Raw genomic sequence first — 57,671 nt, 5'->3', positions numbered from 1 at the left:
ATTGGGAAGTGTTTTATTTCTGATTCAGCGTGGACTCGCGGCCGGATTTACAATTCTTGCCCCAGCTTTAATTGTTAGCATTTTACTTGGGTGGGATGTTCAAATTACCGTACTAATAATTGGGTTGTTAGTTGTTCTTTATACAGCATCCGGAGGTACCGAGGCAGTCAACAAAACTCATCTATTGCAAATGTTAATAATTACTATTGGCATGGTTACCGCGTTTATATTAATAATTTATTCTCTTCCAGCAGATATTTCATTTTTAGACGCGACAAAAATTGCGGGTAAAATGGGAAAGCTGAATGTAATTACCTTTGAGTTTGATTGGGCTGATAGATATAATTTTTGGACCGGATTAATAGGGGGAACATTTTTAGCATTATCATATTTTGGAACAGATCAATCACAAGTACAAAGATATCTTGGCGGTAAATCAATTGCACAAAGCCGGATAGGATTATTAGCGAATGGTGTGGTTAAAATACCGATGCAATTTGGAATCTTATTTCTTGGTGCTATGGTATTCGTGTTTTATCAATTTTCAACTCCTCCCCTCTTCTTTAATTCTGTTGAAGTAAGTAATGTTAAGAAAAGTATATATGCTGGTGAATATGAACTACTCCAAAAAGAATTTGAGCAGGTCCATGATGAAAAACAGATAAAGATTCGAGAGATGCTCACCGCGGATAAAGTCGGGGATAAAGTAAAATATAACTCCGCGGTTCAATCCGTACACAGCAGCAAAAAAGAAGAACTGGGAATAAGAAATGAAGTTGGTACTTTAATTAAAAAAGCTAATCCAAAAGCGGATACCAACGATACGAACTACATATTCTTAAGTTTTGTCGTAAATATTTTACCGGTTGGATTAGTCGGCTTAATTTTAGCCGCAATTTTTTCTGCTTCAATGTCATCAACATCCGCAGAACTGAACGCACTTGCATCAACTACGGTTGTAGATATTTATAAAAGAATGATTAAACCTTCAGCATCAGATAAACATTATTTAATTGTTTCAAAATTTGCAACTATTTTTTGGGGAATTTACGCAATCTCATTCGCGCTTTTTGCAAATAGACTTGGATCATTGATCGAGGCTGTGAATATTTTAGGTTCAATATTCTATGGAACAATACTGGGAATATTTTTGATTGCGTTTTATCTTAAAAAGATTGGCGGACAAGCAACATTTTATTCTGCACTTATTGCTGAACTTGTTGTGATTGCATGCTATTTATTTACAGACATACCCTATCTGTGGTATAATGTAATTGGTTGTTTACTCTTGATTGCGCTGGCTTATCTCATTAATCCCTTTTTTACGAAAACTAATCATTCCTATAGTCAAACAAATGATAAATAATATTGCAGTTATTAAATACTATGTCAAATCTAATTAGTTGAGTAAAGACCATAATTTGCCCAACTCAGAGTTTGTAAAAAATATTAAGGGTCCCCCCAGCCCCTATAACATTTCCAGAAAAGCTGTGTTTATATTTTAGATATTTTCAATTCTTAATTCTCACAATGAATTAAAGGTATCATTTAACATTTTTTCCATCCTCAACCTAAATTATTTCATTTAATTCCGCATCAGTATAACTACCAATTTTTAAGGAGTAAATGATAATTAGTGTGTTAGATTTTATACAGAGAAGGTGGATTGTTTGGAATAAATGCTTTGTCTTAAAAACATGGAAGAAATGTTATGCTTTTTTCTTCAAATAATTTGTTGCGTAGATAATAAGCTGGCATGATGATCGCAAATTCAGCTTTTGAATTATTTGAGTTCTATGATAATCGACTGTTCTTTTACTAATAAATAAAAAATCGGCAATCTCCTGGCTTGTTTTTCCTACGCCGATTTGTTCTAATATTTCCATCTCACGATTTGTTAATCTATGATTATCATAATTCGGCGCATTTTTATCTTCAATAAAATAATTTGCTCTTAACATTCTATTATTAGTTTTAATGAATGAGCTTCCCTTAGCAATTTGCTCTAAAACAAATTTAAGTTCATTAAGGGATGCGCATTTATCAACAAATCCTTTTATTCCTATACCCGCCAAATCTGATTCCATAAAACGTCTATGATATCCGGTCATTATAATAATCTTCGCATCATTACGTTCTTTCAAGATTTTTGTTGCTGCTTCGAGGCCGTCGAGCCGTGGCATTTCAATATCACAGAGGACCACATCGGGATTATGAACATTATATTTTTGAATCATTTCAAACCCGTTGCTCGCTTCGGCAATAACTGTGAGGTGACTAAAAGAATTAAAGTAATGAACTAGCGCCATTCTTATTACTGCTTGGTCTTCGGCCAAAAGAATGCTAATCTGTTCCATTCTTATTAATGTTGATTTACTTTATTAAGTGCCTAGATTATTAATTGTAAAGCACCTTTCCCATTTGTTATTAAATAGTGTGGGTAGAATAGGAGTATTTTCAGTTGTCAATATGCAGCTCTCCAACTTGATAGTGTTAGTAAGGCTACTAATTCAAATTATTTTTACTGTTACCCATTTATTGAATATTTAGTATATATCCTAAAATGATCTTCTATCTACTTTGATGTCCAATCATTACACTGAACAATTCAACTCATAATTTCATCAGTCAGAACTGTTATTTATGTAAGAATTGAAAATGAAGTTTGATAATATTACGCATCGATTAGAGATTGCCGCATTAATAATATTTATAATCCCCGATAACTGTTCTGCATTTACGACAGTAAGTATTTCCTTTAATGTCAACTTCTTCAACACCGTTAGATGAATGCATCACACAATCCCAATCTATGCAGTGACGCAATCCAAAATTATGTCCAAGCTCATGAAGCGCTTCCTTAACTGTACGCTCCAATAATAGATTCTCATCTGAAATGCCGGAATAAAATTCTTCGTGCAAGCGACAAACGGAGAGAATTGAGTGTTTCCCATTTAGCTGAGCTTCACCAAAAACAAAAGTTAATGCCGGAACAAAAATATCTACATCGGTTAACAAGATTACTTTTCCATCATATTCATCAGTTAGTTTTATAACTTCCGCAATAATCTGAGTGGAGTAATACTGCCTTCTATCAACAGAAAAGAAATCATCAAGATTTACCTTTAAATCAATTACATGAATTTTTGATGAGAATCTATTTGATAATTCCTTAACAAGTCTTTCAAGAAGTACATTGCTGTAAAATTTGAGGGGAGCTAAAAATATTTCCATTAATACTCATCTTTTCGAAGGCCGTACTTGCTTATTTTATTGTAAAGTGTAACCCGGTCAATCTCAAGTATTTGAGCCGTTTTAGAAATATTCCAACTGTTTTCATTTAGAATTTTTTGAATATATTTTTTCTCCATAGCCGCTAAACTTTTTTCATCTTTCATCAAATCAAAATTATTCTTTGAAACATGAAATGGTAAATCATCAACAATTATTGTATCCTGTTTCCCAACTACCATTGCTCGTTCAATTGCGTTTTCCAGTTCTCTAACATTTCCCGGCCAATCATAATTTATTAAAAAGTCCAATGCCTCTTTTGAAATGCTCTTATTCTTTTTATTCATAGCGCTCGAAAACTTATTGATAAAAAAATCAACTAGCAGGGGGATGTCATCTCTTCTTTCACGCAATGGGGATATTACGATTGTAAAAACATTTAATCTATAATATAAATCTTCTCTAAACTTACCGGCTTTAACCAATTCCTCGAGTGGTTCATTAGTTGCTGTAATCACTCGGAAATCGCTTTTTATTAATTCATTTCCACCAACACGATTAAATTGTTTTGTTTCAATTACTCTTAATAGTTCTATTTGCATCCGGAGTGAGATAGAGCCAATTTCATCAAGAAAGATTGTTCCTCCATCGGCCATTTCAAACTTTCCCTTTCTTTTAAACTGAGCACCGGTGAAGGAACCTTTCTCATGCCCGAACAATTCACTTTCCAATAAAGATTCGGCAAGAGCGCCGCAGTTCACAGTAATTATAGGAGAATATTTTCGGTTACTATTAATATGAATTGCCTTTGCTATTAATTCTTTACCTGTTCCGCTCTCTCCCCTAATCATCACAGTAGTATCTGTACGCGAAACCGAGTTTACAAGCTCATATATCTTTCTAATCTGAAAACTCTCACCAATCAAATTATCGGGTCTAATTATCTCACTAATATTTTCCTTTAGTTGAACATTTTCCATTTTTAACGCACGTTTTTCAAGTGCATTTTTTACGAGATGCGCAAGTTCATCGGGATCTACAGGTTTTGTTATGTAATCGTACGCGCCATTTTTTAAAGCGGCAATTGCGGTTGGTACTGAAGAAAATGCCGTGAAGAGAATTATAAGCGCATCTTTATCAATTGCTTTTATTTTAGATAGCAAATCTAAACCGCTCATACCGGGCATCTTCATATCAACAAGCAGAAGGTCGAACTTTTCTTTCGAATATTTTTTTAGAGCAATTTCTCCATCCTCGGCAGTATCAACAAAATAATTTTCTTCTTCGAACCAGTGAAAGAGAGATTCACGAACAATTTTTTCGTCATCTACTATTAAAATTCGTTGTTTCTTATCCATAAATCTTCCTATTAAGCAAGTTGTTCATTTTGTGGTAGCACTAATTTAAATGTAGTTCCTTCATTTGAAGTTTTCTCTATTTCAATTTTACCATTATGATTAGAAATGATTCCGTAAACTACAGCCAAGCCAAGTCCGGTGCCGAATGAAGCTTCTTTTGTTGAATAAAATGGTTCGAAAATAAAAGGTAAATCCTTCTCGGCAATCCCCGAACCCTCATCTATTATTCTTATAACCACATTACTTTGTTCACGAGCTAATTTTATAACGATTTTTCCCTTATTAGTCATTGCCTCAATCGAATTAATCAACAACGACATTAACGCTTGCTGTATTTTATTGGCATTACAGTAAATTTCAACCAGCTCCTCTTCATAATCTTTAACCAGGGTAATTCCATTAATTTTAAGATGATGATTAATCACGGTTACACTATTGTCTATTATTTTTATAAGATTTTCCTTTGCGAACTCATCAGGTTCTGAATGAGAGAAAATCAGTAAGTCTTTTACTATTTGTCCGCAACGAGCCGATTCATTCGAGATTAGCTCAAGATATTCAAGTATATCGGCATACTCCGAGTCATTTTGAGCTGTTTTTATTTTTTTGGAAACCAGTTTACTCAAAGTTAGTATTCCGGCAAGCGGGTTATTCAATTCATGAGCAACTGTTGCCGATAATTTGCCGAGTGAAGCCAATTTTTCAATTTGATAAACCTGATTGTATATATTTTTTAATTCTTTAGTTTTTTCATTTACTTTTTCATTTAATGTATCGGACCAATTTTTAATTTCTATATATGCATCATTAAGTTTTGATGACATCTCATTAAATCTTCGAGCCATCTGTCCAAGTTCGTTTGTTGAATCTACCTCAATTTTATAATCTAAATTTCCATTACCAACCTCTTCAATTCCTTTCCTCATTTTATTAATTGGCTTATTAACCAATATTGTAATAAAGAGACCGGAAAAAAAAGAAATTACAATAACTATCAGTACTGAGGTTATAAGTACATTTCTTTTACTGCTTTCGATGATCGTATCAAGGTGTTCCAACGAAACCGCTACATCAAGCACTCCCAAAATTCCCACTTGGGGAGAGTGTGCATGGCATTCAGCACTTGAGCAATCTGGCTCATTTTGAATTGGATTAATAACCCCAAGCACACGTTTATTATCGGCAGTTCTATATATTCTGCTTTTATCTTTATCATTCAACTGCTTTAATGGAACAGAACTATTATGGCATCCTATACATGCTTCAGCTCTTAAATCAACCTTTGTAAAAATTTCCTTTGGATCTGTAGAATAAATAACAATACCCTGTTTGTCATAAATGCGTATTTCTTCCACGCCAATTTCAGAACGGAGTGTTTTTATAATTTGATGAACATCTTCACGACGGTTTAACAACATACTATAGCGTGTTGATTTTTTTATGATATCACTAATATTGTAAGCGCTTTCATATCTTGACTGCGTTAAATATTTATCAAGATTGGTGATGATGAAATAAGTGTATGCCGAAAGAATAGTAAAAAGAATAAATGATAATGATATTATTAGCCGAACACTTAGTTTATTTAGAACTTTCGTTTTCATAAACCCCGTAAATAGTCATTGTAAAATTAGGCAATACTTTAAATAGATACACTCTTTCAGAGCTGTTATCCCTTTAATAAAAGGCAAGCAAGTGAGTTTTGTGATAAAAATAAATGATGCAAAACTCATTTATTTTATCGAGGCTGAATTAAAGTTCTGGTATTACTCACTGCAGAGCGAGTGCAGAATTTCGAGATATCTTTCTGTACCTACAATCTGATATAAATAATTTAACTGCGTTCCTCCATCAAACATTGTACTGCCAACTTTAGGCAATTGAGATTTAGTCTCTTCAATTATTTCAATCGCTTTTTGATATTTCGAATTCCATTCTTCTTGAGTTATTCTGCAGTCGGAAATCTCTTTATTTATATCACCAATAATTGCAAACCACTGCGATTTAGAATTATGATCAGATGGATCACCTAACTTATCATAAATTATTAAATTCATTGGAGCATAAAGATTTATTGAACCCCATCTCCCTGAAAACTGAATTAGATGTTGACCTATAGAAATATTTTTCCCGCATTCTTGAATAGTAGTGGAACTTACCGCATCAAGATAGTAGTGCAAAATAGGATTGATACCAAGGTAATATGTATTTTGGCATATTTCCTTGGCGATAAAGTTATTATCGAGATAAGTAATTTTATCGTCATATTTAATTTTTTGTAATCTCTCCGAAATTATGTTCACCACATTAGTAGTGCTTAATTCCACCGGCTCCTTTTTGTTTAAGTAATTTCTCATTACTTGATCAAATGGACAATTTTCACAATCAAATTGGTGATCGCATAATTTATATTCAATTACTTGAGAAGCCATCCATATACATTTCAATCTTTCGTAATCATTATTCCTAAAATCATTTTCACTGTTCATTTATTTCACTTGATTTTATTTACTTAATTTTAGCATGGCTGATTGTTCTTCCAACTCTTCATGTTCATCACCTACAAATACAGGAAAATTTTTGGAGATAACTTTAAAAGAAAACATCGCTAATACTACCAGCATCAATGTTATGCTTATCTCATCGAATGATGGGAAATAATTAACACCTGAAGACGCTGCAAGCCCGGTAATACTAACATTGAGTCGGTTAAGTATTAATCCGCAAATAACGCAAACCGAAATTACGTAGAGCATTTTTCTATCTTCTCTAAATTTCTTATAACTGAGCAACCAGATTGGCACAATTGTTCCAACAATTATTTCAAGGTAAAATAGGTATGTCTCAGTTGTAAATACTGTCAAATATTCTAATTTACCAGTATCAACAAAGTCATAAATCTTCAATAAAAAACCCCCTATCAGTGCTATCAAAACAGCAATAGAGGTCCCGGATAAAATATCCATTCTCAATTCTGTATTCTTAAAACCCTCCTCTTTTGTAAATGCTCTCGCAACTTGATACGATTCAAATATTATCATTGAAAGACCCGCCGCGATGCATGAAACAAAAAAATGTACTGGAAGTAATGATGAGTACCATAGAGGGTGTAATTTTCCGGGAACAATTAGGTACAACGAACCAAATGATGATTGATGCAAAGTAGAAAATATAATACCCGCAATAATCACTGGGATTGAGATCATTTTTAAATATTTAATGGGTGCAGTGATATTATATTTTTTGAGTATGACTGGAGCAAATTCCAGAATTAGAACTGTTGTGTAACAAATTAAGCACCACGTAATCTCAAACATTACTGAATTAATATTCCACATTACCAGCGGATGCCAAAAATGTTCTGGACGCCCTAAATCAACTACAAGCAGACAGACAACAACCGAATAAGATAAATATGCTGTAAGAATTGCTGGTTTTACAAGGGGTTCATATTTATGAATATTAAAGATGTGAACCGTTGCCGCAATTGTAAATCCGGCGGCTGCAAGACCAACACCAATAAAATCGAATCCTATCCATAAACCCCACGGCACAAAGTCATGTAAATTAGTTGTTGCCCCTAATCCGTAATAAAACCTATTAAAGGTTGAAAATAATCCAACAATTACAATGAATACGGATACTACTTTCCAAAAAGTTGGTTTTAATATTTCACTAATTTTCGCTTTCATAAATTTCCATTATTAGATTTTTTTTCTTTCGCTAATTGATTTTTTCTTTTTGTGAGCCAATACATACCACTCAAAAATGCTCCTCCTACTACTACAACAGATGGAATTTTCTCCATCGCTCTATTTGTGAATTCGGGCATCGGTTCTTTTGGCAGCATTGATACATACCCTAATTGTTCAAATGGTACCGGTGATATTACTAGAACATGGCTCCCCCCTACATCCTCAAGACCATATATTTTTTGATAATATTTATCGGGATCTTCTTTTAACCTTCGATTAGCAATCGCAATTAATTTCTCTATGCTGCCATACAATGTTGCTTCAGTTGGACAGGCTTCAACGCAACCGGGCAATTTGCCGGCGTTAACTCGGTCGTTGCATAACACACATTTGCGAATGCGTGGTTTAGTAGTACCCCACTCGTAACGTGGAATTTTATGAGGACAAGCCTGCATACAATATCTGCATCCTATGCACTTATCAGCATCATAAACAACTGCTCCGGTCTCAGTTTTCTTTATTGCACCAACTAAGCAAACAGATTCACAAGCCGGTTCATTACAATGCATACAAAGTTTACGCGCATATAAATCGCCATATTGTTCCACTACCGTAAATGTATTATCCGAAAGATGATCTTTTAGAAAATCCTTGTTTGTCTCGGGTAAATTATTAACCTCTTTACAAGCCTGAGCACAGGATCCGCATCCTACACAAAGTGATACATCAAATAGTATCCCATTTCCGTTCAACATAGTTTTTCCAGTTTTATAGTGAGAGAAATTCTTTTTCAAAATTATTTACTGCTTTATCATCCATTGAAGTAATACTATTATTATTGGGTAATCCACCATCGTACATAGTTTCGCCGGCTACAGCAACATTTGGTGTATTTTGTTCAATAAAATTTTTAAGTCTATTAAATTCTTGACTCAACCAACTTGCGGCTTTTTCTCCTGAGAAAAACAGTTCATGGTTTATACTATTTTCATTTGGAGATAGCTGAACGCCCCATGTTTTATAAGGAGCCGCAATTTCATTATTAATAATGTTTGTGTTAACAGAATTTACGGTTCCATTTATTGGCGATAAAAATTTTATAGGATTATTTCCATATGTGCCCTCAAAAACTACATCACCTCTTTTCAATTCCTTGCCCATCTCAGCAAACTTTATTACAGAAAGTTTCCCCAATGCCGTTGCTCCAAACTCATCAATTCCTATATCAATCAATCCGTTTTTATTATTTCTATACCATGTGTGCCCTTTTGAAAAATATATATCCGAAGGAATAGAATAATTTTTTCCGTTAAGTATTGGCAACTCATACTGTGGTGATGTTGGTTCGAATGCGGGATGATATTTTCCCTCCATTCTTAATACTATCATGTCAATTATTAGTATGAGTAAAAACGCCGTCATTACAAAAAGTGCGACCATTTTGCATCCTTATTATTGAATACTTACAATTATTTTTTTGATTATTTAGATTCTGTTCCGGCATCTGTTGGGTTACTTTCCGGCTTAACAGATTTGGGTGAACCATCTTCATTATGTGGTTCTCCTCCATCATACATTGTTTCAGTTGCCAGTTTTACCGTTGGATCAAATCTTGGTGAAAATGATCTCACAGCTTTTTTCTTCTTTTTAGAAGTTGTGAGCATTGGTTCAATTACAAATCGAACTAGTAAATCAACTGCGACAAAAACAAATATGAGTACTACTATGAATGTAAACATGATGAACTCCTAATACCTTTAATTATGGGTATATTGTTGCAATTAGCATACCACTAATTAATGGACATCTTCTATTCTTATATTGTATTGTAATAAAAGGAGTTAGGGAGAGGATGTAGAATTGTTATACTACGGGCTCATCAAAAAGTGTTAATTTATTCAACATACCTATGTTGAATATTACATCATCTATTGAATTGTGGTTGTAGAGTTTTGCGGCAATATGCAACAACAATTTCATTCGACATGACCCACCTCGTCATCCCGAGTTTATCGAGGGATGGAATTCATCTGTCATCTCGAGTTGATCGAGAGATGAATCACTTGTCATGTCTCGATAACAAAAGGTAAAAGGAATCTCACTCGACATGACAATCATCCGACACCAATTCAATGGTCATCCCGAGTTTATCAAGGGATGGCGCTCATCTGTCATCTCGAGTTTATCGAGAGATGGCTCTCATCTGACATGTCTCGATAACAAAAGGTAAAAGGAATCTCACTCGACATGACAATCATCCGACACCAATTCAATGGTCATCCCGAGTTTATCGAGAGATGGCTCTCATCTGTCATCTCGAGTTTATCGAGAGATGAATCACTTGACATGTCTCGATAACAAAAAGTAATAGCAATCTCACTCGACATGACACTTACCTTGTTAAGTGGTTAGTACTGCTTTTAAATGGTAGGATGAATTATTTTTTTATTCGATTTAATTTGTCGGCGCTAACCTGAGGAAATGTTAAATTGAATTCAGTGCCTTCTTTACTTGTAAAGGAAAACTGTCCATTTAACTGCTTAGAGATAAGCTCAATTAATTTTAATCCCAACCGATTGCTTTGAGAAATGTCAAAGTCAGAGGGAAGCCCAATTCCGTTATCTTTCACAATTAAACAGTGCATTCCTTTACTTCTTTCAAAATTAATTGTGATAACTCCTTCGCGGTTATCGGGGAACGCATACTTAAATACATTGGAAATTATCTCATTAAAAATTAATCCAACCTGAACCGATTGATTAACGGGTAACACAATATCTTCCGGCATATTAAAATTAATCTTGATTTTCTGATTTTGTGATTGATAACTTTTCTCAATATTCTCGAGTAGTCGCTGGAAATAAGTCCTGAGATTTACATTGGAGACATCATCCGAATCCTGCAATTTCTCATGTATTATTGCAAGTGAGTGTACTCTATTGCGGCTTACATTTAGTATTTCCTTTAAACTTTCATCCGTTAACATACTTGCTTGTAAAAAAAGCATTGAAGAGACTGATTGGAAATTATTCTTAACCCTATGATGAATTTCTCTAATAAGAACTTTTTTCTCATCGAGGAGTTGAGAAAGTTTTACTTGTGATTCTTTTAATTCACTAATATCTCTGGAGTTAAGCACAATACCATCGACCAGTTCATTGTGAAGCAAATTCCTTCCTGAAACACTTAGAATAGCCCATGTTCCATTACGCCTCAAAAATCTTAATTCTAATGTAACACTAGAATTGTGTTCTATTATTTTTTCTTTAAATATTTTGAATAGATAATCGCGCTCATCCGGGTGAAGGAAATCAAATACATTTTTGCCTATCAATTCATTGGGCTGGTAACCGAGCATTTTTTCGATTGAGGGGCTCTCATATTTTATAAATCCGTTTTTATCAATAACAGTAACTATATCAAGAGCATTCTCAATATAGTGCCGGTATTTTTGTTCCACCTTGCTTTGAACCTGAACTTCTTTTCTATATTCTTCAAAGCGGGTTATCTGAGAAACCAAATAAATTAAGGCAGGCCCAAGTATTAGAACAATTACCGCCGCATCAATTGTGCCTATATAAAGTAGCTCAATATTGATATATCCCCACCACAAATAGCTTTGTATAAAATTCAAACTGAAAGCCATTGCTTCGGTAATAATAAAAAGGTAGAGCATTATTTGCCACCTTTTCATTCGTATGAATTTTGAAAAAGCCTTTGAGGATTTTTGGAGAAGATATAATTTGTTCATTTACTCGAGTGTTTTTTCACCTATAATCGAATAAAATTTGATGTTTTAAAGGGGGGCTTAATTTAAATTTAGGTTATAATGGATGTGCAATCCCATTGGAGCAAATTTAATGAGTGGCAAGAGCTCTAGTTAAGAGTATAAAAACGACCAAATTTAATGATGCTCTATTGTCAATATTGTGATCCAGTAAAGATATATTCTTTCTCAGGCTGAGTATCAAAGTCATATAGAAATGTTTCTTTTAATTCAACATTTTTAATTGCGGTTGAATTATTAATAATAACCCCCTTTCCCATTGCGGTTTGGTAAAAGTGATTAGTGTTATTACCCTCAGTAGCACTAAGTGCATTAGTACCTTCATGAGTTAATTTTGAATAGGAACGAATCCGCAAATTTCCGCCAAGGTTTGATTTAATAGCTAATTTTGATATTTCCCCCTCTCTCCATTCCATATTTTTAATCTCAAATCCTCCTCTAAGTCGTATTCCATTAATGCTTCCATTTTTCCATTTTGAAGGTAGTGCGGGGAGAAGGAAAACAAAACCATCGTGGCTCTGAACAAGCATTTCAGTAATTCCCGCGGTAAAACCAAAGTTACCATCAATTTGGAATGGGGGATGCGCATCGAAAAGATTGGGATATGTACCTCCCCTCTCATTTCCATCCTTTTGAATCGAAGGAGTCAATTGATCAGTAATTAATTTTAACGCATGATCTCCATCGAGAAGTCGAGCCCATAAATTTATTTTCCATCCCATAGACCAGCCCGTAGATTCATCGCCGCGTGCCATCAATGATGTTTTTGCCGCGGAGAATAATTCCGGTGTTCTATAAGGAGAAATCTGATTTGAAGGATATAATCCATACAAATGAGATACATGCCGGTGATTATCTTTTGGATCATCCCAATCTTCAATCCATTCCTGAAGCTGTCCCCACTTGCCAATTTGCTTCGGGGGTAAACGTTTTAATGTATCTTTTATTCTTACTATAAATTTCTCATCAGCATTAATTATTTCTGATGCAATAATTGTTTTGGTAAAGAGATCAAAAAGTAATTGATTATCCATAGTAGTTCCTGCAGCTATTGAATATTCGGGATGAGTTGCCGGAGCATTTTCTGGGGAGATTGATGGAGAAACAACAAGCCATTTATTTTTTGGTTCTTCAATTAAAAAACTCAAATAAAATTCTACCGCGCTTTTTAGAATTGGAAAAATAGATTTAAGATATTCAACATCACCACTATACTCATACTTTTCATATAGATGTTGAGAAAGCCATGCGCCTCCCATTGGCCACATCCCCCAAAAAGATCCATCAATTGGACCGCTCATTCTCCAAATATCTGTGTTGTGATGAAGCACCCAGCCATCGGCATCATACATTACTTTTGCCGTCTCTTTACCTGCTTGCGAGAGTTCCCGTATCATCTGAATAAGCGGCTCATTCATTTCGGTGAGATTGGTATTTTCTGAAGGCCAATAATTCATTTCAGTGTTAATATTAACCGTGTATTTGCTGTCCCAGGGCGGATAAAGTTGATCATTCCAAATACCTTGAAGATTTGCCGGTTGTCCCCCCGGTCTTGATGAACTTATTAATAAAAATCGCCCGAATTGAAAACACAATGCCGCTAATTGAGGATCGTTTGATGAAGCGAACTGCTCAATTCTTTTATCTGTAGGTTTCTTATCATTATCTGTATTTCCGAGGTCGATAGTTACTCTATTAAAATATTTTTGGTAGTCAATGATGTGATTTTCGAGGACTGTTTCATATTTTTTTGCTAATGATTTCGTTAGAAATGAATCTGCCCTTTCACCCGCATTCCCGCTTATATCCATATAGTTTATAAAACTTGAAGCAATAGAGATATAGATAATAGCTTCATTGGCATTAGCAACAGAAAGACTCTCCTCCATTGCAGATACAGTTCCCCCCTCAGCTTTTATCTTGGCATGAACTTCAAACTTTACCGCGCCTTTAATTGAATCGCAGTCACCAGTTGTACCCGCCATTATTAATTTATCATTTCCGATGATCTTAATTTTTACCGGGAGAGGATGATTCATCGAAGCGGAAAAATTTATTTTTCCTGGTTGGTCAGTAGTAATCTTCATTACAATAACTTGATCCGGAAATGAAGCAAAAACCTCACGGGTGAAAGTGACGCCATCAACATTATATCTAGTTAATGTAACTGCATTTTCAATATCTAATTCACGATAGTAGTTAGAATAATTATGGTGACCATCAAAAATTAGGTCTAAGTTTCCGGCTGTTTGATAGGGCATACCATGTGAATTACGGCTAATAAATTTTTGATTTACTAAATTTTGTGCTTCTTGGTAATTACCATCAAAAATTAATTGTCTTACTTTTGGCAACGCTTCTTTTGCGTCGGGATTATCATTACGATAGGGCTGGCCCGCCCAAATTGTGTTTTCATTAAGCTGAATTTTTTCACTGGAAGGATTTCCAAAAACCATAGCTCCTAAACGCCCGTTGCCTATCGGAAGCGCCTCAACCCATCGTGTTGCTGGTTGTTCATACCATAGCTTAAGTAAAGAATTATTCTGAGAATATATGTACCCCCCTAGAATTAAATAAAATATGATAATTAGAAATGTCTTACTACACTTCACACATATTTTCATTTTCATACCAGTTCCAAATGAATATTTTCACTAATTGCACTAAGGAGATTAGGTATAGCGCAGTTCTTCAACTGAATTGATTTTATCATTCTTCCGATCAGGTAAAACTCATCGCCATTATTCAAAGCTTATCCAGTCTATCTCGGCATAATTATTTTTTAATTGAATAATGATATTATTAATCCCTTCTTCATATTTTAGCAAAGGAGAAGTAACTGTTGTCCATTCATCAACTTTAGGAATTTTTACCTCAGCAATAATTGGTCCTTCAGCATTATTTAATCTCACTAGTAAATCGGCTCCCGTTTTTGATGAAGCTCTAATTTTTATAGCGATATGCTTTTTACTTCCTTCAAAATTAACACTGTTATACTGCATCCATGCTTTTTCGGAATCGAGGATTGTTTTCCATCCTTCAAATCTTTTTAGTGTATCTAGAAAATCTATTGATGATCCGTTACTGCTTTTCAAACTGAATCTATCTATCTGGATTTTATCTGATGCATTCGTTATTCCAACACCACGTAATGTTGGAATAACTTTTTGTATTGTTCCATCCTCATTAAAAAATAGGCTGTCAATTCTAACAGATCTATTTTTATCAAAGTTGGGGGAGTAATCATTGTGATGATAGAAAAGATACCATTGATTATCATACTCAATTATCGAGTGATGATTTGTCCAGCATCCCGTTGGTGATTCATCCATAATTACACCAACCATTTCAAAAGGTCCCATCGGATTATCGGCAATTGCATACTCAAGCCGCTCCGTTACATTTTCAACATGAGGAAAAGTTAAGTAGTAAATACCATTCCGCTCAAAAACAAATGGACCTTCCTTAAGTCCTTTATCAGGTAAATTTGGAATTATCAATGGCTCGGATTCAAGTTCAGTCATATTCTCTTTTAGTTTTGCGACAAAAATATTTCTTGCTGACCAGTATAAATATGCCTGCCCGTCTTTATCAATTAATACATTGGGATCAATGCCGCGTACTCCTTTAATTGGTTCAGGTTCCGGAGTAAATGGACCATAGGGATTATCAGATGTAGCAACACCAATTGAGAATCCTCTTCCTTTAGTTGTATCCTTATGAGGAGCGGGAAAGTAAAAATAATATTTACCATTTCTATAGATACAATCGGGAGCCCATAAGCTATATGCGGTAGGATTGGCCCAGGGGATCTGTGTTTGATCTAAAATAACACCGTGATCGGTCCATTCCGTGAGATTGGAAGATGAGAAAACGTGATAATCTTCCATGCAGAACCAATCGGGGCGTGTTTTCCCTTCAACCGGTGGAATATCATGCGAGGGATATAGATAAACTTTTCCATCGAATACTCTTGCGGATGGATCAGCGGTAAATTGATTTGTGATAATTGGATTTTGAGCATACATATTGATTGATGCTAATAATATTATACTTGCTGACACCTTTAAAATGGTTTGGTAATATTTCATTGATTATATCCCAATTAATTTTTTCACATTACATTACTCGTTAATTAATTTCGGAACAATATTTTCCACCGCATCTGTAGCATATTGCCAGCGGGTTATTCCTTCTATAACTTCTAAATTTTTCAGCTCTACTGCTATTCCATATTTCTGAGATTGTCATATCCTTAATATTTCCGATTACGTAATCGGGAAAATCGATGCAGAAGTTTGCATCACCATTAGGTTGAATATCAATTAATTTTTCAACATTCAGACATTGTGTGGAACCGACAACCGAGTTATCATCCTCAAACCATGATTTATATTCATCAAGACCAAAGGGCATGAAAGGAAAATTTTCGATACCATTGAGTGTTGAAATATATTTTTCATACTCATGCTTGAAGACTTGAAAATCTATTCCGGAATCTTCATGCTGAAAGCCCTTCCATGAATATGCTGAAGTGTTAAAATGTGTTTTCAATTCTAACTCATATTTATCTCCGGTAGTTTGAGAGAAATAGTAATAGGGTACAATGTTGATTGAATTTATTCCCATTTCCCTTGCTACATCCGGCATTTCCCCCAATCCTTTGTAGGAGTATTTACTAATAGTAAAACAAATACTCTTACCTATTGATTTATTATTTTCTTTTTCGAGTCGATTAAACAACTCAATATTTTCTTTTATTTGTTTATAACTTCCTTTTATCCCTCTAACCTCATCATGAACAGGTTCAGGTCCATCAACAGAAAAAGTTATATGCATATTTCCCATCCTAACTAGCTCTACGGCATAATTTTCAATCATTGTTCCGTTTGTATCAATTGAAACAAAAATTCCTTTACTGTTAATGTATTCAATCAACTCCATAATCCCTGGATAAAGAAAAGGTTCGCCTCCTCTGATCAAAATAAACCTGATCTTATGGTTTGAAATTTCATCAACAAGTCTTTTCCACACATCTACCTTTAATTGGGGATTTGCTTCAACAACTTTGTTCCGCACATAACCGGTTTCACTCCACTGTCCGCACATTTTACAACGAAGGTTGCACGCATTAAGAAGAGTAAATGAAATGAAAATTGGGAATTCCATAATTTCACCTCCTGTAATAATGAATTAGTCAACACGATATCAGTAGTAGTTAGATCATAAAGTACAACTCATTGTTATCAATTTATTTCTTATTAAAGACAACTTTGCTTGGATTTGTTCTAAACCAGTCAAATTCAACATACCCACCAATTTCCTTGGTTGCATAGTTGAAAAGGCAAAATTTATTACCTGTAAAAACTTTGAGATTAAATCTCATATTCAATTCATTACCAATTTTCGTAAAGGAATCATTATCGAGACTATATGAGAAAGATGCATTCCCTGAACCCGAAACAGATTTACCTCCGTAAAGCGGTGCTGCTCCTGAACCAAAGAATGCGCTTGCGCGTAAATATATTTTTGTCTTATCAACTTTAATTGAGTCGATTAGTTTACCATTATTCACCATAATTATATAATGATGACCATTTGATTTCTTAATTCCTATATATGCGTATGGATTTTGGAAAACAGCTAAACCGGCGATGTCGCCGTCTTTCATATTTTCAAATTCCATTTTAATCGTCGCCTCGGATGTTATATCATCAGAATAGTAGGCAAACATTCTTTGTGTAAGAGTGTTGCGTGCTTTCTGTAAACTATCAACCACCGTTACGGTTTTTAGTCTCAAGAATCCAGGGTTTTCCTTTAAAGACCATTTAGTTGGTTCGGGATTATGATTCCATCCCCATTGCATATTTAATTCTGGATTGCCAGACTCGCCGATAGGCATGTCAAATTCATCAGATGTTGGCAAAATTTTTATAGGATATTCTTTACCAACATTAGGTTTTCTAAAAGTTACTACTGCTTTTCCATCAACTCCCACCATTGGCCAACCATCAACCCAAGTAACAGGTTGAAGCGATGGGAATCTTCCGAATGGTCCGCTGTCAACAAATAGCATTGTCCACCACTCTCCCGTTTGTGTTTCAATAAGTGCGCCTTGGTGAATACCAAAATTAGGTCCGTGAGTAGTATCTCTAATTACCACTTTTTGTTCGTATGGTCCATAAATGTTTTTTGAACGAAGTGCCACTTGAAAACCATCAAGTCCGCCATAAGTACAATACAAATAATAATAATCGTTAATTTTATAAACATGAGCACCTTCGAGTCCGCGCCTTATATCACCCGTGTAAACCAATACATCATCACTTTTTGCTACAAGGTTATTGTCAACTTCGGTTATACTAATTTTATTATAACCATGAGCAACGTAAATTTTTCCGTCGTCATCAAAAAACAAACCGGGGTCGTAAAATCCTTTTGGCAAGCGATTAATTTCCCAAGGACCTTCAGCTTTATCGGCGGTTAAATAAAATCCCCCTTCATCCAGAGTAATAAATAAAATGTGGAATTTTCCGTTATGGAATTTTAGACTTGTTGCCCATTGACCGCGCCCATATCTGTTGCAGCCGTCAAGATCATAACATTTATTAAAATCAAAACGAGGTAGGGCATTACTGCAATATTCCCAATTAATAAGATCGTAAGATTTAAGTATTGTAACTCCGGGAAAAACAAACATTGTAGTTGATACAAAATAGTAAACCGAATCAACCCTAATTACATCCGGATCGGGGTAGTCAGCCGCTATTACTGGATTTGTAAATGTACCATCTCCGTTATCAGCTTGGAATTTTTGTGCAAATATATTTACAGTTGAAATCAACACAACTAATAATATTGATATAATAAAATTTATTTTCATAATTCATTCCTATGTTTTTGTCAATTACACCACTGTAACCGGTTACAAAATAATACAGACAGATTGATAAGTTTTATCATTTATCATTAATCAGTATTAATAAACAAATTTTTTCATCTCTTCTGCTTCTTGAGGGGAGTTCACCGGTATAAATGTGAAACCATATTTATAAACTTTATTACTTGGCTTAATCAAATACTGATCATGCGGTTTTGCACCCCAGCTGTCATCACCCCCAACTCCCATATGGCGAAAATCTAAATGTAGCTCAATCATATTTTTAGGACTGATATCGTTTATATGGCGCAAATTCTTGTCTTTGTCAATTCCGGCATCAAAATCTTCAACAGGATTAGGGAGTGCGTTGAATTCCATCAATGAATCCGCGACTACTAATAATCCGGTTCCATCATTATTAGTTAATACCATCCATCGTACATCCGTGTGGTGCCCATTTTCTTGTGGGCGAACATACGGAACGTATTGTTCGGCAACAGTTGATTTATATAGTCCAACAAATGCTGATGATTTACGATCGCTATAATTCTCCCATGGTCCTCTACCAAAATATTCAAGTTGAGTGAATTCCGCAGGCATCTGCATCTTCATGCCAATTCTTGGGATTACTGGGACAGTGTTATCATTTGTTATAAAAAGATTTTCAATTTTAACAGCACCATTTCCCATAACAGTATATTCTGTTTTCCAAACAGATTTAACCGAATCAAGATTGTATTCAACAGCCACTTTTACATCACTACCTTCATAATTTATGGTAAGATTTTGAGCTGATAATTCTTGTTCAGAGAGTTGCTTCCATAAACGACAAACTCGGGGCATTCTCCATCCATAATCATTGTCTGTGGGTGCGCGCCAAAAAGTTGGACGTGGCCCAAATCCATTAAGTAAAAGTTCCTTTCCTTTATTTCTGTACGATGTGATTATGCCTGTCTTTTTATCAATTGAAAGAGAGAACTCATTCCCCGAAATCTCAATACTCTTTCCTTCATTGTAATTTACTTTTTCATCATTAGTAGCATTAAATTGTAACTTCGAAACCTCAATAGGTATTTTAAATTGTTCTGAAGCTATTTCCCATCCGGCAGAAAGTAAATTTTCTGCTATAATAGTTTTAGCAGAGAATTTTATGAAATACTCAACCCCGGGGTTTGGTGGTAAATTATCCAGATTAACTGAAATTAAATTTGATTGCTCAGGTTCAATATTCATAATAGGCAGTTCGCCGCTTTTTATACTTTCACCATTCGCAGTAATCTCATAACTGAAAATATATTTGGAGAGATTAGTAAATCTGAACTTGTTTGTAATTACAAACTTTCCGGTAGAAAAGTCTTCGACTTTAAAACCAATATTTTGATAAACATGTTTAACTTCAAGACTATGCGGTTTAATGCTTCTGTCCGGAAAAACTACACCGTTAATACAGAAATTACCATCGGATGGAGTGCCTGTTGGACCATAGTCACCTCCGTAGGCCCAAAATTTTCCATTTTCATTTTTATCGGCAAGACCCTGATCTACCCAATCCCAAATCAAACCACCTTGGAGGTTGGGATATTTTTCCATCGTTTCCCAATAGTCTTTTATATTTCCATTGCTGTTTCCCATTGCATGAGAATATTCACACAAGATTAATGGTCGGTCGAAGTATTTCTTTGCATAGTTTTCAAGATCGGGAATTTTCATATACATTGGACAAAAAATATCGGTGTTCCATTCAAGTCCTGCTCTTTCGTACTGCACAGGTCTAGTATTATCTCGGTTTTTTATAAATAAATATGTCTGATAAAAATTATAGCCATTACCTGCTTCATTACCCAAAGACCAAATAACCACCGAAGGATGATTTTTATCCCTCTCAACCATGTTACGAGTACGGAATAAATGAGCTTCAAGCCAATCCGGATTATTGCCAAGAGTTTTTGTAAGATCATATCCCATTCCATGAGATTCTATATTTGCTTCATTAATTATATAGAAGCCATATTTATCAGCCATTTCGTAAAAGAATTCAGGTTGCGGGTAGTGGCTTGTTCTAATAGCATTTATATTTAATTGTTTCATCCGCTCCATATCTAATTTTGTATCTGCCTCACTAATTACCTGACCTGTGAGAGGATTAAATTCATGAATGTTAACGCCTTTAACTAAAACACGTTTTCCGTTAATCAGGAATAAACCATTTTTAATTTCGCTGGTACGGAAACCAATTTTTGTTGATGTAACTTCGGTGGTCTTGTCAGATTCATCTTTTATTGTTAGTAAAAGAGTGTAAAGATTTGGAGTTTCCGCTGTCCATTTTTTTACTGATGGTAAAGTAGTACTGAAGTTTATTATTCCAAGAGTATCTGATAATTCAATAGTTTTAGTTTCCGATGTGAGGTTCTCATTTCCATTTTTATCTAAAATTTCATATGTCACTGAATATTTAGATCTTTTTTTAGTATGATTCTTCAATTCCACATTAAGATCGAAAACGCCATGCGTATAATTTTCATCAAGTGAAGCTTTTACAAAGAAATCACGTAATCTTACTTTTGGTTGAGCATAAATATAAACTTCACGGGGAATACCGCTTAAACGCCAGAAGTCCTGGCATTCAAGATATGAAGCGTCACTCCATCGAAAGACTTCAACTGCTACACTATTTTTTCCCGGTTTAACATAGTTGGTGATATCAAACTCTTGTGGAGTTTTACTATCCTTACTCATACCGACTTTTATTCCGTTAATCCAAATAAACCCGACAGATTTAATAGAACCGAAATTGATAAAGATTTGTTGCCCATTCCAAAATTCAGGTATATCAAACTCACGACGGTAATACCCGATGTTGTTCTTTTCTAAATCATTAACAAAAGGTGGATTGAAATTCCATTCCGGATAAAATTCGTAACCAATATTTACATAAATAGGAATACCATAACCTTGCATTTCCATGTTAGATGGCACTTCTGTTTCTTTCCAACTAGAAATGTTGAGTCCAGGTTCTGCAAAATTTCTGATACGGTTTGATATACCTATAACAAAATTAAAATTCCAAGTACCATTTAAGGAAATACGGCGTGAGCTTTTACTCTTGTCGTTTTGCAAAGCAGTTTCGCGACTATCAAAACTTATAAAAGTAGCATGAGGATTTTCTTTATTAATTCCTTGAATAGATGGATTCTCCAACTCGGGATGTGGAAGGCGATTCTGAGCCTTCACAATAGTAATGGACAGTACTACAAATATTAAAATAATTAGCTTATTGAGATACCTGAGAAACTGATTATGTATTGTCATTTCGAGCAAAGCGAGAAATCTTGTTTTAAAATTTGAAGAGGGAACCCAGATTCCTTTTTGAAACGCGGGGTGGAATGAAATTGATTTTGGATTTTTTAGATGTTTCTTATTCATACCATTCTTTCCTTAATAAAAGTTTTTTTACTTAAACATCCACCAGTCAAAGTTGAACAGGTCTTTTTCTCCATTAAAAACAAAATACAAATCGTGAACTCCACTAACACTCTTAACCGGTGCAGTAATTGTCCTCCAGATACCACCTTGTCGTGAAGTATTTACATCAACAGTAGCAATGATAGGTCCATGGGTTTCATCAAGATGAATTTCGATTTTCCCACCATACAGAGAAGCAACACTCACTTCCACTGATTTTGCCCCTTTAGCAAAATCAACGCCTTTTACCATGAGATAATCACCATTGTGAATGGAAGTTACAAACAAACGATCAGCAACCTTTTTTCCCCTAGCCCATTCAAAATCCCCTTCCCATTCTGTTTCGAACATTGTTTTAACCCCTTCGCTCCAAGCCATTGTTTCTGCCTCAACTCGTTTGAATGGATCCAATTTCCCAACTTGTTCAGGACCTTCAACCGACCAATAATGACGGTTTTGTATAGTGCCATCGGGATTATAAATCATTTCATCCATATCCACCGATCGGCGTTCATAAAATTTGGATGTGGTTAGTTTCAGCAAGTCGTAACTGTGCCCAAAACAATACGATTTGCCTTTGTATTCAATAATACCGGGATGATTACCTCTGGTTTTTTCTGATGCATCTACAATCATTCCTTTATATTCCCATGGTCCTGTTGGTGAGTCGCTCATTGCATAACCAATTCCTTCCGGACAGCAAGTGGAAGCATACGCCATGTAATAATGATTGTTCCGTTTCCAAACCCAAGGTCCTTCTTGATAATTCTTGGGTGTTGTTGTTTCCTCAATTATCTCACCTGAGTAAGAAATCATATCCTCATTCAATTTAACATAATATAACTTTGGATTTCCCCAGTACAAGTATGCCTGGCCATCGTCGTCAATCAAAATAGTAGGATCTATATCATGGTTGCTTTTACTTATCAAAGGCTTTCCAATCGGGTCATTAAAAGGTCCATAAGGACTATCGGCAATTAAAACCCCTATTCCAACTCCGCCAGGCATTGGGCAATAGAGATAAAACTTTCCATTACGCTCAACGCACTGAGCAGCCCATGCTCCATTATCATAAGGAACCCATGAGAAATTTTTTAAAGATGCAACCACGCCATGCTCGGTCCAATTAGCCATATCGGTCGATGTATAGAGCAACCAATTATGCATTTTAAAGCCCATTGCATCATCTTCGTCGTGGCCTGTATAGAGAAACACAGTGTCTTTATAAATCATAGGTGCAGGATCGGCAGTATATTTCGTTTGAATGATCGGGGATTGGGCAAAACTGATATTAGCCACTATCAAAAAGTATAGGACATATATTATTTTTCTCATAATTTTATTTGAGCCACCTTAATAGTATAAAGAAACATTTAACAAGAAATTTTTCATAAATATTTTTCTAATAAATTATAGGCTAATACGAATTATTTTTTTAGTGGTTAATAGAACCATGAATAGTATCTCTACATTTTTATTACAATCTTCTTCCCGGTATAAGCAATTTCTCTATCATACTTTTCTACCCTTTCCATGCCTATACCCTTCCTGATGTCAACAGATACAATTCTGAAGTTACGTTCATTGAGTATTCCAGGAAAAGCGCCTTCTCTATCATTGATAGATAATTCTTTTTCTTTATCATTCCAATTAAATGTAATGGTCGAATACATTCCCTTTTCATAATTATAATTATCGTTTTCATCTTCGTACAAAACAAACATACCATCGGCACCGTTATAAATTCTAATTTCAAGATTATCCCACTTCTTTTCGGTTGAATATTGAACCAATGGACCAAGCGGAATTATAGACCCAGCTCTCACGAAAAGAGGAATTTTATCTATCGGCGTATCCGTTTTTATTTCCTGACCTCCAACAAATTTTTCGTTGGTCCAGAAATCGTACCAATCAGCAAATTTGGGTAAGTACAAATTCATTTTATTTACTGCTGAATCAGTAACGGGAGCTACAAGTATGGCTTTCCCAAACATAAATTCATATGGTTGATTTAAAGCAATAGTATCTTCTTTGAAATCCATTATCAATGGCCGCATCAAAGTCGAACCATTTTTTGCAATTTGCCATGCCTCAGAATAAATATAAGGAAGCAAACTATAACGAAGCTGAAGAAACTTTCTAATGTTATCTTCAACTTTTCTTCCATACTTCCACGGTTCTGTTTCGCTTTGGTAACCATGAACACGAAAGATTGGGTTAAATGCTCCCCATTGAAACCAACGAATAAATAATTCATGATACTTTTCATCAATATATTGAGATTGACCCTGGCGAAAAAATCCTCCGATATCGGTTGTCCAATAAGGTAATCCGGTAATTGTATAGTTCAGTCCGGCAACTATTTGCCGTTTGAATGAATCCCATGTTCCATTTATATCACCTGACCAATTAATAATTCCATACTTCTGTTGACCAAGAAAAGCTGAACGGGTAAGAATGCAGACTCGTTTATCAGAAGTAGTTTCTCGTTGCCCTTCATAAACCGCTTGACTTACAAATAGCGGATAAGTAAGACGGTAAAAATCCCCTAATCCTATATGAGTCGTCTCTCCTCGTAAAGCATCGTTTTCTGGTTCAACAGCATCCATCCACCAGGAATCAACTCCATAATCAAACATGTTTTGTTTTAATGTGTTCCAATACTCTTTTCTGGTTTCGGGATTAAAATAGTCCAACCATTTTGTGTTGGGAATAAATCGGTCTTTTGTTACATACTCCTTACCGATTTCTGAATTTTTATCCGGGTTTGACCATATTGAAATATTGAAATGAGCATTTAAATCATGTAATTCTTTTATAAATCCTGCAGGATTTGGATAATTAGTTTTGTCGAACTGAGGTACGCCCCAGCCATTGTTTCCCCAATATTGCCAATCCTGAACAATCACATCCAATGGAAGATTTCTATTACGAAATTCTTTAACAGCATCAATCAATTCTTTACTTGAACTATAGCGTTCGCGGCATTGCCAGAAGCCGTATGCCCAAAGGGGAAACATAGGCGCATTCCCAGAAAGATTTCTATATTCGGCAATTATACTATCGGCAGAAGGTCCGTAAAATACAATATAGTCCAGCAGTTTAGCATTTGGCGAATGGAAAGTTGTTACATCTTCTATTTGGTTAAATGAAAGTTTAGGTATATTGCTCGATTTACAAACCACCTGTACTTGATGCTCACCCTCTTTTAATTCGATAAGTTCGCTTGTAGTAGGAGGAAGCCAGTAATTGCTAAAGTTTATGAATGGTTTACCATCTATTACAACATAATGCTTATTATCCATTTCCCCCAAATCAAGAAAAATGGAATAAATACCATCTTTTGGTACATAAAAGCTACCTACATAAAGAGAATGCTCCTGAGATATCTTTTGTGTTCCTGATGTTGTAGTTACTTCAGCCAGTTCATTATTACCTACAGATGATTGCTTTTCCAGTTTAATAAAATTATAGGTTGGATTAAAATCTGTTAAACCATACTGATGCCAGAGCAAACCATAACCTCTACTTGAATAAATAAAAGGAAGTGAAATTTGGGAATTGACTTGTGTTAATCGTCGGGTTTTATTTTTGAGATTGTATTGCCCATCCTGAAACTGCCCCAATCCAAAAATAAATTCGTCATTTGGTGATTCAAAACTTTGTTCTGCGATAAAGCATGGTTCCCCATTTATAGAATCGCCAACTAATTTTCGTGAACTTAATTTCTCATTTAAAAACATTTCTCCTCTATTATCAACAAATGATAATGAGCCAGTCTGCTTGTCTATAATTACATCAATTTTATTTCCTTTTATCTCTATCTTTGAGGAAGTATCTGTAACCTTAAATATTGGTATTGCCATACTAGTTTTAAAAATAAGTTCAGGTAGTTTCGGCTCAACATCTTTATAAAATTTTATTCTTACTGAGTTTTCAGTTAGCGGGATAATATCCAGCGTACCTTCAGAAAGGGTAATCATTATTTTATCATCATACTTTTTATAATCCTTTACAACTTGAGCATGACAAATAACAGGAAGCATCCCGATAATTAGTAAGTAAATTAATTTCATAATAATTTATCTACCGATTTTTCCATTAGTTTACTTCATTTTCATGTAAAGGAATGTTAACCATTAACATTCTATATTGTACTGGTATTACTTTTAAAACGTTGTCCTTGAATCTCAATTAAAACTCGGGTTATTATTACTATATTAAAATTTAACAACAACACTACTCCCACCGTATTCAATAATTTCATTATAAGATTCAATCTTATTCATCCCAAGACCATTATTTTTAGAAACAATTACTATGTTGAACTTTCGCTTACCGAGCATTCCCGGGAAAGAACCTTTTCTATCACTAATGGTCAATTCATTTTTTGCGTCATTCCATTCAAAATAAATTAAAGAATAAATTCCTTTTTCATAATTGTAATTGTCATTCTCATCTTCATATAATGTAAACTTCCCATCGGTACCAGGATATATTCGAATCTCAAGATTATCCCATTTTTTCTCTTCAGCATATTGAACCTTAGGTCCCAACGGAATTATTGAACCGGCTTTTACAAACAACGGGATTATTTCAATCGGCACTTCGATATTTATTGTTTTTCCACCTTTATATTTTTCTCCCGTCCAAAAGTCAATCCAATCACTTCCTTTGGGTAGATAAACCGACTCACTTTTAATTTTACTGAAATCTTCAACATGCGAGGTATCTTTTCCTGCAATAACAATCTTTGAATACATCGGAGTGGTTACGGGACAAACCAATAATGCTTTACCAAACATATACTCGTCATTGATATCCTGTGCATCTTTATCATTCGCAAAATCCATCATCAATGCACGCGTCATAGTTGATTGATTTTCCGTCACATCCCAAGATGCAGAATAAATATAGGGTAGTAATAAATATCTTAGATTAATTGATTTTTCAATCGCATCAAAAAGCTTATCTCCCCTTTTTCCAAATTGATAGATTTCACGGGGCGCATCAGTTCCGTGTGAACGCATCATCGGGCAAAATATTCCGAACTGTATCCACCGCACATAAAGCTCACGATAATTGGGATCTCCTAATTTTTTAGGGAAGTTCCATAGGAAAAAGCCGCCAATGTCAGAATTCCAATAAGGAATTCCACTCAGAGAAAAATTTAATCCTGCTGAAATCTGATTTATTAATGCATCCCAGGAGGCTACCACATCGCCAGTCCAAGTATTAGCGGCATAACGCTGCTGCCCTGCAAATGCCGAACGGGTGAGAATAAATACACGCTTATCGGAAGTTACGGCACGCTGGTTTTTATAAACTCCTCCAACTGTCATCAATGGAAAAGCATTACGAACTTTCCTAAATGAACCAAGATATGTTTTATTGTCTAGATCGGAATCTTTAAAAAACAAATGATCGGGTTCCGATGAATCGATCCACCATCCATCCATTCCAAGTGAGAAGATTCCTTTATTAAGATACTTCCAGTAGATGTTACGGGCTTCTGGATTGAATGGATCATATACTTTTACTCCTGAAGGATAATCAATATTTGGAGGCCATTTATCAGAACCGGAGGCCGGCCAGGTAACAAAATCCATTAGGGCGTTTATTTTCTCTAATTCATTATACTGTTTTGTTTTTGGGCCAAACGAATTCCAAATTGATATAAGCATATGTGCATTTAAATAATGTACATCATTAATCATCTTCTGCGGATCATAAAAGTCGGAATTCAAAAATTCCATTGCATTCCATAAATAATTATTACCCCAATACTGCCAATCTTGAATTATTCCGTCGAGAGGTACTCCAAGTTCACGATATTTTTTAACTACGCCTACAGTCTCATCTTGACTCTTATACCTTTCTTTACTTTGAAAATAACCATAAGTCCAGAGAGGAAACATCGGTGCTTGTCCAGTGAGATCTCGCATTTTCGCGATCACTCCATCAGCATTTTCTCCAAACATAAAATAATAATCAATGCAATCACCAACTTCCGATTCATAAGTTGTTTCATCCGGAGTGTCTGTAAATGTAGTAGGTGAATAATTGTCCCAGAAAAGTCCATACCCTTTTATAGATTGAAAAAAAGGAATATAAGTATCAGTGTTACCTTGTATCATTTTTAACTTTAGATTGCGTTGAATCATTTTGCCCTGTTGTTGAAATCCCAATCCATATATTGGTTCATCTTTGTCCAGAACAAATGATTGCCTCACGCTATATGTCGCAGTACCGGCATCATTAAAATTATTAAATGAAATACCATTTTCTTTTTCTTGTAGCAGAATTCCTTTAGTTGGTATCGAAAAAGATATTTTCCCATTTTGCAGATTTATCGATGCATGAAGTATTTCGCTCTTCAATAATATTTCATCTTGCTGCTGCTTTACAACAAATTCTGTTTTTTGAGGAGAAATGATTATTGATAGACTTTCCTTTGAAAAGTCGATTTTAGTTAGAGACTTGATAACTCGAATAGTTGATGGATTATAGAATTGGAGTTCAATTTTAATTGAGTCAATATTTAATATTACTCCATGCTCAGTTACATTAAATATTTGAGCTTTATCTTTACTATTTAATGTAATTAGAAACAAAAAGAGTATTAATATTTTCTTTATCATTTCATTTTACCCAGGTAATTATAATAAAGATTAGTTAACAGATATTTTAATTTTTTTCAATAGCTTCTCATCTGAACTATTTCCATACAATATTTCATACTCCCCCGTGTTAACCGTCATTTTAATTTTTGTTCGGTCATAAAACTCAAATGAATTATAAGGTAAATTGATTATCGCAGTAGCTGATTTTCCCGCCCCAATATCTAATCTTTTAAAACCCTTCAGAGTTTTAATAGGACCATCATCGTCGTTTGCTTTACGAACATAAACCTGGACTATTTCTGTTCCAACTCGTTTACCTGTATTTGATACCGGGATTGAAAGTTCAACAGATTCATTTTCTTTAATAACACTTTTATTCAGTTTTGCATCGCCAATTTTAAAATTAGTATAACTCAAACCAAAGCCGAATGGGAATAGAGCATCATTCATAAAACGATAAGTTCTTCCCTTCATAGAGTAATCTTCGAAATCGGGTAATTGATCAGAATTTTTATAAAATGTGATAGGAAGTTTACCTGAAGGATTATAATCTCCAAACAGAACATCGGCAACTGCTTGTCCACCGGATTCGCCGCCATACCATGCTTGCAAAATTGCATCACAGCTTTCTGTTTCAGGAGTTAATGCAATTGCTGAACCGGAACAATTAACAAAGATTACTTTTTTGCCAGCAGCTTTTAGAGCTTTTAGACAATTACGTTGAACAGAAGGAAGCTCTATATTTGTACGGTCGCCACCTTTGAAACCCGGATAAGAAACTGGCATCTCTTCTCCTTCAAGATTTGTAGAAAGTCCGCCAACAAAAACAACAACATCAATTCCATTTAGTTTTTTAATAAGTTCAGTATAATCTACATCAACTTCTTTACCAAAATTGAATTCTAAATTTGCCTGCCAGTTATTCATCTGCGCATAACGGATCTCTATTTTATATGATTTACCCGCTTCAACTTTATATGGATGACGTGAAGGAAGTGTCCTCCAATTTACATATCTAACAATTGATTCATCATTCACCAATAATTCAAAAGCACCGGTAGCTCCGCATTTGAAAACAAGTTCTTCACTAACTTTTGGTATAAACTCGGTTTCGTAAAGCGCTGAAAAACCTTCAAGCTTAACTCCGCTCGCAAATTCATGCTGTCCTGCTGTTGTTAATTTTATTGGATTTTTTATTTGTTGCGTTGTTACTACTTCACCTTGGCGTTCTTGGTTATTCCAATATGTAGCTTTAAAACCTTGATTGCCGTTAATAGAAGTTTGTGAAAAATAACTTTCCGTAACTTTATCTTCGACAAGATCACATCCTTTATCATAAAAGATTTTATTTTCTGGAAGTTTTGATTTAATTCCGTCGAGAATTGTAATTGTTCTAACCGGCACGCCATTATAATTACCCCATAGCATTGGTTCGTCATCGGCATTTGGACCAATTACAGCAATTTTATTAATCGACTTCTTAAATGGCAGGATATTGTTTTTATTTTGAAGAAGAGTCATCGATTGATGTGCCATATCCAACGCAAGTTTTCTATGCTCTTCATTGTTAATAATAGATGCCGGGATTTTTGACCATGGAACAATGTCATCATCGTCCATTTCGCCCAAATCAAAACGCCCGACTAATACACGCATCAATCGTTCATTAATTTCATCTTCTTTTATTAATCCTCTTTTAACGGCTTCAGGAAGCTGCTTATAATTATGGCCATCCCACTGGCATTCAACATCGGTACCTGCTAAAACTCCTTTGGCAGCAGCGTGTACTGGTGTGGATGAAACTTTGTGACTTGTATAAAAATCTGCAATAGCCCCACAATCAGATACTACTAAATATTTAAAACCCCATTCATCCCGGAGTATTGTTTGAAGTAACCGAGTATTGCCACAGCATGGGTCATCGTCCAATCGTTGATATGCGCACATTACCTGTCGTACATCCGCTTCCTGAACTAAAGATTTAAAGGCAGGAAGATATGTTTCCCACAAATCACGCGGATCAACATTATTGATATTAATTTCATGACGGCTCCATTCGGGTCCTGAATGAACGGCATAATGTTTTGCGCAGGCCAGTAATTTTTTATATTTTGAATCAGCCGGACCCTGCAATCCTCTTACAACTTGAACACCCATGCGCGACATTAAGTAAGGGTCTTCACCATATGTTTCTTGTCCTCGACCCCACCTTGGATCTCTAAAAATATTAATATTGGGTGTCCAAACCGAAAGACTTAAGAATCGTTTATTCTTCTGTCCGTTTCGAATCGCTTCATGATATTTGGCGCGAGTCTCGTCGGATGTAGCATTAAATATTTTATAAACTAACTCATCATTAAATGATGCGGCCATTCCAATCGGCTGAGGAAAAACAGTTACATCATTGTTGTTTGCCAAACCATGTAAAGCTTCGCTCCACCAATTAAAATTCTTTATTCCCAAACGGGGAACAGCATCGGAAACATCACACATCAATGCGGCTTTTTCTTCAAGCGTTAATCTGGAAAGTAAATCTTTAGCTCTTGCTTCGGAATTTAAATTTGGATTTTGATATGGCAAAGTTTGACTTACAATATTTACCGATAACAAAAAAGCTATGATAATTAATAATTTCTTAAACATTTTATCTCCTATCTATCTAAACAAAAGTTGTGCAAACTGGTAAAGTGATCTTCGCCAGGTTAGCCATTCATGCGCTGTACCTGGTGATTCGTAATATGTATATTTAATACCTGCTTCATCCAACATTCCACGGAATGCCCCAACAGAACCGGGAAAAGGACTAGGTTCTTTTGTGCCCAATCCAAGCCAGAATAAATTAATCTTTGTGTTGAGTTCTTTTCCATTTTTAAATGCTCCATTCATAAATATTGAGCGGTCAATTTTTTCGCTTTTAGGATAATTTGCCGTGCCGCTAAATCCTCCAATGTGTGAAAACAGATCAAGATTATTCATTGTAATATGAATAGTTTGATTAGCACCCATTGATAAGCCTGCCATTGCTCTAAATTTTCTATCAGCAATTGTCCGGAAAGAAGAATCGATCATAGGAATAATTTCATTTATTAGAACTTCTTCAAAAACAAACTTTCTGGGTTTACCACTCTCAGAATTATTTGCTCGTTCAAATGCGTAGCCGTTATCCATAACAATGATCATTGGAACAGCTTTCTGTTCAGCGATTAGGTTATCGAGAATTAAATTAGCTTTGCCTTGTGCCGACCAACCCGTTTCATCTTCGAAACTGCCATGCTGAAGATATAATACTGGATAACGAATTTTAAGATTCTTCTCATAATCCGGCGGGGTATAAACAAAACAACGGCGCCATGATTGAGTAATATTCGAAAAATATAATTTCTGAATTAACTGACCATGAGGAACATTTTTTAATGAATAAAAATCACCATCACTCGCAGGTATTTCAATTCCGCTTCCCCAACGTCCTGCCCCATAATAATATTTAGTTCCCGGATCTGGAACTGTGGCTCCATCAATCCAAAGTTGATAGTAGTGGAATCCTTCATCTTGAGGATTTGAGTCACCTGTCCAAACTCCATTTTCATCCTTAATCAAATCATATTTTACACCGCCAATATCCAATTGTACTTTATCGGCTTCAGGTGCTAAAATTCTTGCACGCACTCTCCCTTCTGAATTAACCTTTGGATAATCTTTCCCCGGTTGATTTGTCGCGGAAGGTTTAAAATCATCTTCTACAATTGATTGACTTGTTTGCCCCATACAAAAACTTGCACACAAAAAAATAACAACCGTTAACAATGAAAAACATTTAATCATGCTTTTATTCCTTAATTCTGGAATACTAACTTTGCGAATTCATGAAGACTTCTTCTCCAGCTTTGCCATTCATGAGCGGTATTTGGAGAAACATAGAAATGAGCATTGCTCCCCTCTTTAGCTATTGCATCCGTATTTTCTTTAGGATCTCCTCCAAATCTGAAGCCCCCTTTTTTCATATTTTCGATTTCTCTGCCACCATAACTGACAAATACAAGTTTCACTTTTTCTTTAAAACCAGGTGTGTTATTAATATCATCTAAAGAAATACTGCCACCGCTGAATAATCCTATGTGAGAAAAAATATCTAGATTTTTCAAAGTGACTAATTTTGTTTCAAATCCACCCATAGAAAGACCTGCCATAGCACGGTTTGGTTGATCAGTAAGAGTGCGGAAATTAGAATCAATAAATGGAATGAGCTCATCTACAAGCACTGTTTGAAACGGCTTGATATCGAAATCTCTAAGTCCACCCATTTTAACATCGTTTGTCATTCCGTAAGTCATTACAATAATAAAAGGTTTAGATTTACTTTCAGCTAAAAGATTATCCATAATTAAATTTGCTTTGCCTTGGTTTACCCAACCATATTCATTTTCACCATAACCATGTTGAAGATACAACACCGGATAACGCTTATTTAAATCTTTCTCATCATATCCGGGTGGTGTATAAACAAATGCTCTGCGCGATGTATTTGTACTTTTAGATGGAAAAAGAATTTCCCGTACCTGTCCGTGTGCTACATTTTTAAGTTCATAAATATCTTGGTCATGTGCTGGTATTTCAATACCGCTACCCCATCGCATCGCTCCGAAATAATACATACTGCCTGGATCTGGGACTGCCGCTCCATCTATCCAAAGTTGATAGTAGTGAAATCCTTCATCCTGCGGATCAGATTCTCCTGTCCATACTCCATTCTCATCTTTTTTCAAATCATATTTTACTGCACTTATATCTAATTGAACTTTGTGCGCTTCTGGTGCCGATATGCTTGCACGAACTCTTCCTTCAGAATTTACCTGCGGGAATATCTTACCCGGTTGATTTGTAGAAGATGGTTTAAAATCCTCCTTAACATTAGATTGAGCTAAACAATAACCTATAGATAAACTAAAATATAATAATGCGAAAAGTGTCGTCCGTTTCATTTAATTTCTCCTCAGTTAGATTTAGAATTTGTTTTATAAATGCTCTTTTCAAATCTTTAAAATTTATAATTTCCATTTACAGAAGCGTTTAGGCCCTTCATTAATAAACTTGTTCAGAATCATATAGACATATAAATAGTTTCTATAAACAATAACTCATGAAAATTGTATCAAAAAATTATTTCACATTTATCTTTCTAGTTGATTTTCTAACAACTAATTCTGTATCAAGAATAATTCGTTCGATTGGAGCAGGCGGCGACGATTCTATATTTCTTATTAATATTTCAGCGGCTTTCTGACCAATCTCTTTTTGAGGAGATCTGATCGTGGTAAGGGGTACCGAATATATCTCGGCATAATTAATATCATCATTACCAATAACTGAAATATCTTTAGGTACTTTTATATCTAGGTCCCTTAATGCAGTCATAACTGCAAGAGCCTGCAAATCATTGAAGCATACAATTGCGGTGGGATAATCTTTTCTTTTTCTAGTACTGAAATATTTTACTGTTTTTTCATAACTCACTTTAGCGTGAGCTCCAATTGGAACTATCATGCTTTTATTAAAAACCAGTGTGCTTTCACTAAATGCATTTTGAAATCCTTCAATGCGATCTCTAGTGTGGGCTGATTCAGGAGGTCCGGCAAAATGAACAATTTTTTTATGTCCATTTTTTATTAAATATTCCACAGCTTTACCTATTGCACGACTATTGTCTATCTCAACAACATTAGTCACAATTCCTTTTACATCTGCTAATAATACGAAAGGATAGTTCAAATTTTTTAGTTTAAATAGATGTGCAATTTCTGAATTGCCTTCTAAAATTGGGGCTATAATTGCACCTCTTATATCTTTAGCCAAAAAAAGGTTCATAATATTTTTTTCAGTCTCATGGTTGTAATCAGAGCTTGCCATTACTAATGAATAACCTTTTGAGCTGGCATATTCCTTTGCGGCTTCTGCGATAGTTGTATAAAAAGGATAATTTAATTCTTTAACAATAATTCCTATGCATTTTCCGGGATCGCCATTTTTTAGATTTCTGGCAAACCCTTTTGGCCGGTAATTTAATTCTTTCATGAGAAGTAGAATTTTTTCTCTAGTAGAACGCTTCACTACCATTTTTTCATTTAGCACAGCCGAGACTGTCCCTTTTGAAACGCCCGCTCTTTTGGCAATATCACCTATGGTTATTTCTTTTGTCTTATTCATTTTGCCAACGCTTTAATTATGAATCCCCCATGCGGATGAATAGTAATATTTATTGAATTTGAAAAATCAACATCCATTTTTACCAGATCATTTTTATTATCGGAATCTGCTATAATAAATCCTTTTGATTTACTATCAAGGAAAGTAGGATTCATAGTGAATGTCCTTTCAGAATTCTCACCGTTGATACATGCTATAAACCATTCGTTTCCTTTTCTTCTTGCGAGCACAACATATTTACCCGGATACCCATCTATAAATTTTAAGTCGTCCCAATTTGCGGGTAAACTACTCATAAAATCTTTAACAAAATCTTTTTGTTGTGACATTCCTGTTGGAGTTTCAGCGATGTGCTGTATTCCTGAAGTAAATAAAACAGATGAGGCAATTTCAAATCCCTTTGTTGTTTTGCGTTCGATATTTGGGATTCCCGAAAAATTTACAGGGGTAAAGTCCATCGGGTCAAAAAGATTTCTTGTGAACGGTATAATCGTACAATGAGAAGGTTGATGATTTGCATTTTCTTGTGCAAAGGTAACATACTCTTCTCCCTTAATAGCTTCCATGCTAACTAAATTTGGGTAAGTTCTGTGCCATCCCCTAGGATAAGTTGATCCATGAAAATTTACAGAAAGCTTAAACTCGGCGGCATCTTTCAAAATATCAATATAATACTTCATCATTGATTGTCCATCCCCCCCGAAAAAATCAACCTTAATTCCTGCAATACCCATTTCGCTTATTATTTTAAACTCATCTCGCCTCGACTTTTTAGTCAGCATTTTGTCTCTTGGAGTAAGATGTGTAGTATTCCAATCTCCTGCCGAATTGTACCACAATAATATTTTCACATCTTTTGTTTTAGCATAATCGGAGAGTTCTTTAATTTTTTCGTAACCAATCTGCTTATCCCAAAAAGCATCAATGAGACAATACTTCCAATTCATTTCTGAGGCGAAATCTATAAATCGCTTTTGAGTATTATATTCTGTAGAATCGTCCTTTAAAATAACCCAACTCCAAGATGCGGTTCCAGGCTCAAGCCAGTTAGATACATCATATTTTTGTGGAATAGCCAAGTCGGTACCTAAAGTCGATTCAACTATTCCAGATAGATTATCATCAATTACAATTATTCTCCAAGGAGTAAACCAAGGCAATTTTGATTGCGGTAAAACAGGCTCAGCACCTCTTCCCTCCTGTGGTTGAGGAAATAGTACCGAATACTCCCCATTCGGAGAAAACTGACTTAATCTAGTTCCACAATAGTTGGTATCAACTGCGGCCTCTGTTATGCTCATCCAATATTTCTTGTAATTAAAAAGAGCCGGCATAACCCAGCCCGCTTGATTGGGTGAAACTGTGCCAACAGGTATATTCATTTGATAATATTCTTCGTATGAAGGCTGAGTGTAATTCCAACCGGTTCGGGAATCAGGGCATGGCTGCAAAAATGCTTTTGTAGATGCATCGAAATGAAACGAAGTCACTTCTTTATAAATTTTTAATGGATTTTCTGATTGATCCGGGAAATGATATCTGAATGCAACTCCATCATTCGAGACCTGAAAGATAATCTCTATTATTTTTTTATTCAGATTGCTTAAGTAAAAAATTCGTTTATTGGCCTCGTAATTACAATTCGATCGTTTGCCATGAAGAAGCATATATCTATCGGAAACAATATTAACGTTTGAAGTAGAATCTAGTTTTAATCCAGTTGTAAAATCATAATCACTTCTAACAATTCCCATTTTGGATTCTTTTATTACGGTTGTACCAGAATGAAGAATAGAATATACCGGCTCACCATTCGTTGTTATCCAAACATTCACTGCTATTTTTAAGTCCGGACTTTTTATCTCGAACTTATCCATAGCGATTAAATCGATAATAGTAATAACCAGAAGTATTGTTAATGTTAGTCTTATGAATTTCATTGAAATATTTCCTTAGTATTAATTGAGTAGTAATAAAATGAATCATCCGATAAACATAAGAATGTAATTTCGAAAGAACGACTCACCACAATTCAATTCCGATAAATCGGAATACAAATGACAAACAACATTTTTCAGAAGATTTAAGAGATTAATCACTTATTACTTTGTCTTATTCTTATTACAGTTAGCGACATTGCCGGAGTACTATATTCAAATTTGGTTTTAATTTTGTAAACAGATTTTATAGGAACAACATTATTTGGATTTTCGAATGTGTTCTCAGCATCTTTATTACCAGATAAAATAATCATATCCGCTTCGGGAGCTAAATTATCAAATAAAGAGAGATCAACATTCACTTTTTTATTTTCCTCGCTAGCATTAACAAGTTTTAAAATTATATCGCCGGTTTCACTATCTTTTACACATGATGCGGCTAAAGTTGTATCCTTTTCATCTTTTGAAATAATATTCTCATAGTAGAGTTCGCCTTGATTTGTCATAAACATTTTTTGTACATAATAATTCGGAGTTGGGCAAATGTTATTATTATCGAAAAAGATCAAATCAGTTTTCCACTGAGTAAAATCCTTTTTAGCAAACAATGGTGCGTATGAAGCCATCACAACAACATCTCCATTTCGCTCTAATGAAGTCATGTATGCAGCTTCTGCAATCGCATTAATCATTTTATTTCCCCAAGATGCATACTCACCCAAATAAACCTTGGATTTACTTCGATCATATTTATCATAACGAAACTGATTAGATATAAACCATTTTGGATCAGTATAGTAATGCTCGTCAACTATTGGAATTTGAAGATCGTGTGCCAACTTCCAACCTTTATCAAAATCCTCCCCGCTATGGAATGGCCCAACAGTGCCAATAATTGTAATTTCTGGATGATTCTTTTTTACAGCATCAAATATTATTTTAAATCGTTCTTCAAATTCTGGTGTTATTTTATCTTCATTACCAATGCCGATGTATTCGAGGTTAAATGGTTCTGGATGCCCCGCTTCAGCACGTTTGGATCCCCATTTCGAATTTGCAGGTCCATTAGCCCATTCAATCAAATCCAGTACTTCTTGAATATACTCTGGGATTAAATCCTTAGGAAGTGCTCTCTGTCCAGTACCCCCAATGCGCCAGGTACCTCCTGAATTCTGACAACTTACAGCCGCAGGTAAAACAGGGATTGGTTTAGCTCCTATGTCTTCACAAAACTGAAAATATTCATAGTATCCCAACCCTGCAGTTTGGTTATAGCCCCACAAATTTTTCTGTTCAACTCTCTCTTCAATTGGCCCAATTGTATTTTTCCATCGATACATATTTCCTAATCCATCACCATGTACAAGACAGCCCCCGGGAAAACGAACAAACTTCGGTTTCATATCAGCGAGCATTTGGGCTAAATCTAATCGTAGTCCATTTGGACGATTTTTGAAAGTTTTTTCTGGGAAAAGAGAAATTAGATCAAGCGCCAGTTTACCTTTATTAGTTGCAAGAATAAACAAATTTGCACTGTCGCTATCCTCGGTAACAGTAAGTGAAGTTGTATATTTATTCCAGTCCTTTGATGATACAGAAATATTTTTTTCTGCATACTTAATTTTTCCAGAAGGACTTTGCAGACCTATTAATAAATTTACTGGTACATCAGAAAGCAATCGAGCATACAATGATAAATTATATTTTTCGTTTACTTTTATAACCATTCCATCAAAACCGGAATTTGCCAATCCAACTCCTGCATCGCCCTTGTATTGATCTTCTTTGCCAACATGTTCGATATTTAAAACTACATAATGAGGATTATTTGGATGGATTGGAAAATTAGTTTCAATATTAACAGCCCCGTATGAAAAGCCGGGAGTTATATATTCCCAATAAGAAAATGGGTGCCACTCTCTGCGGCTGTTAGGATTATATTCAAATGAACGATTTTGAACAAGTTCTGCATAAATTCCACCATCTGCTGAATAATTGATATCTTCAAAAAATAATCCGAAAAGCATCGGACTTATTTTTTTACTATTCAGTTTATTTTGCGCAAATGAGATTGTATGAATCAATAAGAAAATACATAAAAGTGTTATTGTTTTGAGTGAGTAATTCATAGACCTACAATTTATTTTCATTTTCCAATTTTCATATTTATTATTTGCCTGTTAATGCATACTATTCTTTGAAGAGCAATTGTGCAATTTTATATAAATCGTGTCGCCAAACTGGCCATGTATGTCCGCCAGGGTATTCACTATAAACATAGTTAACTTTCATCTCATCAAATTTGGAAAGCATAATCTGGCAATTATTATAAGCGATATCCTCTTTCCCTCCCATCGATACCCAGAATAGTCTCAAATTTTTGTTGATCGATTCAACATTTTTTCTCATAAATTCATATTGTGATTCCGCAAGTTCATTTTGCATTTGTTGTATCCAGCCGGAACTAAATACTCCCAAGTAGGAGAACATTTCCGTATTATTTAAGCCAGCATAAAGAGTTTGCAATCCTCCCATCGATAACCCTGCAAGTGCGCGGTTTTTCGCATCTGTCTCTGTTCTATAATTATTCTGTACAAAAGGTATTATGCTATTTTTTAATTCTGCTTCAAATAATTTTAATGTCATTATTCCAAATCCACCTGGACCTCCGACGTTCCCATCCGGCATTACAACAATCATTGGTTTAGCTTTTTTCGAAGCGATAAGATTATCGATTATTAAATCAGTTTTACCTTGATTTGCCCAGCCCCTTTCATCTTCTCCGCCGCCATGTAAAACATATAACACCGGATATTTTTCATTCACATTTTTATCATAACCCGGGGGTGTGTAAATATAAAATTGTCTCCATTTATTAATCACATTTGAATAGTAACGTTTAATTCTAATTTCACCGCGTGGTACATCTTTGAGAGCATAATACTGCTCACCCTTTATAGGTATCTCAATTCCACTGGCCATTCTTCCCATGCCATAAAAAGTTTCACTAGCTGGATCTGCAACAGCTACTTCATCAATTAATAATGAATAATAATGAAACCCTTCACTCAAAGTATCAGTTGTTGTTTCCCAAAATCCCTCTTCATTTTTAACCAAATCATATTTTCTTCCCAGATCAATTTGTACTTTCTGGGCGTTTGGAGCTTTGATTCGAAACTTAACGCTGTTATCAGGCATTATCTGTGGATATTTGGCGTTTCGCACATTTGTGGATGCCGGAGTACCGAGAAGTGAATATTGGGTAAATTTTGAATGATCAAGAGTTTTGAAAAGCAGCTTAGCAAACATATATAATGAATTTTTCCATACTTTAAAATCATGAACACCCGGTTCAATATAATATATATGAGGAACATCGTTTGCTTTCAAATATTCGTGTGTACGCTGACTGAAAGTAATTAAACCATCATCATCGCCGCACGAAATCCAAAGTAATTTCAATTTCTTCTTTGTGTCTAGGGGATAGGGGACTAACAATTCGGGGGCTTTAGTATTTGGGGCAGAAGAAAAACCTCCAACCCATGCAAACTTATCGAGATTGCCTAATCCAAAATTGAGAGATTGTCCACCTCCCATAGATAAACCGGCTATTGCTCTTCGTTCTCTATCTTTATAAACAGGAAATGTTGATTCAATAAAGGGAATTAAATCATTTAATAAATCTTTTTCAAAGTTGGCAAAAGCTGCTACTTTAGCACCATCGAATATATTTCCACCCGCACGGTCATCTTTCATTGCCCGACCGTTAGGCATGACTACTATCATTGGCTCAATTTTATTTTCTGCATAAAGATTATCTAATATTATTTCTGGTTTACCGCCATTGAGCCATTCTTTTTCATCTCCCCCAATGCCATGCAGAAGATACAATACCGGATATTTTTTATCTTGAGAAAATCCAGGAGGAGTATAAATAATTGCTTTACGATTTGTACCAACCGTTTTAGATTCATAAGTAACAGTATCAATTTGGCCCTTATCAATATCATTACGAAGTATATCGTACCCAATAGGTGCATGTTTTTCAATTACTTGTGCCTGTGCATACATACTGAACACTAGGCTAATTATAATGAGAAAGCACAATCTTTTCATAGTTCCCCTTTATTAAATAATATTTTTCACTGATTTATAAAATTTCATGCAAGAGAAAAAACATAGTTTCATAATTATTTAATGAGAATAAATTTTTTAGTACTTATAAAACTCTCAGCCTGCATTTTATATACATAAACACCGCTTGAAAGATGTGCGGCATTAAATTCAAATTCATAATTGCCGGCTGGTTTTTGTTCACTTACCAATGTTATGATTTCTTTTCCGAGCATATCAAATACTTTTATTGAAACAAAGCCTGTTTTAGGTACTGCATATTTAATTCTTGTAATTGGATTAAACGGATTAGGATAGTTTTGTGATAAACCGTAATCTGTGCTTATTTCATTTACTTCAACTGTTGTGGGAATTACCTTAAACACCAACTGAGAAAAGTGATATAGTCCATGCTTCCATACCTTCCAATCGTGTCCCGCTCCATCAACTAGACTATATATATGTGGGACGTTTTTTTGTGTGAGGTAATCGTGTGTTTGTCTGCTAATGTAAATTAATCCGTCATTTGTACCGCACGAAATCCAAAGTTGATGAAGACTATCGGCTACAGAAGTTGGTTTTGGAAGAAGTGCTGATGGTGATTTTGTATTTGGAGCCGCGGAGAAAGCACCAACCCATGCAAATTTTTTAAGGTGCTTTAATCCAAAATTGAGTGATTGCCCTCCCCCCATTGATAATCCGGCGAGAGCTCGATGAGTTCTATCTGTAGAAACTGAATAGGTGGAATCTATAAACGGAATCAAATTATTTATGAGATCAAACTCAAAAGTTTCGAAAGCTTTAACTTTATCTGCGGCATAAATATCCCCTGTTGCATCATCATTCTTCATTGCTCGACCATTTGGAAGAACTACTATCATTGGCTCTAATTTTTGATCGGCATACAAATTATCCAAGATATTTTGAGGACTTCCGTTATTCAACCATTCTCGCTCATCGCCTCCAATTCCATGGAGTAAATAAAGAACGCTATATTTTTTTTCTGAAGAATAACCGGGCGGTGTGTAAACAAGAGTTTGCCTGTTCACACCAACAGTAGTTGAATAATAGGTTACAGTGGTTATTTTACCATGCGCGATAGCTGAGTTATACTTGTCAAATCCAACTGGCGGAAGTGGAAATGTACTTGCATCTCCAACTACTGAATAATTGTTTTTGTTATAATTAGAAAGATGCTGCGGAAAGTTGATCAAATTGAAAAATATCATTAGGGTAAAAATGGTGAAAGTGTGTCTAATTAAGTTCATTGATATATCCAATTATTTAAAAGAAGAACTGAAATTTGATTCTATAAAATGCGCGAAGAAAATTGCATGAAATAAAAATTGATGGACATGCAACTCATAGACTAAATGGAGAGAAAATAGAGTAAAATCTTCACGTTTTTATTTGAATTGCTTTCTTTGTAAGTAAATAATAATAGAATTCAGAGAATAATAATAACCATTATCAACAAAAGAATAACCAAATTGCGTCTCGCTCAAATCACGTTGCTAAAATAGTTTAGTTGTCCTATATAAGAATAAAATTCTATCAGGAGTAATTCATTAAAATTTTATCACAGATTATATTGGAAATAAATTTTTCCATATGATTTTTTTCTACGTATATAAATTTTTCGGGTTGAAGTAAATTAGGTGCCACGAATTTATTACCGAAAATTTGAGCTAAGAATTAAGCTTGATATTTTGTTTATAAATGCTTATTCTAAATAAGAATTATTCCTATTTAATAACAATTGTCTATGAAAAAAGATAAACATGGCCTGGATCTTAAAAGTATCAACCTAAAAGTTACTCCTCAAAGAGTAGCGGTACTTGAAGCATTAAACAATCTCAGGAATCACCCCACTGCGGATAATATCAAGGAATATGTTGTCAAGAATCATCCAAGTGTTGCCGTTGGTACTATTTATAAAACATTAGAAACATTCGTTGAAAAAGGATTAGTTAAAAAGGTAAAGACCGAAAAAGATGTGATGAGATACGATGCGATAATTGAGAATCATCATCACCTTTATTGTGAAGCTACCGAACATATCGAAGATTTTTTTGATGAAAGTCTTAATAAAATGCTTGACGAATATTTTAAGAAAAAGAAAATACCCAATTTCAAAGTGAAGGAGACAAAGCTTCAAATTATTGGAACATTTAATAGCAACAAAGCATAATCAACCAGTTTTAAAATTTTGTTGTATTCATAAATTAGCATAGTATTATTAAAAAGGAATCATGTTGATAACTGATGAATTAATTGTTTTTTACTTTGCTAAAACCGTTTGCAACCAATTAATAAATTACTTTTCACTTATCGATTTATTAACTAATTAATGAAAGGAGAACAAATATGAGTGATGAAAGCAAGTGCCCGGTAACGGGCAAATCTGGCAGTACCTCCATGGGCAAAGGAACGTCGAATAGAGATTGGTGGCCAAATCAGTTAAATCTTGGCATTCTGCACCAGCACACACCAGTTTCAAATCCAATGGATAGCGATTTTAATTATGCAGAAGAGTTTAAAAAACTAGATCTGCCCGCAATTAAAAATGATTTATATAAACTAATGACAGATTCACAAGATTGGTGGCCAGCTGATTGGGGTCATTATGGCGGTCTGTTTATTCGAATGGCTTGGCACAGTGCCGGAACATATCGTACTGCCGATGGTCGTGGTGGCGGAGGTACAGGAAATCAACGATTTGCACCTGTTAACAGTTGGCCTGATAATGGAAATCTTGACAAAGCCCGACGACTACTTTGGCCCATCAAACAAAAATATGGTAATAAAATTTCATGGGCAGATCTAATGATATTAGCAGGTAATTGCGCTTTAGAATCAATGGGTTTTAAAACTTTTGGATTTGGTGGCGGTCGCGAAGATATATGGCAGCCTGAAGAAGATATTTACTGGGGTAATGAAGATAAATGGCTGGGTGATAAAAGATATAGCGGTGATCGTGAATTAGAGAATCCGCTGGCAGCTGTTCAAATGGGATTGATCTATGTAAATCCTGAAGGCCCTAATGGACAACCGATTCCTATAGAGTCTGCAAAAGATGTACGCGAAACATTTGCAAGAATGGCGATGAACGATGAAGAAACAGTGGCACTTATCGCTGGAGGACATACATTCGGTAAAGCTCATGGTGCCGGCGATCCGAAGCATGTTGGGCCCGAGCCTGAAGCCGCACCCATTGAAGCACAAGGTTTAGGATGGTTAAGTACTTTTAAAAGTGGTAAAGGAATTGATACCATCACAAGTGGAATTGAAGGAGCTTGGAAACCAAACCCAACAAAATGGGATATGGGATATTTAAAAGTTCTTTTTAAATATGAATGGGAACTCCTCAAAAGTCCTGCTGGAGCCTATATTTGGCTTGCAAAAGATGTTGATGATGAAGATATGGTTGTTGATGCCCACGATCCTTCTAAAAAGAATCGTCCAATGATGACGACTGCAGATCTATCCCTAAAATTTGATCCGGCCTACGAGAAAATTGCAAAAAGGTATCTCGCAAACCCGGCAGAATTTGCTGATGCATTCGCTCGCGCATGGTTTAAATTAACTCATCGTGATATGGGACCAAAAGCTCGATACCTCGGACCCGAAGTTCCCGCAGAAGATTTAATATGGCAGGATCCAGTTCCTGCGGTGAATCACCCATTGATTGATAATAAAGATATTGCCGATCTCAAATCTAAAATATTATCCACAGGTTTATCTATATCAGAACTTGTTTATACTGCATGGTCTTCTGCTTCTACATTCAGGGGTTCTGATAAACGAGGCGGTGCTAATGGTGCTCGAATTCGTCTTGCACCACAAAAGGATTGGGAAGTTAACCAACCTGCCCAACTTTCTAAAATATTAGGAATATATGAAGATATTCAGAAGAAATTTAATAGTAGCCAAACAAATGGGAAGAAAGTCTCGTTGGCTGATCTAATAGTTCTTGCAGGTTGTGCAGCAGTTGAATCAGCAGCTAAGTCAGCTGGGTATGAGATAGATGTGCCCTTCACTCCGGGACGCACAGATGCATCACAAGAGCAGACAGATGTTGAATCATTTACTGTTCTTGAACCTCAAGCAGACGGATTCCGTAATTTTCAGAAAAAAGTTTATTCGGTTTCAGCTGAGGAAATGTTAATAGACAAAGCTCAATTATTAACATTGAGTGCACCAGAGATGACAGTATTAATCGGCGGATTGCGAGTTCTTGGAGCAAACGCCGGTCAATCGAAGCATGGTGTATTTACAAAACAGATTGGCAAGCTTACAAATGACTTTTTTGTAAATCTACTCGACATGGGCACAGCATGGAAACCTACTTCTGTTGCAGGTGATTTATTTGAAGGTAAAGATAGAAAAACCGGTGAATTAAAATGGACAGCCACACGTGTTGATCTTGTATTCGGGTCAAACTCTCAACTTCGAGCATTGGCAGAAGTGTATGCCCAGAGTGATGCAAAGGAAAAGTTTGTGAAAGATTTTGTTGCGGCCTGGAATAAAGTAATGAACCTGGATCGTTTTGATATTTAATCAAGTAAATATTTGTAAGATCATCTCTTATTCTACAATCGGTATCAGCGGTGGGTAATACCACTGCTGAGCCGAAAATAAAAGTAATAAAATATTTTGACCTACATTCTATTATAACGCTGAAGATTTGATGAATGCTGTTAATTAAGTAGGATTGAAATGTTATAATTCAACAAGCACAACTTTATGACCTACTTCTCTTCTTATTTCACAATTAACATTTTTTTTGTTTGAGAATAACTTCCGGCTTCTAATTGATAAAAGTATACCCCGGTAGAATAATTTGAACCGTTTGTTGAAAATCTAGCATGGTGAATACCTGCATCTTGAAACTCATCCACTATGGTTTCAATTTCTTTACCTAATGCATCAAAAATTTTCAACGTTACAAAACTACCGATATTTAGATTCCAACTAATCACAGTTTCCGGATTAAATGGATTAGGATAATTCTGGAATAGATGGATATCTTGTGGAATATTATTATCAGTTTCGTGCAAACCAGTTATATCCGCAAGTCGAATTTTATAGACGGATCCAGCCGAAGCGCTTGTAGTAATGTATAAAGTTTTTCTATCTGCTTCACCCCATGCACAATTGGAGCCAGACTGATTATTAGGAAGTGCGATTTTATCCAGGTAAACTCCTGAAGGTGATACAATCCATACACCCGTTGGTCCTGTAATATAAAGATTACCTTTTTTGTCTGTTTTCATTCCATCAACATATCCGTTGACCGGAATCTTATAAAGTAATTTTTTATTTGTGATCATTGAATCGTTAATTACATCCCATTCATAAATTTCCCCTTTGGGTGATTCATTAACGTATATTTTTTTTTCATCGGGGGAAAAACAGATACCATTCGGTTTATCAAAAGTACCATCCAGCAGCTGAACATTGCCATTTTTACTTATTCTATAAATACCCTTTACATAAACACCGTTAATCATAATTTCTTTTGTTCCGCCAAATGGAATATTGAAATCGGGATCTGTAAAGAAAATTGAACCATCTGACTTTACAACTAAATCGTTTGGTGAATTAAATTTTTTACCAAGATAGGTTGACGCAATTGGCGTAATCGTACCATTTAATTCTTGACGCGATATACGACGTTTCCCCATTTGTGTTAATATTAATCTACCTTGATCATCGTATGTTAAACCATTAGAACTATCTGATTTCTGCAGATATGTTGATATTGAATTATTATCTGGCGACCATAAATAAATCTTTGCGGCTTTGATATCGCTAAACAGCAATCCAGAATTTTCTTTCCAAACGGGACCTTCTGGCTGTAATATACCGCTTGCAATTCTTTCAAGTTTAGCACCAGCTGGAATGGGAGATTGAGCATGAACATTATTGAACTGAGTAATAATTAATATGTATAAAATCGAGAAAAATTGATTCGTATATTTTTTCATTTTTGAGAACTAGTTCATTCCTATTATTATAAAATTATCACCAAATACACTTTAACAAAGTTATAGGTGCGCATCTTTCAATCGAATTAAAAATAAGCTCTATAAACTCATTTCAGTAAAATCATCTTTTTTGTATTAGAATAATTTTCTGTAATTATTTTATAGTAATAAACTCCGCTCGATAATCCTTTTGCGTTAAATTGTACTCTATATATTCCTGAGGGCTTATGAGAATTTTCCAATACTGCTACTTCACTACCAGCTGCATCATAAATTCTAATTGATACAAATTGATTTCTTGGCAATGTATATTCAATAGTTGTTACCGGATTAAATGGATTAGGATAATTCTGCGCAAGTTCAAACTTAGTTGGAAGCTCATTCTCACGTTCAATGTTAGTAAGATTAAGATGTTTTATTAATTCTATACCGGTATTGAGTCCCAAATTTCTTGAATATTGCATCTCAACAGCATTATTCCAGTGTTCATGTGTACCTAAACTTGTTAAGTAAACACCGGTATTATTTGGATCATATTTGATACCTTCAGCCCATAAAGCCGGATCGGAAGCCTGATGAAGATAATCGTCTGTAGCCGGTTTTTGTGCGTATGTTCCAGCACCATCTTGAATTTTTCTTTCAGCAGTAAATTCAGTTCTTAAAAAGTCGTAACCAACAGACTCAATAGCTACAGGATCGAGAGAAGCAAAAATTGATGACATCCAATCATTATTAAATGGTTTCATAGAAAACTTTTTAGGGAAACTAATTTCCTGATCAGCCGGCCACAACGCATCCATTAAGTAAAAAAGATTTTTTTCACCAAGATATTTGCTACCCATAATATCAACTTGTACTCTATATAATCCATATTCCCTACGACTGGTGCTATTCTGAATTTCTATCGGATCAATCAATCCATTATGAAGGTGTGCGGCATTTGCTCTAGTATGAGAGCCAAAATGATTTTTAGCAAACATTGTGGCTCCAGCTCTTTTGTGTCCTTTAAGAACCGGAATATTGAGTAGATATTCTGCTTCCTCGAATATTGTATAAAGATTATCATCGGTAATGGGATTGCCACCAGGTCTATTGACATCCCAAACATTTTCCTTTAAAATTTTTCCTTTATCCGAATAGAAAATTTTTGCAGTCTTACTAGCAGTTACTCTTTCTCTCCCCAATTTTGAATAATCATCATAACTTAAATAATGGACATCAGGAAATTCAGCATGCCACATATCGAAACAATGTTTATAAGTATTTCGCATAGGATCACCAACATAAATATCGCTCTGAGAAACACCAACTGTATTAACTAGCTGCCTTAATATCGATAATACCACCTGTGGAGATGTTTCCGAAATTCCATATGACCCGTTAGCAACAACAGATAAATCCTTTGTACTAAAATTGCCACCCCAGCCACTAACATTATTTATTTTAATAAATATTTTTTCCCCTTTATTATAAACCACACTTCCTTTACCCCGGGTATTGTTATGGTATTTAAAAATTGCATCCCAAGCATCTTTATCGATTTGTTTTCCCGTTAGAGATTTTATTGCTTTACTAACCATTTCATCTATTACTAACTGATTATTATTTTCAGGCATCCACCATGCTTTTCCAACAGCGGTGGGATTACAATTTTCATTAGTTGCAGCGGGATCATAAACCCAAACAACTCTTCCCGGGAAAATACCTTTTGCATCCCCAGTAGCAACATTGGCAACATGTGAAATAGTTGGAAGTGGTGAATCTGGATCACCTGAATTTAGTCTATCAATATTATTATCGCTAACTCCTAAAAATGCTAGTCCAATTAGCAAAAAGTATGGTGAGAGAAAATACTTTTTCTTTGTTGATATATATAGTGTGAAAGTCAAAACTAGCGATGTAATATATATTATTAAACCGGAAGCGAGAGGAGCGGCAGCTTGAACACATGGGTAAGTTGCTCTGCTTGGTTTAGGTATCACTCTGATTAAAATCCAAATCAATGCTGCTAATCCTATGAGAGGGAAAAATATTCTGTAGATTCCTGTTGGATAATTGATCCCCTTTATTTTACCAGATTTGGGACATCTTTTAATAAACTTGTCTAAAAATACTTTCATATCTTTTTCCCAATTGTGAATGTGTAAAAAATACACCTTTTAAACAAATAATTCAAACAATTGGGAAATGATATGAAAAATTATTTTTATTTTGTGATAGAGGCCGTTGTTCTTGAGGTTAATCCTCTGAGAATAATTTTAATTTTTATGTTAGAGTGGAAAAACTATTCGTTGTAACATGTTATAAAGAATGGATTCATATTAAAACCGATTAGGAGTAATTAATTATTGAATCTTAAAGTCATTCCCGTTAAAAAAAATAATTCGTAACAGGAAGAACCATGACTGCTCGTATCAATTTACTTTTACTGTCTTCACTGTTGATTGCTCGTACGCGGCATTTCGGAACATCAATGCTGCTCCGCACCAAAGTACAAAGAAGAATCCATTCACTGCTAATATCTCAATTACAGAACTTTCTGGCAGCAAATCTAACCGAACAATCAGTGCGATCACACTTATAATTATGTGAGAGAATGCCATCGCAAATAGCACCAAGCTCATACCTCTCGGTTTTAATCTTACTATAATAGAACCTAAAAAGCCTATCGCCAGAACTCCCATATACATCAAGTTAGCAGAATTGTCTTCGCTCCCTATTAGTCCAACAGCGAGATTAGACCAAACAAGAAAAAGAGCTGTTGCGACGGAGAGACCAATAGCTGCCCTATAAATTATAGCTCCCATTGATCTCGCTATTATTTTATAAGTGAACCCAGAGCCAAACAGAAGTATCCAAGCAGCAACAAAATCGAAGAAGCTCCAATTCATTTCGTCGGTGAAAAGCATTGCTAACAAAGGTATAATTAAAAAGAGTGTGGCAATGAGTGCAACATAGATTGCAATACTGATTGGTGATTTGGACACATTCAATTTTTTATAAAACTCAATGAGTAATTTCATATTAAACATTTTCCTTTTTTTATTATACTTTGTTTTGCGATGCTTATTAATAAGAAAAATTATTTATTATTAGTAATGAAAAGCTTTTTCATTTATTGCCCTATTTTTTATCTATGTCTTGAATCATAAATATAGCTGAGGCGCAAAATTTCTTGTATGGTCAAATTATTATTGTTTCTCCCGAACGTGGGGGATAAAATACCATCCAGTTCCAATTAAGATGAGCAACAAAGGAATTGCACCTGGCTCACTATCCTCATAGATTTTCATAATCATCAACAAGATTCCGATCACGATAATTATCACCGAAATAATTCTTTGTCTTTTCAGATTGTTTCTCTTTTCTAAATTCATAAGTAATTAAGAAGTTATTTGTGCGCGTTAATAAAGTTTTCAAGTGCTTTAAGGTGATCATTAAACGCTTTTTTCCCAGCTTTAGTTAGAAAATATTTAGTGTTCGGTTTTCGATCTATAAATGATTTTTCTTCACTAACAAATTTTTCCTTCTCAAGCGTTTTAAGATGACTTGCCAGATTACCATCGGTAACATCCAGATACCCTTTGAGTGAATTAAAGTCAAGTTTATCATTTACAGCTAATGCCGACATAATCCCAAGGCGTACACGACTCACAAAAGCTTTATGTAGATCATCGATTGGTAATTTCACTTCTATCACCGCTCGTGTTGAAAATACATATAAACACCATATATAATATGGACAACTCCAAAACCTAAAGACCACAAGAAAAGACTGAATTCAATGTAATAGGAACTTATCAATCCTAATCCAATTTGTATTAATCCTAAAAACTTCATTTCATCAAAGGTAAACTTGCTGGCATTATAAATAGCGAGTCCATAAAATATTAACGATAACGGAGCGGCTAATCCCATAAGGTTCTTTGACAATAAAATCAAGATTAACACTCCACCTGTTAGTAATGGAACCGCCATGTTTATTACAAGTCGTCGAGAAGTAGCATTCCAAATTTGTTCCCCTCTTTTATTAGCCTTTTTGTAGGACAAAAAAATTGCGGTTCCGATAGCAAGCACTAGAATTAAAATTGCTAAAACTATTATCATTGTTAGAGCAGATGATTCCCCTCCCAATTCATTTAATCGATAAACAATTTTAGTAGGATTATAACCTAAGAATTGATAAGCAATTAAGGCACCTGCCAAGGCATAAATACCGGCCATTATTCCTGCCCAACCCGAAAGTGATAAAAATTTGGTAGAACGCTCCATCATAGAACGTATCTCGGCTATGTCTCGGATATAATCTTGTTCTTCTCTCATACAAAGTTCTTTTTATTTCAAAGTTAAGAAAAACCAACACTCTGCACAAGGTGTGAAAGAGTCTTTTAAATTTTAGACTAGGGTAAAAAACTATACCATGAAGGAATTCATAGATTTGGAAAAGTGCGATAAAAGAATTTCTTGTTTTTATTTTATTGAGGAAAAGTTTTAATCCTCGCCGAGATAAAAATCCTCTTCATAACTCTTTAATGTGTTATGAATAACATTAATCAAACTAGCTAAGAATTTTGACCAACTTTATATTTATTAACCGCAGTAATCGAACTTTATTTTATAATCCATTACTTAAAATTATTTTTGCAGCCCAGTCAGAAGTTGAAATCATTTTTCCATCAGGAAAATTTGGGATAGTAATATTGCCCTTTTCATCGGCTTTCACCAATAATTTGTTTATCCACTCGCCAGTAACAGTATTGAACCAACTAAAATTATACTCAGCATTCGGTTTGAAATTCATCAATAATGGAATCACAGATTCATTTTCAAAGTAGAGCAGCGCAAAATCTTTCTCCTGAGTTCTCATCATATATGACCAGCCATCTAAACCCATCTCTGGACTTCCGGGAGCTTTATTTGGAATGAGATCGTGCCGCGCCAGCTGAAGATTTTGAAACTTTTCACCTTCCGATAAAATAAAGGAATTTAAGTGTTTCATATAATTTGCCGATTCATATTTAAATGCTTCCCAAACATGTGGTCGCGCACCAGAAGGTTCTCCGGTAGTTGTTAAATCATACGCGGCAGTGCCATGTACATGACCTGATAATCCACCCGATAGTACCGAGCCATACATCTGCGCTCGGGAAAAATAATTATCGCGCGGAGAATTTGCTTCGGGGCGCTCTCCGTTTGGTTTATTTATCTCATGATTCCAGCCGGTATAATATGGTTCAAAATTTATTGCTGGATATGGAGGATCAAGCGCGAATATAACCTCAAGCGAATCGGCAACCCGGTGATCTCTCGGTTTATTACCTACACTATGCATTGTTAACCAAGGGCAATCATCACCGTGACCGAATACCATATAGGTCGAACTACTTATGAGAGTCGTTACCGGTTGCCCGAATGGCATTGGTCCATATTTTTTTAAATGATATGTCAATGCTTCGTTAAATTCATCAGCGGTAAGGCTAAAATCTTTTGGAATCCAATCAAGATGAATACCGCTAAATACTATATTATAAGCACCATATCTTGAAATAAGGTATTGTACGTATCGAGCGTATGTTTCATTAAAATCAAAATAAGCTTTCCATGATGGACCAACATCCCTGCGGACTGTTTCAAGTAGAGTCACAAATCCTTCGTTTGAGAGATACTCAATTTTTTTGTCAAGACTCTTAAAATATTCGGGATTGATTTGATTAAAGTCTGAAACACCAATATGCTCAGTCGACATATTGAATGGCAGATTTCCAAATTCATCGCGCATATTTTTAGCTGTGAAAGATCCCCAATAACTTAATCCACCCGAAGCATCTGTGCCCGGAGCGCCGGAAACGTCATACCCAAATTTTTCCCATGCATTCCTTATATAAATTCCATTGGAATCGGCATAGGTGCTGGGGTGTAAATCAGACTCCCAATTAGGAAAACATGCAATCATACTAACTGAATTAAAACCTTGAGATTTTCTGTAAATTACTGCATCCTCAAATCCCATTCCCGGTCCAGGTAAATATTTTTTAAAAGTTTGAGCATTCCTGAATGGCAAACGCCAAGTAGCCGCCGCTAACCAGGTATCCCCTATCATAAAATATGGAGTCCCATCAGCATACTGAAGAGCATGCCCGTTAGAAGTTGAACGAATAAAACCATGTCTGTTAGGATTATTTTTTTTATCTGCATCATTCCAGTTGACAGCTGTAAAAGAACCAACTTTATTATTCAGTCCATTATCATCAGATTGATTCGAACCGCTAATCCATTGCCACTCTCCCGGAACTGTAGCTGTTATTCTAACAATAAAATTATTATCACCATCCCAAAATCCATAAACTCGCTTTGAAAAATCTGGTCCTTTTAGATCAACCCAGCATGTAACTTCTGTATAATAATTATTATAAATTTTTTCTGCTTTTAATTTTACTTCTTTCATTTCCCAGACATGAATTTTTGGGTGGTCATTCCCTTTCAACGAATTTACTGAGAAAATAATTATCATTAATAATGAAAAAACAGTTCTCATTTTTACTCCTTTATAAACATGCTTATTTATTTTTAAAGTTAAGATAAAGCTTGGGTGCATTTCCAGATTTATCTTCAGATGCATAAAAAGAGGCAATTACAGCTCCCAATGGTCTGATCAATAATCCTTTTGTTTTACCCTCTATCATTCGTTGTAATACCGGCTTTGATATTGTAATAAAATTTTTACTGCCCGGTTCAGTCGATATCTCCGCATCATAAATCATCTGCTCGTTAAACACACTTGCATAATTACTGCCAAGCATAAAATTATTATATGTTACATTCGTTTGATCCCAAACCGGATTACCTCCGAGAATTTCAATTACTCTAACTTTGCCGAACTCCATTCCAAATTCTTCACCAAAAGTTTCTATATAATTGCCTCCAAAAGAGAATGACTGAGTTGTTAATTCAAGCAAACCAGCACAATCGACTTTTAGATTTTTGTACTTTTCTAAATCCCATCTCAGAATTATCCATTGAGTAGAGTTTATAGTTAGTATTCTAGATTCGCCCCCCTGCTCATTAACGCGCCAATCATTAAAATTAATTTCCGCGAAATCAGAATTGATTAACGCATCATGCGTAACATTAAGAATAGTAGAGAATGAATTTAAATCGGGAACAGGGGGATGATATGGAACAAGTTCACCTTTATCGGGGCCCGCCTCGTGGATGTTCACAATATCAGCACGGTAATAGTCCAGATCAACGAAATATTTTCCAAGTCCATAATCAGTAGCCGCCAGTTGAACGTAAACAGTATCTCCTGGTAATGCATCAAATTTTTTGGTGGTCATACTTATAGTATGCCAATTTGAAGTATCAGGAATATCGAACTCCATAAGATCAATATGAAAATCGGTAGTTCGGTTTGTATTCACCATCATATTGAGTCGCCTCGGGGCATTATGTACTCGCACTCGAGCTTCAACACGTAATTGATAAGAGGGATCTTCTAATTTTTTTAAGTCAAGATATTTAGTTACATCTCGTTTAATTAAAGCCCAATAAACGTTATACCTATCACTTGTCGCATCAACAATTATTCTCGCGTACTCATCCTTCTGAATAAAATCCATTTTAGCGGAACCGTCACCGGTAAAAAAGAACCAGCCCTCAATTTTATTATTGAATTGATCCATGAACTGAGCGCTCGATACTCCAGATAAGAATATAAATACTAAAAGAACCTTGAAATAGTTTAGATGAAACATAAATTACTCCTCAATATTATTCGGGACTTTCTTTATTCAACAATTTTATGCTTCTAATTTATAATAAGGAATAGATTATTGGTTACAACAAACTCATGTTTTCAAATTAGTTATTTATTAATGATAATTCAGTTTTTTCCGATTATCAAGTTCTCTTGGTATGAATCGAAAAGTATGATTAATCTGTGAGTTCACATAGACTACTAAAATTACTTTAATAGGTGATTATTGTTTAAACTGACTCGAATTATTATTGATTAAGTGCAATAATAAATTTTCTAGACGAAATAGAGGTTAATTGCTCTTGAATTTTAAAATCTATTCCTTGTTTTCAATAAAAATAGAATTTAACAAACTTATTAATTCAGTTTTCTTAAAAGGTTTTGCAATGTAATGTGTGAAACCTTTCGACAGAAAATTTGCCTTCTCACTAACGGAAGCATAGGCAGTAACAGCAACTATTGGCTTGTCATGATAGCCGGGCAGTTTTCTAATTTCTTGAGCAAGTTCCACTCCATTTATGTTATGCTTTAAATTAATATCCATTAAAACAATATCGAAAAGAGCTGATTGTACTTTTTGAAGAGCTTCATCAGGAGTTGCAGCCGTTTCAATTTCAGAAATTCCATTTAAAATACGCTCAACTATATCTCTAGCATATTCATCATCCTCAACATAAATTATTTTTTTACCTGAAAAAAGATTTACGGTGACCTCGTTGTTCTGTACAACAAAAATATTTTCCGCGTCAATTTTATTTAGAGGTAGTATAAATGTAAATACTGAACCCTTTCCTTCTTCACTTTCAACGTTTAATTTTCCACCTAACAATTCTGCGCTTTTCTTTACAATGGATAAGCCTAGTCCCGTCCCTTCAAATCTCCTACTCAATCCTTCGCTAGCCTGTCTAAAGGGTTCCCAAATTAAATCTAATTTTTCCTTCGGAATACCAACACCAGTATCGGCAACTTTTATTACAAGACTCTCTTCATCATCAGTTTTTACTACATCGGCGATTAACTCAATTTTACCGGTGTTAGTGAATTTAATTGCATTATTTAGAAAGTTTTGTACAATATCTTTTATTATTGTATCGTCGGATTCCATTATCAGATTTTCAAAATTCAGTTTCATTTCAAATGAAATTTTTTTAAGTAATGCTCCCCCTTTGAATGAATCGCATAAGTCGGTAATTAATTCATTCGCGTTGAATAATCTCTTCTCAACTTGAATTTCATCTGATTCCAATCTGGAAAGTTCAAGAATTTTTGATAGAGTATCCTGCATTCTAGCTGATGCTTTTAATATTCCCTCAACCATAAATTTTTCATTAGGATTTTTTAGAGAATTGTTCAATAATTCGGCAAAACCCATAATTCCAACAAATGGAGTTCGAAGTTCGTGACTCATATTTGAAAAGAAATTCGATTTTGCTTTATTCATTTCTTCAGCTTTCTCTTTTGCGGCAACAAGATCCTCAAACATTTTCTGCTTTTCTATTTCCATCTGTTTACGTTCAGTAATGTTTCGTAATACGTAAACCATTCCTACTGCATTATTTTCGGCATCGTATATCACATCACCATTAACTTCTGCATCAATAAACTCTCCATCCTCGAATCTCAGTTTATACTCTTTGGGACCCAAAGGCCCCTCAAACATTAGTTTTGTGTTTTCAATAGCCCGGGGCAAATCCTCGGTGGTGATAAACGATAGCATATTTTTACCCAACAAAGATTCCCTAGGGATAAATTTCAGTGCTGGAAATACGAATTCATTTATAAAAGTTATGTTGCCATTCAAGTCGGTGCGAATTATTAAATCTGGCACAGTCGTAAGTAATTTGCGATAAAGTTCTTCACTCTCTTTGATCGCTTTTTCGGCTAGTTTTCGTTCGGTAATGTCTTGCATTACTAGCAAACCAGCTATCAATTTTCCATGTGAATCAAAAATTGGGGCTCCGCTTGCAAGCTGCCAAACTATGCTTCCATCCCATCGAACAATTTTCATTTCCTTACTATGCGTAATCATACCTTGTAGAGCACGGGGTAATGGCAATTCATCAGGTTCAACTTTAATACCTTCAGGAGTGTACTCTTGCCATACCACATCAATTTCCAGTAAGGTTTTTTCCAGATAATCATTTGCATTAAGAAGTAGAAAATCCTCTGTTGCTTTATTTATAACTTTTACTTTGAAATCCTCTGCCGAGGCCAGCACCATTGGTAAGGGGGATTGCATAATTGATTCTTTTAATTGGATTTTTGTGCGTTCGAGTTCTTCCCCAGCTTTTTTACTTTCTGTTATATCAATGTTCGTTCCAATCCATCTCACCGGTTTTCCAGATGAATCTCTATGGATATCGCCACGGGTAAGTATCCAACGCCAATCACCATCTTTGTGCTTCAGTCTGTGAACCACTTCATAAATTGGTGATCTACTTTGTAAATAATCATCTACTGCTTTTTCTATGATTTCAGCATCATCTGGATGCCAAAGGTTCTTCCAACCGGAAAAACTATTTTCCACTTCATGATTCTGATATCCGAGCATAGACTTCCATTGCTGTGAAAAATATACTCTATCGTTGATCATATCCCAGTCCCAAAGTCCAGCCCCAGTACCAGCAATAGCCTG

At 35.1% G+C, this 57,671-nt stretch carries 37 protein-coding genes (2 of these 37 cut by a window edge); 3 read left to right on the top strand and 34 right to left on the bottom strand.

Annotated features, from left to right (window positions below):
- Nucleotides 1-1,366, top strand: the 3' portion of a protein-coding gene (locus tag KF816_03660; GenBank protein ID MBX3007106.1) for a sodium:solute symporter. It extends 350 nt beyond the left edge of the window; 1,366 of the gene's 1,716 nt are visible here — the last part of the coding sequence; the start codon falls outside the window, past its left edge; its stop codon occupies nucleotides 1,364-1,366.
- A gap of 343 nt (nucleotides 1,367-1,709) precedes the next feature.
- On the opposite strand, the gene KF816_03655 is transcribed toward KF816_03660, so the two are convergent.
- The 26 genes from KF816_03655 to KF816_03530 all read right to left on the bottom strand — a co-directional run bounded on the left by KF816_03655 (nucleotide 1,710) and on the right by KF816_03530 (nucleotide 42,558).
- Nucleotides 1,710-2,357: a response regulator transcription factor gene (locus tag KF816_03655; GenBank protein MBX3007105.1), complete on the bottom strand. Its 648-nt coding sequence runs from the start codon at nucleotides 2,355-2,357 to the stop codon at nucleotides 1,710-1,712.
- A 343-nt stretch (nucleotides 2,358-2,700) separates the two neighbouring features.
- The gene (locus KF816_03650) at nucleotides 2,701-3,234 is read right to left on the bottom strand and encodes an archaemetzincin family Zn-dependent metalloprotease (GenBank protein MBX3007104.1); all 534 of its coding nucleotides are present in this window, start codon (nucleotides 3,232-3,234) and stop codon (nucleotides 2,701-2,703) included.
- Complete coding sequence (locus tag KF816_03645; protein ID MBX3007103.1) at nucleotides 3,234-4,589, bottom strand: sigma-54-dependent Fis family transcriptional regulator; 1,356 nt, start codon at nucleotides 4,587-4,589, stop codon at nucleotides 3,234-3,236. The genes KF816_03650 and KF816_03645 overlap by 1 nt, the downstream gene beginning before the upstream one ends.
- 11 nt (nucleotides 4,590-4,600) lie before the next feature.
- Nucleotides 4,601-6,193 carry a HAMP domain-containing histidine kinase gene (locus KF816_03640; GenBank protein ID MBX3007102.1) on the bottom strand — a complete coding sequence of 531 codons (1,593 nt, stop codon included), beginning with the start codon at nucleotides 6,191-6,193 and terminating at the stop codon, nucleotides 4,601-4,603.
- 162 nt (nucleotides 6,194-6,355) lie between these two features.
- On the bottom strand, nucleotides 6,356-7,078 hold the full coding sequence (locus KF816_03635; GenBank protein ID MBX3007101.1) for a hypothetical protein: 723 nt from the start codon (nucleotides 7,076-7,078) through the stop codon (nucleotides 6,356-6,358).
- Nucleotides 7,079-7,093: 15 nt separating this feature from the next.
- Complete coding sequence (hybB, locus tag KF816_03630; protein MBX3007100.1) at nucleotides 7,094-8,281, bottom strand: Ni/Fe-hydrogenase cytochrome b subunit; 1,188 nt, start codon at nucleotides 8,279-8,281, stop codon at nucleotides 7,094-7,096.
- A complete protein-coding gene (locus KF816_03625) occupies nucleotides 8,278-9,039 on the bottom strand; it encodes a 4Fe-4S dicluster domain-containing protein (protein ID MBX3007099.1) in 762 nt (253 codons plus the stop codon). Before KF816_03625 ends, hybB begins: the two co-directional genes overlap by 4 nt.
- Nucleotides 9,040-9,052: 13 nt before the next feature.
- On the bottom strand, nucleotides 9,053-9,724 hold the full coding sequence (locus KF816_03620; protein ID MBX3007098.1) for a hypothetical protein: 672 nt from the start codon (nucleotides 9,722-9,724) through the stop codon (nucleotides 9,053-9,055).
- A 41-nt stretch (nucleotides 9,725-9,765) separates the two neighbouring features.
- A complete protein-coding gene (locus tag KF816_03615; protein MBX3007097.1) occupies nucleotides 9,766-10,023 on the bottom strand; it encodes a hypothetical protein in 258 nt (85 codons plus the stop codon).
- Nucleotides 10,024-10,721: 698 nt separating this feature from the next.
- The gene (locus tag KF816_03610; protein MBX3007096.1) at nucleotides 10,722-11,960 is read right to left on the bottom strand and encodes a PAS domain S-box protein; all 1,239 of its coding nucleotides are present in this window, start codon (nucleotides 11,958-11,960) and stop codon (nucleotides 10,722-10,724) included.
- Nucleotides 11,961-12,205: 245 nt separating this feature from the next.
- Nucleotides 12,206-14,701: a glycoside hydrolase family 95 protein gene (locus tag KF816_03605; GenBank protein MBX3007095.1), complete on the bottom strand. Its 2,496-nt coding sequence runs from the start codon at nucleotides 14,699-14,701 to the stop codon at nucleotides 12,206-12,208.
- A 111-nt stretch (nucleotides 14,702-14,812) separates the two neighbouring features.
- Entirely contained in the window at nucleotides 14,813-16,162 is a 1,350-nt protein-coding gene (locus tag KF816_03600) for a family 43 glycosylhydrolase (GenBank protein MBX3007094.1), read from the bottom strand.
- A gap of 40 nt (nucleotides 16,163-16,202) precedes the next feature.
- On the bottom strand, nucleotides 16,203-17,240 hold the full coding sequence (locus KF816_03595; protein ID MBX3007093.1) for a radical SAM protein: 1,038 nt from the start codon (nucleotides 17,238-17,240) through the stop codon (nucleotides 16,203-16,205).
- Between the two features lie 82 nt (nucleotides 17,241-17,322).
- Nucleotides 17,323-18,954 (bottom strand): glycoside hydrolase 43 family protein, encoded by a 1,632-nt coding sequence (locus tag KF816_03590; GenBank protein ID MBX3007092.1) that lies wholly within the window; start codon nucleotides 18,952-18,954, stop codon nucleotides 17,323-17,325.
- A 96-nt stretch (nucleotides 18,955-19,050) separates the two neighbouring features.
- Complete coding sequence (locus KF816_03585; GenBank protein ID MBX3007091.1) at nucleotides 19,051-22,374, bottom strand: DUF4981 domain-containing protein; 3,324 nt, start codon at nucleotides 22,372-22,374, stop codon at nucleotides 19,051-19,053.
- A 27-nt stretch (nucleotides 22,375-22,401) separates the two neighbouring features.
- Nucleotides 22,402-23,748: a family 43 glycosylhydrolase gene (locus tag KF816_03580; GenBank protein MBX3007090.1), complete on the bottom strand. Its 1,347-nt coding sequence runs from the start codon at nucleotides 23,746-23,748 to the stop codon at nucleotides 22,402-22,404.
- Between the two features lie 131 nt (nucleotides 23,749-23,879).
- The gene (locus KF816_03575) at nucleotides 23,880-26,489 is read right to left on the bottom strand and encodes a DUF5110 domain-containing protein (protein ID MBX3007089.1); all 2,610 of its coding nucleotides are present in this window, start codon (nucleotides 26,487-26,489) and stop codon (nucleotides 23,880-23,882) included.
- Between the two features lie 144 nt (nucleotides 26,490-26,633).
- A complete protein-coding gene (locus tag KF816_03570; protein MBX3007088.1) occupies nucleotides 26,634-29,054 on the bottom strand; it encodes a DUF5110 domain-containing protein in 2,421 nt (806 codons plus the stop codon).
- A gap of 30 nt (nucleotides 29,055-29,084) precedes the next feature.
- The gene (locus tag KF816_03565; protein MBX3007087.1) at nucleotides 29,085-31,679 is read right to left on the bottom strand and encodes a glycoside hydrolase family 3 C-terminal domain-containing protein; all 2,595 of its coding nucleotides are present in this window, start codon (nucleotides 31,677-31,679) and stop codon (nucleotides 29,085-29,087) included.
- Between the two features lie 12 nt (nucleotides 31,680-31,691).
- Nucleotides 31,692-32,801 carry a hypothetical protein gene (locus KF816_03560; GenBank protein ID MBX3007086.1) on the bottom strand — a complete coding sequence of 370 codons (1,110 nt, stop codon included), beginning with the start codon at nucleotides 32,799-32,801 and terminating at the stop codon, nucleotides 31,692-31,694.
- A gap of 68 nt (nucleotides 32,802-32,869) precedes the next feature.
- Nucleotides 32,870-34,015 (bottom strand): hypothetical protein, encoded by a 1,146-nt coding sequence (locus KF816_03555; GenBank protein ID MBX3007085.1) that lies wholly within the window; start codon nucleotides 34,013-34,015, stop codon nucleotides 32,870-32,872.
- A 178-nt stretch (nucleotides 34,016-34,193) separates the two neighbouring features.
- Entirely contained in the window at nucleotides 34,194-35,237 is a 1,044-nt protein-coding gene (locus KF816_03550; GenBank protein ID MBX3007084.1) for a LacI family DNA-binding transcriptional regulator, read from the bottom strand.
- Entirely contained in the window at nucleotides 35,234-37,177 is a 1,944-nt protein-coding gene (locus KF816_03545) for a glycoside hydrolase family 97 catalytic domain-containing protein (protein ID MBX3007083.1), read from the bottom strand. The genes KF816_03550 and KF816_03545 overlap by 4 nt, the downstream gene beginning before the upstream one ends.
- A gap of 155 nt (nucleotides 37,178-37,332) precedes the next feature.
- A complete protein-coding gene (locus KF816_03540; protein ID MBX3007082.1) occupies nucleotides 37,333-39,306 on the bottom strand; it encodes a hypothetical protein in 1,974 nt (657 codons plus the stop codon).
- Between the two features lie 61 nt (nucleotides 39,307-39,367).
- Nucleotides 39,368-41,293, bottom strand: coding sequence for a hypothetical protein (locus KF816_03535; protein ID MBX3007081.1), 1,926 nt, complete (start codon nucleotides 41,291-41,293; stop codon nucleotides 39,368-39,370).
- 74 nt (nucleotides 41,294-41,367) lie between these two features.
- Entirely contained in the window at nucleotides 41,368-42,558 is a 1,191-nt protein-coding gene (locus KF816_03530; protein MBX3007080.1) for a T9SS type A sorting domain-containing protein, read from the bottom strand.
- Nucleotides 42,559-43,055: 497 nt separating this feature from the next.
- Between KF816_03530 and KF816_03525 the strand changes: the two genes are divergently transcribed.
- The gene (locus KF816_03525) at nucleotides 43,056-43,481 is read left to right on the top strand and encodes a transcriptional repressor (protein MBX3007079.1); all 426 of its coding nucleotides are present in this window, start codon (nucleotides 43,056-43,058) and stop codon (nucleotides 43,479-43,481) included.
- 176 nt (nucleotides 43,482-43,657) lie between these two features.
- Nucleotides 43,658-45,850, top strand: coding sequence for a catalase/peroxidase HPI (gene katG / locus KF816_03520; GenBank protein ID MBX3007078.1), 2,193 nt, complete (start codon nucleotides 43,658-43,660; stop codon nucleotides 45,848-45,850).
- A 203-nt stretch (nucleotides 45,851-46,053) separates the two neighbouring features.
- On the opposite strand, the gene KF816_03515 is transcribed toward katG, so the two are convergent.
- The 8 genes from KF816_03515 to KF816_03480 form a co-directional block, all read right to left on the bottom strand.
- Entirely contained in the window at nucleotides 46,054-47,280 is a 1,227-nt protein-coding gene (locus tag KF816_03515) for an SMP-30/gluconolactonase/LRE family protein (GenBank protein ID MBX3007077.1), read from the bottom strand.
- A 107-nt stretch (nucleotides 47,281-47,387) separates the two neighbouring features.
- Entirely contained in the window at nucleotides 47,388-49,400 is a 2,013-nt protein-coding gene (locus KF816_03510; GenBank protein ID MBX3007076.1) for a DUF362 domain-containing protein, read from the bottom strand.
- Nucleotides 49,401-49,694: 294 nt separating this feature from the next.
- Nucleotides 49,695-50,303, bottom strand: coding sequence for a hypothetical protein (locus KF816_03505; protein ID MBX3007075.1), 609 nt, complete (start codon nucleotides 50,301-50,303; stop codon nucleotides 49,695-49,697).
- Nucleotides 50,304-50,671: 368 nt separating this feature from the next.
- Complete coding sequence (locus KF816_03500) at nucleotides 50,672-50,971, bottom strand: transcriptional regulator (GenBank protein MBX3007074.1); 300 nt, start codon at nucleotides 50,969-50,971, stop codon at nucleotides 50,672-50,674.
- 5 nt (nucleotides 50,972-50,976) lie between these two features.
- Entirely contained in the window at nucleotides 50,977-51,603 is a 627-nt protein-coding gene (locus tag KF816_03495; protein ID MBX3007073.1) for a hypothetical protein, read from the bottom strand.
- Between the two features lie 292 nt (nucleotides 51,604-51,895).
- Nucleotides 51,896-53,815, bottom strand: a complete 1,920-nt coding sequence (locus KF816_03490; GenBank protein MBX3007072.1) for a DUF4038 domain-containing protein — start codon at nucleotides 53,813-53,815, stop codon at nucleotides 51,896-51,898.
- A 22-nt stretch (nucleotides 53,816-53,837) separates the two neighbouring features.
- Nucleotides 53,838-55,034, bottom strand: coding sequence for a hypothetical protein (locus tag KF816_03485; GenBank protein ID MBX3007071.1), 1,197 nt, complete (start codon nucleotides 55,032-55,034; stop codon nucleotides 53,838-53,840).
- A 318-nt stretch (nucleotides 55,035-55,352) separates the two neighbouring features.
- Nucleotides 55,353-57,671 carry the 3' portion of a PAS domain S-box protein gene (locus tag KF816_03480; protein ID MBX3007070.1) on the bottom strand. The gene runs 3,306 nt beyond the window's last position, so only the last 2,319 of its 5,625 coding nucleotides appear in the window; the start codon falls outside the window, past its right edge — the gene reads right to left on this strand; the stop codon is at nucleotides 55,353-55,355.

The organism is Melioribacteraceae bacterium (assembly GCA_019638015.1).
Taxonomy (GTDB): Bacteria; Bacteroidota; Ignavibacteria; order Ignavibacteriales; family Melioribacteraceae; genus JAHBUP01.
The sequence above is the reverse complement of the archived record's forward strand: the minus strand, read 5'-3'. Positions and strand labels throughout refer to the sequence as shown.

Excerpts from the sequence above, each read along its gene's own strand:
- KF816_03655 (MBX3007105.1), bottom strand. The coding sequence starts at position 2,357 with ATGGAACAGATTAGCATTCTTTTGGCCGAAGACCAAGCAGTAATAAGA.
- KF816_03650 (MBX3007104.1), bottom strand. The coding sequence starts at position 3,234 with ATGGAAATATTTTTAGCTCCCCTCAAATTTTACAGCAATGTACTTCTT.
- KF816_03645 (MBX3007103.1), bottom strand. The coding sequence starts at position 4,589 with ATGGATAAGAAACAACGAATTTTAATAGTAGATGACGAAAAAATTGTT.
- KF816_03640 (MBX3007102.1), bottom strand. The coding sequence starts at position 6,193 with ATGAAAACGAAAGTTCTAAATAAACTAAGTGTTCGGCTAATAATATCA.
- KF816_03635 (MBX3007101.1), bottom strand. The coding sequence starts at position 7,078 with ATGAACAGTGAAAATGATTTTAGGAATAATGATTACGAAAGATTGAAA.
- hybB (MBX3007100.1), bottom strand. The coding sequence starts at position 8,281 with ATGAAAGCGAAAATTAGTGAAATATTAAAACCAACTTTTTGGAAAGTA.
- KF816_03625 (MBX3007099.1), bottom strand. The coding sequence starts at position 9,039 with ATGTTGAACGGAAATGGGATACTATTTGATGTATCACTTTGTGTAGGA.
- KF816_03620 (MBX3007098.1), bottom strand. The coding sequence starts at position 9,724 with ATGGTCGCACTTTTTGTAATGACGGCGTTTTTACTCATACTAATAATT.
- KF816_03615 (MBX3007097.1), bottom strand. The coding sequence starts at position 10,023 with ATGTTTACATTCATAGTAGTACTCATATTTGTTTTTGTCGCAGTTGAT.
- KF816_03610 (MBX3007096.1), bottom strand. The coding sequence starts at position 11,960 with ATGCTCTACCTTTTTATTATTACCGAAGCAATGGCTTTCAGTTTGAAT.
- KF816_03605 (MBX3007095.1), bottom strand. The coding sequence starts at position 14,701 with ATGAAAATGAAAATATGTGTGAAGTGTAGTAAGACATTTCTAATTATC.
- KF816_03600 (MBX3007094.1), bottom strand. The coding sequence starts at position 16,162 with ATGAAATATTACCAAACCATTTTAAAGGTGTCAGCAAGTATAATATTA.
- KF816_03595 (MBX3007093.1), bottom strand. The coding sequence starts at position 17,240 with ATGGAATTCCCAATTTTCATTTCATTTACTCTTCTTAATGCGTGCAAC.
- KF816_03590 (MBX3007092.1), bottom strand. The coding sequence starts at position 18,954 with ATGAAAATAAATTTTATTATATCAATATTATTAGTTGTGTTGATTTCA.
- KF816_03585 (MBX3007091.1), bottom strand. The coding sequence starts at position 22,374 with ATGAATAAGAAACATCTAAAAAATCCAAAATCAATTTCATTCCACCCC.
- KF816_03580 (MBX3007090.1), bottom strand. The coding sequence starts at position 23,748 with ATGAGAAAAATAATATATGTCCTATACTTTTTGATAGTGGCTAATATC.
- KF816_03575 (MBX3007089.1), bottom strand. The coding sequence starts at position 26,489 with ATGAAATTAATTTACTTACTAATTATCGGGATGCTTCCTGTTATTTGT.
- KF816_03570 (MBX3007088.1), bottom strand. The coding sequence starts at position 29,054 with ATGATAAAGAAAATATTAATACTCTTTTTGTTTCTAATTACATTAAAT.
- KF816_03565 (MBX3007087.1), bottom strand. The coding sequence starts at position 31,679 with ATGTTTAAGAAATTATTAATTATCATAGCTTTTTTGTTATCGGTAAAT.
- KF816_03560 (MBX3007086.1), bottom strand. The coding sequence starts at position 32,801 with ATGGGGCAAACAAGTCAATCAATTGTAGAAGATGATTTTAAACCTTCC.
- KF816_03555 (MBX3007085.1), bottom strand. The coding sequence starts at position 34,015 with ATGAAACGGACGACACTTTTCGCATTATTATATTTTAGTTTATCTATA.
- KF816_03550 (MBX3007084.1), bottom strand. The coding sequence starts at position 35,237 with ATGAATAAGACAAAAGAAATAACCATAGGTGATATTGCCAAAAGAGCG.
- KF816_03545 (MBX3007083.1), bottom strand. The coding sequence starts at position 37,177 with ATGAAATTCATAAGACTAACATTAACAATACTTCTGGTTATTACTATT.
- KF816_03540 (MBX3007082.1), bottom strand. The coding sequence starts at position 39,306 with ATGAATTACTCACTCAAAACAATAACACTTTTATGTATTTTCTTATTG.
- KF816_03535 (MBX3007081.1), bottom strand. The coding sequence starts at position 41,293 with ATGAAAAGATTGTGCTTTCTCATTATAATTAGCCTAGTGTTCAGTATG.
- KF816_03530 (MBX3007080.1), bottom strand. The coding sequence starts at position 42,558 with ATGAACTTAATTAGACACACTTTCACCATTTTTACCCTAATGATATTT.
- KF816_03525 (MBX3007079.1), top strand. The coding sequence starts at position 43,056 with ATGAAAAAAGATAAACATGGCCTGGATCTTAAAAGTATCAACCTAAAA.
- katG (MBX3007078.1), top strand. The coding sequence starts at position 43,658 with ATGAGTGATGAAAGCAAGTGCCCGGTAACGGGCAAATCTGGCAGTACC.
- KF816_03515 (MBX3007077.1), bottom strand. The coding sequence starts at position 47,280 with ATGAAAAAATATACGAATCAATTTTTCTCGATTTTATACATATTAATT.
- KF816_03510 (MBX3007076.1), bottom strand. The coding sequence starts at position 49,400 with ATGAAAGTATTTTTAGACAAGTTTATTAAAAGATGTCCCAAATCTGGT.
- KF816_03505 (MBX3007075.1), bottom strand. The coding sequence starts at position 50,303 with ATGAAATTACTCATTGAGTTTTATAAAAAATTGAATGTGTCCAAATCA.
- KF816_03495 (MBX3007073.1), bottom strand. The coding sequence starts at position 51,603 with ATGAGAGAAGAACAAGATTATATCCGAGACATAGCCGAGATACGTTCT.
- KF816_03490 (MBX3007072.1), bottom strand. The coding sequence starts at position 53,815 with ATGAGAACTGTTTTTTCATTATTAATGATAATTATTTTCTCAGTAAAT.
- KF816_03485 (MBX3007071.1), bottom strand. The coding sequence starts at position 55,034 with ATGTTTCATCTAAACTATTTCAAGGTTCTTTTAGTATTTATATTCTTA.